This window comes from Schumannella soli, assembly GCF_006517435.1.
Taxonomy (GTDB): Bacteria; Actinomycetota; Actinomycetes; order Actinomycetales; family Microbacteriaceae; genus Schumannella; species Schumannella soli.
The window spans coordinates 838,822-896,492 of the sequence record NZ_VHQG01000001.1 but is presented as its reverse complement, the minus strand read 5'-3'; the positions used below and the strand labels follow the sequence as shown (position 1 = coordinate 896,492).

Genomic DNA, 57,671 nt, shown 5'->3' with positions numbered 1-57,671 from the left:
GCCGCCTCGGCCGCCGCGGAGCCGCCGCCGAGGCGGTCGAGGTGCATCGCGACGCGGCCGAGCACGAAGCGCCGGCCGGCGAGCAGCACGCCGTCGCCGGCGGGCACCGGATGCTCGCTGCCGTCGGCCTCGATGACGCGGACGCCGTTGGTCGAGCCGAGGTCGCGGATGCGCCAGGTGTCGCCTTCGCGGTCGAGGCGCGCGTGCACCTTCGACAGGGTGCGGGTCGCATCGCGCACCGCGAGGTAGTGCACGCTCGGGTCGGTTCCGGCGGGCTTGCGGCCGAGCACGACCGTGCCGCCGATGAGCTGGTAGGTCGGGCCGTCGTCCAGGGAGAGCTCCCAGCGCACGGTCGCGCTCGGGTCGACGACGATCGTCGCGCCGAAGTCGTCGTCGTCCTCATCGGCGACGCCGGGAGCGGCGGCCGAGCCGGGGGCTCCGGGGACGGGGCCGAGGCCGAGCGGATCGACGCCCGATGCCACCGCGGCGCCCGCCGCCGGCGGAGCGACGATGCCCGCGGCCGAGCCGACGCCGCCGACCGCGGCCTGCGGGTCGACCGTGACGACCGGCGGACGCGACCACGGGCTCGGGCCCGGGTCAGCGACGGGCGCCGGCTCAGCAGATGCGGGCTCGGGCTGCTGCGGGTCGGCGACGGGCGCGTGCGGTCCCGCGACGGGAGCCTGGGGAGGGGTCGCCCACGACGGCTCGTCGGCGACCGGCTGCTGCGCTGCGGACGCGGCCGGCGGCACCAGGCCGGGCGGCGGAGTGATGACGTAGTTCCCGGCGCCGTCGGCGGCGGGAGCCGCGATGGAGCCGTCCACCGGCGCGGCGCTCGACGGCGCGGCACCCGACGACGACGTGACCGAGAACCCGGGCGACTCGATCAGCGGAGCCGGCGCTGCCGGCGCGGAAGCCGTCGTCGCCTGGCCCCAGTCCGGTGCCGACACCGCGCCCGGCTGGCCCGGGTGCCCCGCTGCCGCCGCGAGCGCCGCATCCACCGCATCGCCGACGGAGGACTGGCCGTAGCCGGACTGCTGGCCAGGGACGGACGGCTGACCGTACGCGGGCTGCTGCCCGTACGCGCCATAGCCGGAGGGGTCGCCGTAGGCGGCGGGAGCAGGTGCCGACCCGGGAGCCGATTCGGCGCCGGGAGCGCCCGCGGGCTGCGCCCCGTACCCCGCATACGCATCGTGTCCCGCGTATCCGGGCGCGGGGGCGGACCCCGCGCCGGTCATCGGCACGGGGATCGCGACCGAGCCGCCCGACGCGGACGCCGAGCCGGGAGCCGCGGCGCCGCCGACACCGGCGCCCGAACCGTAGCCCGGTCCCGCCCACGCCTGCTGTCCGGCGCCCGCCGCGACGCTGCCCGACTGCCCGCCGAGTCCGCGCAGCAGCAGCATGGCCCACAGCGGCATGAGCACGAGCGCGAGCACCACGTACCAGGTCGGCTTGCCGAGGCGCTGGTCGATCTTGTGCGCCGACAGCGCCGTGAAGATCACGACGACGATGTTGCCGCCCGGCACGAACGAGAGCAGGACGAGCAGTCGGCTGTAGCCGCCGATGTGCAGGATCTCGGCCACGTTGAGCACCGGAACCCACCCGCGCCACGCCTCCGAGCCGAAGTGCGGGAACAGCTTCGAGAGCATGAGGCCGAGCCAGACGTACACGCCGACCGAGATCAGCACGCTGATCAGGCTGACGACGATGCCGATGACGCCGATGCCGGTCGCGTCTGAGGAGCTCATGCGCCCATCCTGCCGTTCAGTGCGCGCAGGAACGACACCGGCGTCACCGCGGCGCGCAGCCGGTGTCGCCAGCGGAGGCTCTCGGTGCGCCGCGCCAGCTCGGCGTCGACCAGACGCCAGGCCTCGGCGACCGACTGCCGGGTCGGGGGATGCTCGGCGAACACCGCGTGATCGGCGAGCACGGCGAGACGGGATGCGTGGGGCGAGCCGAGCCGGCCCGCCTGGTCGCGGCGGGTGCCGGGCCCGGCATCCACTCCCCCGTCGATCCAGGTGTCGACCAGCTCGGCCCAGGCGCCGACGACGGCGACCTCGGGCACCGCGGCGCCCCGGCGGGCACGGCGGCGCAGGCGCTTCGCGACGAGCAGCACGAGGGCGGGCAGGGCGAGCAGCAGCAGGGCCGCGGCGCCGAGCCCGATCGGCTTGAGGAAGGGCAGCAGCGCGCCGAGCAGTCCCCCGCCGTCATCGGCCGGTCGCTGACCGCTGCGGCTCTCGTCGTGCTGGTCGGTCGGCGGGCGCACGGTGTCGACCTTCGGCTGCTCGGGCACGGTCGCGTTCTTCGGCAGCTGGCGGCCGGTGGTGACGATCGTGGGCAGCTTCTCGAACTGCGGCTCGGCGTCGATGACGGTCCAGTCGGCGGCGCCGGGCGAGCGCACCTCGACCCAGGCGGCGAGATCGCTGCCGGTGCAGGTGCCGTCGCAGGTGCCGACGCCGCTGCCCTTCAGGCCGCTCATCCGCACGCCGACGACGACGCGCGACTCGTAGCCGAGCGCCCGACCGAGCAGCGCGGCGGCGGTCGCGAACTGCTCGTCGTCGCCGAGCGCCGCGACGAGCAGCTCGGGGTCGGCGGTCTCGCCGACGCTGTCCTGCTGGTCGACGAGCTGCTTGAACAGGGTCTCGACGCGAGCGGCCGAGTGGCCGGCGTAGGCGGGCTGGAAGCTGTAGCTGGTCTGCTTCGAGAGCGCCGCGATCCACGACTTCGCCGCCGCGTCGTCGTCGAGCGAGTGCGTCAGGTATCCGCGTTCGCGCAGGCGCTCGACGAGCTCACGGTAGCCGTCGGCGGTGCGCGGCTGCTTCTGCGCTTTCAGCCAGGCGTTCAGCTGCGGGTAGGCGGCCGTGTCGAGCAGGCTCGAGCGACCGGGGGCTCCGAGCTCGACGTCGCGGCTCGGCGCGACCTGCACGGTGTAGCTGTCGCCGTCGCGCACTCCGCGGCCCGCGGTCGAGGGCGCGATCTGGATGCCGGCTCCGCTGTCGCGGTCGAGGTAGAAGCCGTCGGCGAGGGCGGTCGACCGCGATCCCGCGAAGGCGGGCGCCGACTGCACGCCGTCGGGCAGCGGCATCCACACCCCGTCCAGGCCCTTCTCGATCGTGATCGTCACGGGGCGCGAGCCGGTTGCGGGGGTCCCGCCGGGCAGGCGGGTGAAGCGCTCGTCGTCGCCGACGCGGAACTCGGCGCCCGTCCACGAGTCGAGCACGGCGAGGCGGATGCGGTCGCCCGCGGTCCCTCCAGCGCCGTCGGCGCCGTTGCCGGCACCACCTGACCCGAGCCCGCGCACCGAGAACAGCGGCTCGGAGTACGCGTCGGCCGTGAACGCCCCGCGGTACTGCGACAGCGGGGTGCTCTGCGCGCGCAGGATCAACTGCGGCTCGGCCCCGGTGCGCAGCGTCGAGCGCGGCGTCACTCCGGCGAGCGCGGGGGTGACGGCGAGTCCGGCGACGAGGGCGACGCCGAGCAGGCCGACGACGAGCATCCGCCGCCGCACGAGCGCGCCGATCGGCGAGCGCCCTCGGGTCGTGATGCCGGCGTCGACACGGGCCCGGGCGAGCGCGGCCCGGCGGATGAGGCGGGCGCGCACGACGAGCCAGGTCAGCGCCAGCGCGAGCGCGACCAGGCCGAGCGCCATCTCGCGCACCGCGCCGATCCGGGTGCCGAGCAGCTCGATGCCCGTGCCGCCCGAGGTGGGGCCGAACGCGATGCCGAAGACCGACATGAGCAGCACGACCGGCGCCGCCGCGATCGCCCGGGAGCCCGGCGCGGTCGCCAGCGCGGTCGCGAGGGCGGTGCCGACGAGCGCGACGAGCAGGAACGGCACGAGCACCGCCTGGTAGTCGCCCAGCGGCAGCTCGAGGGTGAGCAGCTGCTTCCAGCCGAGCACGATGCCGGCGATGCCGTCGCGGAGTCCGTTGAGCAGCGCCGACGGCGAGGCGAGACCCGAGGGCACCGCGAGCGGCACGACGAGCGCGACGAAGGCGAGGGCGACGAGGCAGATTCCGGCGAGCGCGGGCCAGCGGCGCCATCCGGCGACGAGGGGGATGGCCGCGCCGACCACCCCGGCGACGGCGGCGACGAGGATGAGGCGCGGCGTCTGGAAGATCGGCCAGGCGAGCGCCGTCGCGACCGCGAGGCCGAGCAGCACGAAGGCGACGGCGACGGCGCGCTGCAGCAGGCCGGCGCGTGACTCGGCGCGGCGGCGGTTGCGGCGGGGACCGCGGGGCTGCTTGCGCGGCCCCGGCTTCGGACCGGGCGCGGGAACCGGGCCGACCTGACCCGACGGCGCGCCGAATCCGGGCGGCGGCTGGATCGGGCCGGGTCCGCCGGCGCCGGGCCGCCCGACGCCGGGTCCGACACCCTGACCGCCCACGCCGCTCATGCGAGCGCCCCGCGGGCGATCATCTGGCCGAGGTCGCCGAGCGCGCCGACCGTGATGACGCGCATCCGCCCGGCCCGGCGCAGCGCCGGCTGCGCGTTCTCCTCGCAGCGCACGACGACCGGCTGGCTGTCGTCGAAGGGATGCGCGACCGCGCGCAGCTCGTCGAGGGTGAGCTGCGACCCGGTCACGATGAAGACGATCGAGAGCAGGTCGTGCCGCTGCGCGGTCAGTCGGGCGACGTCCTCGAGGGCGCTCGTGGTCTCGCCGCCTTCGACCTCGGCGAAGCCGTCGAGCAGCGTCTGCGGCGAACGGGTGGAGAGCTGACGCAGCGCGACCGACGACCCGCGGGTCGCACCGTAGTCGTCGGCGCTCGTGGTCACGATGAGGTCGCGGCCGTCGCGCAGGGCCTGCAGCCCGAGCGACGCGGCGACGCTGATGGCGAGCTCGAACTCGTCCTCGCCGGCGTACTCGCGGTGCGCATCCACGCCGATCACGACCGCCATGCGGGCGTTACGGGTCTCTTCGTACTGCTTGACCATGAGCCGGCCGGTCTTCGCGGTCGACTTCCAGTGCACGTTGCGGCGCGAGTCGCCGGGCAGGTACTCGCGGATCGCGTGGAAGTTCAGGTCGGCCGAGACGATGTCGGTTGTCGGCATGCCCTCGAGGTCGCGGATGACGCCCGCGCTCGTCGACGGGATCGCCGCGGTCACCGGGTGCACATGCAGCGTCTGCACCTCGGGCCACTGCACGGTGCGGCGCAGGATGCCGATCGGGTCGCCGCGGGTCACCGAGAGCGGTCCGACGTCGACGACCCCGCGACGGCGGGCCGAGATCGTGAGCCGGTCGTCGTGGTGGGCGCCCGGCATGAGCAGCGGCACCTGGGCTTCGACGAGGCCCTGCCCGATCGGCACGTCGACGACGCCGGGCAGCGCGAGACGGCGGCCCACGTTGGCCACGCGCAGATCGGCGTCGACGGCGGTTCCGGCGACGACGCGGTCGCGCGCGAGCACCAGCCGGGCGCGGTACTCGTGGCCGGCGAGCAGGAAGGGCACGCAGAGCAGCAGCAGCACGGCGGCCGCGGCGGCGGCGATCCAGCCGAGCGTCCAGCCGAAGGCGAGTCCGGCGGCCGCGCCGAGCACGACCGTGACGGCGAGCAGCCAGCCCGCCGGTGTGACGGTCTCACCGAGCCAGCGCAGCGTCTGCCGGGTGCGCCCGGCGACCGCGCGGACCAGCCGGCGTGCGGTGCGACGGCCGCGGTCGACCCGGCCGAGGCGGGTGCTCGTGACACGCGTGACGGTCGACGAGCGGGTCGCGGTGCTGGTGACCGAGTAGGTGCGCTCGACGCTGGGGGCGAGCCCTCCGTCGGCGGCATCCGACGCATCCGACCCGCGCACGCCGCGCCGCGCCGCGCCGCCCGCTCGCCCGGCGCCGCTCACGCCGCTCACGCCGCCGCGCCCGCGACCGCGACGCGGTTCGGGTGAGGCTCCTCCGCGCGGGGCGGGGCTGCGGTCGGGGCGGGCCATGGGATCAGGCGGCGCCGTTCTCGGCGGGCGCCGGCACGTCGAGCAGGATCTGGCTGATGACGGCATCCGCCGTGACGCCGTCGAACTCGGCGTCGGGCTCGAGCACGAGACGGTGCGAGAGCACCGGCAGCGCCAGGTCGCGCACGTCGTCGGGGGTGACGTACGAGCGGCCGTGCGCGACGGCCCAGGTCGCGGCCATGCGGGCGAGCGCGAGCGCCCCGCGCACGCTCGACCCGAGGCGCACCTCGCGCGCACGCCGTGTCGCGCCGACCAGGCGCATGACGTAGTCGTGCACGAGCGGGCTCGCGTAGGCGCCGCCGACGAGCTCGATCATGGTCGCGAGCGTGGCCGTGTCGATGATGCCCGTCACGTCGCGGCGCGGCGACTGCGCGTTCTGCAGGATGCGCAGGGTCGACGCGTCGTCGGGGTAGCCGATCGAGGTCTTGATCATGAAGCGGTCGAGCTGCGCCTCGGGGAGCCGGTAGGTGCCCGCCTGCTCGACCGGGTTCTGGGTGGCGAGCACGACGAAGGGGACGCCCACCTGACGGGTCACGCCATCCACCGTCACCTGCCCCTCCTCCATGACCTCGAGCAGCGACGACTGCGTCTTCGGCGAGGCGCGGTTGATCTCGTCGGCGAGCACCACGTTCGCGAACACCGGCCCGGCGTGGAACTCGAACTCGCCGCGCTTCTGGTCGTAGACGGTGATGCCGGTGACGTCGCCCGGCAGCAGGTCGGGGGTGAACTGGATGCGCGTCGAGGTTCCGCGGATCGTCTGGGCGAGCGCGCGAGCCAGGGCCGTCTTGCCGGTTCCCGGAACATCCTCGAGCAGCACGTGCCCCTCGCTGAGGATCGTCGCGAGCACGAGCTCGACGACGTGGCGCTTGCCGAGCACGGCCTGCTCGACGTTCTCGGCGAGCTGGCCGAACGACTCCGCGAACCAGGCGGTCTGCTCGGGAGTGATGGTCATGGTGTTCCTGTCGTTCGGCGTGCGGCGGGTGCGGTGCAGCGGGCGTGGTCGTGGTGCGGTCGAGCGGATCGGGTGCCGGTCTCGGGCGGGCTCAGCCGCCGGTTCCGGGGTCGGTGGGCGGGTTCGTGGGCGTCGTCGGCAGCAGGCATCGGGTGAGCGTCGCCGGCTGCAGCGAGGACCACGCGCCGGTGAAGGTGATCGAGTAGGTGATCACGTTGTTCGGGATGTCGACCGAGGTCGCGACCGTGAAGTTGCTGCCGAGCGCCGCCGTGCTCGAGACGTCGCGGTTCTGCGGCGTCGCGACGCAGTCGGTCGGCACCGAGACGCGGGCGACGGTGGGCGCGGTCGCCGCCGTGATGGGCGTCTCGGCCGAGCATCCTTCGTTCGCGTCGACGCAGTAGCGCACGGCCGGGTTGCGCGGGGCGCTGTCGTAGCTCAGCTCGAAGGTGCTGCGGTCGAAGCTGTTGCCGGCGTAGCGGTAGTAGGTCTGGTACTGCGGCGACTTGTCGGCGACGACCGGCATCGTCCCGGGACCGTAGACGGCCTGGTTCTGGTACGCGCCGGACGAGCTGTAGGCGGGGCTGGTGACGACGGTGTAGCTGACGGCGTCGGGGGTCGGCGACAGCGTCCACACCAACGCGGTGTCCGAACTCGACACCACCCCGAATCCGTTCGACGCGCACGCCTTGGCGGTGTAGCGCTTGCTCTCCTCGAGCCCGGTGAAGGTCGCGCTGTCCTGCCCGCCGTCCATCTGCGGCTTGCCGTTCCCGTCGTTGCTGGTCATCGTGCACGCCGGCTCGGCGCCACCCGCACGCCAGATCGCGTAGATCACGCTGACGCCGTTCGGGCTGTAGTTCGGGTTGAAGTTCGCCCCCTCGAACACCGCCGAGGTGTTGCTGAGCGCCCGGAGCCGCCCGCCGCTGTCACGCCGCGGCGCGCCCGCGATCGTGACCGGCACGTTGCTCGACTGCCCCGAGCTGTCCCCGCCGTTCGGGGGCTGGAACCGGCTGAGCGGCGTGATCGAGATCTGATGGTTGCCGGGGTTCAGCTGCAGCTGCTTGCTGAATCCGCCGCCGACCGCTCGCTCGATGGTCTCGTTGCCGTTGTCGATGCGCACCCGGAACGACTCCGTGTCGCCGCTCGCGGTCACGTCGAGATTCGCGAATCCCGTGTTCGTGTCGGTGCGGCCCTGCACGAAGACGGTCTGCGCCTTCGCGCTCGTCACGGTCGGCGACTGGTAGGCCCAGCTCTCGACCGAGCTGGTGTCGACCGACTCGCCCACCCCGTTGACCGCGCGGGCGGTGTAGCGGTGACGCTGGCCGTTCTGCAGCCCGCTGATCACGCACACCCAGGTGCCGGCCGATCCGGGGCGGCACGCCGCATCCACCCGCACGCCGCCCTCGTAGATCGCGATGCCGGTGACGCCGGGATGCGCGGTGGCGGCCTCGCCGAGGTCGACGAGCAGGGTCGTCGAGGTGCCGTTGTACTCGGAGGTGATGAGCGACGACGGCGCGGCCGGGTAGCCCTGCACGTCGATCGTGAGGTTCGCGCCGCCCATGCGACCCTGCGCATCCGCCACCGTGTAGGGCACGATGCAGCTGCCGCCGGCCGGCTTCGCCGTGCGCGGCCAGGTCGCCGTGATGCCGCTCGTGCCGTTCGTGCTGATCGTCGCCGGCTCGCACGTCGTCTGGCCGATGCCGACGAGCTTGAGACCCGAACCCGACTTGCCTGCGAAGGGGTCGTACTCGCCCGAGATGCCGACGACGGGGATCGTGCAGCTCGCGCCCTGGCTGACCGAGCAGCTGCGCGTGAACGTGACCGGGCGCGGCGCATCCGCCGGCGCGATGCCGACGACGAGCGTGATCGCCGAGGTGAGACCGCCGAAGCCGGTGACCGAGACCTGCACGCTGTCGCGTGAGCCGGAGTGGGCGCCGGCCTTCGCCGTGACGGTCAGCGTGCGGCCCGAGAGCGCGGTCTCGAAGCCCGATCCGCTGTACGACACCCGGTAGTCGAGCTTGCTCTGGTCGCCGACGCGGCCGCCCTCCCAGCGGGTGATCTCCTTGTAGAGGTCGATCGTCTGGGTCGCGCCCGGCGCGACGGTGCGGCTGAGCGGATCGAGGATGGCGCGGGGCGCCTTCGAGGTGATCGCGACCGGCACGGGCACGGCCGTCCAGTTCTGCTGCCCGGCGACGCGCACGAGCACCGTGCAGCTGTCGGTCCAGGGGGCTTCGCGTCCGGCGGCATAGCTGACGTCGCCCGAGCCGGCGGACTTGCAGGTGGCGTTGGCCCGCTGCGCCGCGTAATCGCCGCCCTTCTGCTCGAGGCGGTCACCCGATCCCAGGTCGATCAGGTCGACGAGTCGGGCCGTCGCGGTCGCCTCCTCGCCGAGCTTGATCGGCGTCACATCGGGTTTGAGCTGCAGGCGCATGTCGTCGAAGGCGGGGATGCGCAGCAGGCCGTAGCCGATCACGTCGGCGCCGGTGGCATCCGTGCCCGCCAGCTGGAACGGCACGACCGCGCCCGCGGCGGCGTCGGGCCCCGAGATGCGCCACCCGTCGACCGTGTACTTCTTCGCGGCCTCGCCCCAGACGGTCAGCTTGAGCTTGTCGAGCTCGCCGCTCGACCACTCCGTCTTGCCGGTGACGACGTCGATGCCGGTCGCGAGCGTGCTGCGGTCGGCGATCGTGACGACCGTGTCGGTGATCGTCGGCGGCACCGCGGTCGCGCTCGGCGCGACGGTGACGACGATCAGCCCCTCGGTCGTGCTCGAGGTGAGCTTCGACCGGGCCGTGTAGATGTACGAGTGCACGCCCTCCACGTCGCCGGCCGTGAGCTTCACGATGCCCTTGCTCAGGTCGGTGCCGTCGTCGATGAGCGCCTGCAGGCGGTCGTACTCGCCGCCGGTGCTCGTCTTCGGCGCGTCGGGGGCGAGCGAGATCAGCTCGAGCGCGCCGCCGGCGGGGTCGCTGTCGTTGCCGAGGGGCAGCACGGTCAATGCGGTCGCAGCCCCGCGCACGGCGCGCACGGCGTCGGAGTAGGTGATGGGGGCGACATCGCTGAGCCGGCCTTCGGGCACCGCCACGTTCACGGTCGCCGACCCGCTGCCGCCGTGCCCGTCGCCGAGCGTGTAGCGGAACGCGACCTGGCCGTCGGCGACCCCTCCGCCGGGAGCCGTGTACCGGATCGTCTGGCCGTCGGCCGAGATGGATGCGGCGCCCTGCCCCGCCTTCGGCTGCTCGACCTGGGTGAGCACGGTCGCATCCCCGTCGGGGTCGGCGCCGGTCGTCGGAACGGGGATGTCGACGGTCTGCCCGGCGAGGGTGCGGGCGCTCAGCGCGCGCGGCTCGGGGTCGTGGTTCGTGCCCGCGGCGACGACGGTGATCGCGACGGGCGCGGTGGCGGTGCGCTTCGGGTCGCCCGCGAGCGACACCGAGTAGCGCACGGTGTAGCTGCCGGCCTTCGCCGGCGCGAGGTAGCGCAGGGTCTGACCCGACGCGAAGACGAGCTCGTCCTTCGCGCCAGACCCCTGCACCTGCGTGCTCAGCTCGAGCTGCTCACCGCGCGGGGCGATGTCGTTCTCGGTGACGGGGATGTCGACCACCGACCCGGCGCGCACGGTCACCGCGTCGGGCAGGGCGATCGGGGCCACGCCCGTGGTCGCCCCGGTGAGGAACACGGCGACCTGCCCGGTCGCGGTCGTGCCGACGCCGTCGGTCACGGTCACCGTGGCGGTGCCGACCCGCCCCGGCTGGCCGTCGTCGGTGGAGCCGCTGACGCGCAGCTGCGCACCGCCGATCACGCTGACGGCGAGGTTCGGATCGGTGGTCGTCGCCGACGAGATCGACAGCACCCGCCCGGTGGTGTTCTGCACCGCGGCGAGCAGGTCGAGGGTCGTGTCCTGCTGCGGTCGCACGAACGCGGTCAGCGGCGGCACGCCGATCGAGCCGGCGCCCTCGACGGCCGAGAAGCGCAGCTGCGCCGTCTGCTCGGCGTCGGTGCTCGCATCCTGCACCGTGTAGGTCAGGGCGAACTGCCCCGCGCGGGATGCGGTGACCGCGACCGTGCCGGCGGCCGCGTTGGGAACGACCGTGATGCCGTCCTGCTGGGCGTCGGCGACGACCGCATCCACGAGACGGTAGGAGCCGGATCCGCCGCGCACGTGCTGGGCGACGTCGATCGTGAGCGGGTCGCCGACCCGGCCCACGGCCGCGAACGACCCGGCGGCGAGCGCGCTGCCGCCGGCCACGACGACCGTCAGCTGTCGGGTCGACGTGGCGCCCTGCGCATCGGTCACGCTGATCGTGACGGTCTCGGTTCCGGGCGCGGCGTTGGGGTCGCGGTGGCGGATGGCGACGCGGCCGTCGCCGGTCGGCACGACCGTGAGCGCGCTGTCGGGGTCGTCGGGGCTCGCCGCGCTGAGCATCATCGCGTCGCCGTCGGGGTCGACCCAGCCGTCGAGCACCGGGACCGTGGTGGTGGCGCCCGGCTCGATCGACACGCTCGGCCACGGCTGCAGGCAGCCGTCGACGCCGCACCACTGGGGCGGCGCGTTCTGGTCGTCGGGCACGATCCGCAGCGTCACCGTCGTCGGCGGCGAGCTCTGCTGGCCGTCGCTGGCCGCGTAGGTGAAGGTGGTGCTGCCCGAGCCGGCCTTGACATCCACGACCAGCTGCTGGTTCTGGGCCGCGAGCGACAGGGTGCCGAAGCCGGGGTCGGCGAGACCGCTGACGGAAGCCGGATCGACGGTCAGCACGTCGCGCTTGTTCGGGTCGTGGTCGTTGAGCAGCACCGGCAGCAGAACCTGGGTGCCGGCGCGCACGCCGAAGCTGTCGGGCTCGGCGACCGGCGGCTCCTCCTCGGCGACGTCGGGCACCTCGACCGTGCCGGCCTGCTGGGTGGTGCGATCGCGGTCGACCGTCCACTGCGAGAGCGGGATGACCGTGCCGTCGGGGATCGTCCACAGCAGTCCGGTGCTGGTCTCGGCGAGCACCGCGCGGCGGCCGTTGCTGGCGATGAGCGGCACGATCGTGCGGGTCTGGGCGAGGGCGCCGGCGGGCACCGAGAGCCGGCGATCCACGCCGTCGGACGACCAGATGTGCCCGCCGCTCTGGCTGATCCAGGCGCCGTAGACCACGCCGTCGACGACCGCCGGCGCCGCCGGGGTGCCTCCGCCGTCGCCGACCCGACGCGCGGTGCCGTCGGCGGTCGCGACCTCGACGATCCCGTCGCCGTCGGCGAAGTAGGCCCGGTCGCCGGCCGAGCTCGCCTGGCCGGCCACCGCATCCGACCCGAACGTCACCGACACCGGGGCGCGGGCGCCGTCGATCCAGACCCGGTCGCTCGCCGGGGCGGCGAGAGCCCAGTGCCCGCCGGCGGCCGTGAGCAGCAGCTCGGCGTCGGCGCCGGGCGCCGAGGCGAGCTTCTGCGGATCCGACCAGGATGCGCTGCTCGCGTCGTAGCGCCGCACCGCGCCCTCGGCGGCCGAGTAGACGACGACGCTGCCGTCGTCGGCGATCGTGAGCGCGCTCGCGACGTAGGCCGCGGTGCCGGTCTTGGCCGTCGCGACGAGGGGGTCGATCTGCGTCGGCTCCCCACCGGAGCCGGCGGCGTCGACGCGGGCGATGAAGACCTTGCCCGATTCGGTGAGGTAGGCGCTCCACGGCCCCGACGACACGACCTGGCGGGTTCCCGGAGGAGTGCTCTCGCCCTGGGCGGCGGCGTCGCCGCCCGAGCTCGAGCCGGTGGCCGATCCGGATCCGGAGTCCGATCCGCTGTCGGCGCCGGCCGCCGCATCCGTCCCGCTGCCGCCGTCGCCGCTGTTCGCGGCGGCCGCGCCGGCCCCGCCGCTCGCCGCCGACACCAGCGCCGGCGGATCGCTCGGGTCGATCGTCCAGCGCTTGCGCAGCGCATCCGTCAGCACGACCGTCGACGCGCCGCTCTGCACGACGCCGCGCGGATCCTCGGCGTCGCGCACCGTGTCGATCTGCTTCAGGTCGGTGTCGACGCGGGCGTACTGGCCGGCATCCCGGTAGACCCACACCCCGGTCTCGAGCGGATCGACGTGCTGGGCGTCGTAGCCCTGCGCGACCACGATCGACGTCGCGACGACGGCCGCCGCCGCGACGCTCGACACGGCGGCGATGACGATGCCGCGAGTGCGACGACGTCGAGGGGATGCGGTGCCGAGGCTCACAGGAATCCCACCGTCCGCAGGATCACGGCCGCCCCGACGAGCACCACGACCGCGATGCCGGCGCCGAGGAGAGCGGGGAGGATGGTGCGGCTGCGCCGCCGATCGCGGATCACGAGCCCGTCGCGGTCGACCTCGGCGGCCGCCATCCGCGCGCGCTCCCGGGCGGCGCTGCGCGAGTCGGGGTTGACGACGGTCACGACCTCGCCGCGGTGGCGGTCGTCGGCCAGGTCGATCGTGCCGCCGGCGCGCGCCCACTCGGTCGCGGCGACCTCGAGCGTGGTCGGCGGAACGCCGAGCTCGTACTGCACCCAGCGCAGCTCCTCGGCGAGAGCGTGCGCGGTCGGGTAGCGCCGCTCGGGGTTCTTCGACATCGCCGTCGCGAGGGCCTGTTCGAGTCGCGCCGGCACATCCGCCCGACCGGTCGGCACGTACTTCGCGGCGATCACCCGCTGGGTGATCTGGTCGCGCGAGTTGAGCTCGCGTCGCTCGCTCTCGAAGGGGCTGCGGCCGGCGAGCAGCGTGTAGACCGTCGCGGCGAGGCTCCACACCTCGCTCGGCACGGTTCCGGTGGTCTGCTCCTGCAGCACCTCGGGCGCCGACCACGGCACCGACATCGCGTGTGCCGTGTCACCGGAGACCGACAGCGCGGCGGCGATGCCGAAGTCGGCCAGCACGGGCGAGCCGAGGCTCGACACCAGCAGGTTCGAGGGCTTGATGTCGCGGTGCAGCAGGCCGGCGCGGTGCGCGCTCTCGAGGGCGCCGCCGATGCGCACCCCCGCATCCAGCACGTCGTTCACCGGCAGCGTCGATCGCTTCGCGCGGGCGCCGAGGGTGTCGGGGCAGTACTCCATGACGAAGTAGGGGCGGCCGTCCGCGGCGATGCTCGCGAGGTGGATCGTGACGATCGAGGGATGCGTGCTCAGTCGGGCGAGGATGTCGGCCTCGGCGTTGAAGGCCCGCAGCAGCGCCGGCGTGACCGCGTCGGCGCTGAGCACCTTGACCGCGACGACGCGCCGCGGCAGATCCTGCTCGTAGAGGAAGACGTCGGCGAACCCGCCCGAGCCGAGGGGGCGCACCACGCTGAAGCCGGGCAGCATCGGGGGCGCCGCGATCGCGCGTCGTGCCACGGGTCCTCCTGCTCCGGTCGGCTCGCATCGGGTGCGGACGCACGCCCCTCCTCGGCAACCGGCACCACGGCAGATGTTAGAGGATCAATCGGGATCTTGCGCCCGGGCCCTCGTGGAGACGGGCCTCACATGAACGCTAGGCGACCTCTCTTTACAGCGCGAGAACAGCGCGGATAGCGTCGGGGCGTGATCGAGGAGCCGGACGACGTCATCGCCCGGATCGACGACGACATCCGCCGGGTGCAGCAGCGCGCCGAGGCCCTGCCGAAGCTGCAGGCGGCAGTGGATGCGGTACGCGAGACCGCGCGCGGCGAGCGCCGCGATCTGCTGGTCGAGGTGGATGCCTCCGGCCGGCTCACCCGGCTCGAGATCGATGACGACGCCGTCGCCGATCGGGGCGGCCGCGCGGTGTCGGCCGAGATCCTCGCCCTGATCTCCACGGCGACGCGCGGCGCTCGCGCGAAGACCGTCGCCGCGACCGAGGAGCTGCTCGGCGCCGGAGACCCGATCGCCGCGAAGCTGCAGGCCGACGCCGAGGCGCAGGATGCGGCGAGCGCCGCCCGCGCCCGCGGCTGGACCGAGGGGGGACCGCGATGACCGGCGAGCACATCGCGATCGACGCCGACGTGCTGCGCACCCAGGCGGCGAAGGTCGAGGCCCTCGCCGACGACGTGGCCGAGGCGGCCGCAGCGGCCGGCAGCGTGAACATCGGCGGCGGGGCCTTCGGGCTCATGTGCGCCTTTCTGGTTCCGGTCATCTCGCCGGTGACGACGGCGACGACCGGCGCGATCCGCTCCAGCGGCGAGCTGCTGAAGCGCACCGGAACCGAGCTGCGCGGCGCGGTCGACGACTGGGATGCCACCGAGGCCGACATCGAGGCGGCGCTGAAGAAGCTGCACCGCTCGCTGGACTGAGCCGCAGCGAGCCGAGCCGTACCGAGAGGACGAGGAGACGCATCCGAACATGTCGAACACGCTCGTCGCCCCCGTCGTCGACACCACCTCGCCCTTCTCCGGCGCCTTCCTGCTGCAGGACGGCGAAGACCTCTCCTCGGCGATCAGCTCGGGATCCTGGGTCTCGGGCGGACTCGCCGCGTTCTCGACGGCCCTCGACATCGGCGCCTCGCTCGCCGACCCGATCGGCACCCTCGTCGCCAACGGACTCGGCTGGCTGCTCGACCACTTCGAGCCGCTGAAGACGTGGATGACGCAGCTGACCGGCAACGCCGACGAGGTCGCGGCCTTCGGGCAGACCTGGTCGAACGTCGCGAATCGGATGCGCGAGACGGGTCAGAATCTGCAGACCCGCGTCGGCGATCTGAGCTCGCTCTCGGGCGCGACGGTCGACGCCTACCGCCGGTTCGCCGACGATCTCGCGCAGCACGTGCACAGCATGGGCAACTGGGCCGGCGCCGTCGCGACCGGACTCGACATCGCCTCCCAGCTGGTGCGCGTCGTTCACGACCTGGTGCGGGACGCGATCGCGCAGGTCGTGGGCATGGCCGTCTCGGCCGCCACCGAGCTGATCGTCACGGTCGGCACGGCGGCGCCCGCCGTCATCGGCCAGATCACGGCGCGCGTGTCGGCTCTCGCGACCCGCGTGGGCCGCACGGTCACCCGGCTGCTCGAGTCGATGAAGTCGCTGCGCCCGCTGCTGCAGTCGATGCAGAAGCTCGGCGCCCGCGCAGGCGAGCTGCTGAGCGGGATGCTGTCGGGCACCGCGCACGCCGCCCCGGTCAAGCGCCTCGTCGGCGAGGGCGGCTCGGAGGCCGCGAAGCGCGCCCCGCACTTCGACGTGCAGTTCAAGCTGGGCTCGGGTCACGACAAGGTCGAGTTCGAACGGCAGCTCGCCGGCCAGCAGGCCGGCATGAACGAGCTGTCGGTGCACGACTTCCTCGCCAACCGCGACGCCTACCTGTCGCGCGGCGGCCGTGATCCCGCCGGTGACATCGCGCAGACCGCCGCCCGCAAGGAGGCGCTCATCGCGAAGACCGAGGAGCTGCGCGGCACCGGACTCAGCCGCGCCGAGGCGAAAGCCCAGGCCGAGGAGTGGCTGTCGACGCAGGCCGCCCTGCACAACCCCGACCAGATCGCCGGCGGCTTCGCCGACCGCATCACCGACATGGGCGACAAGAACATCAACTCGTCGATCGGCTCACAGTGGCGCACGCGCATCGGCGCGCTCGACGAGCACATCCGCACTTTCGCCGAGGGACTCACCGAGGCCGAGCGCAAGTCGCTCCTGCTGAATGTGAGCTTGAAGCCGTAGGCGACGCCGATGCGCGGGCCGCCGCATCGTCCCTCCCACCTGTCACCCGGACCCGATAGAACTGGATGCGATGCCTCAGATCCCCGACTTCGTCCCCGCCGCCCCGGTGCCCGCCGCCACGATCGAGCGCTACCGCGGCCGCATCCCCGACCCGGTGCTCGCCGTCTGGCAGTCGCAGGGCTTCGGCGACGGCGTCGGCGGGTGGCTGAAGGTCATCGACCCCGACCTGACGATCGAGCGGCTCGGCGACGCGCTGCCGGCGGCGGGGCTGATCCCCCTGTTCGCGACGGCCCTCGCCGACATCGTCGTCTGGGATGAGGCGCGGCAGAAGAGCCGCGTCCTGCTCTACCGCTACGGCCGCGTCGACCCCTTCGGCACGAACTTCGACCTCGTCATCGGCGACCTCTCCGACCCGGAGGCCCTCGCCGAGGACTGGCTCTGGGAGCCCTTCCCGGCGGCTGCCGCCCGCCTCGGCCGCCCCGGCTACTCGGACGCGTTCATGTACGTGCCCCTGCTCGCCCTCGGTGGACCGGAGTCGCCCGACCACCTCGACACCGGCGACCTCCTCACCCACGTGCAGCTCATCACCCAGCTCGCGGGCCCGCTGCGGTACGTCTGAGCCGGCCGCCGCGGTTCACCGTGTCGCCCGCGCGTCCATGCGAGTGCTGTCGGGACCGTGTGTAAGCGGAAGGGGCGCCTCACGATCGAGATCGTCGAGGCGCCCCTTCATGGTGAGGATCTTCTACTGCAGCTTGTAGGTGACCGAGCCCACCTCGCCGCCGAGCAGGCCATCCTTGGCCGAGAGCTTGACCGGAGTGGTCAGGTCGTCGAGCTCGTAGGCGATGGCGTTCTCGACGGTCCCGCCCTCCTTGATGTCCTGAAGCTGAGTATCGGTGTACTGGTCTCCCGGGGTCATGCCGAGATCGAGGGAGTTCACGGAGTTCGGGTCGTTGTCCTGGAACGCCTCGAAGTTCGACAGCCAGGCGATCGACGGGCTCGTCGACGCGCTGGTCAGGTTGGTCGTCTTGTAGACGATCGCGATGACCGGCTTGCTGCCGTACTCGTTACCGGCCTGACCGGGCTGGATGATCGAGTGGCTGACGATCTCGATCTTGACGGTCGACGTGGTGAGCACGCCGTCCTTGAAGCTGGCGCCCGTGATCGAGCTGCCATCGGCGGCGTCGGAGTCGTCTCCCGCCGCGGCGGCGGTCGTGCCCGCCTTCGGCACCGAGTCCTCCTTGACCGCCGAGACCGCAGCCGCGAAAGCAGCGGTGTAGACCACGATCATGATGATCGAGAGCACGAGGCCGACACCGGAGAGGATGACGCCCACGAGGGCGGCCTTGCGGGGGCGGAACTTGATGACGAGTCCGATGACACCCAGCACGACGCCGACGATGCCGGTCGCGACCGAGGCGTAGTTGAGGAACGGGATCGCGAAGCCGACGACCGTCACGATCCCGAGGATCAGTGCGGCGATGCCGAAGCCGTTTCCGGCCTTGGGCGCCTGCGGCGCGTACGACGGCTGCGCGGGTGCCGGCGCGGGGATGGTGTCAGACAAAATCAGCTCCTGGTCAAGATGTCGGGAAGCGAACTGCACATCACATGTCGTCGTCCGCCTTGAGAAAGCTATGTGAGTAGCGAATCTTCGTCATGGCCCACTACGAGGGTCATCGGCGCTCGTGAGCCAGCGGGAGCGGCGCGGCAATGCGTACCGTCGAGGAGTCCGACTCTCTCGCGGAAGGCGCATCCATGACCACCTCGCCCTTGCTCGAGTCACGGCTGCCGATCGTCACGGCGCCGATGGCGGGCGGAGCGACGACGGTCGCCCTGGCGATCGCGGCGGCCGAGGCGGGCGCATTCCCCTTCCTCGCGGCCGGCTACAAGAGCGTCGAGGCGATCTCCGCCGAGATCGAGCAGCTGCGGGCTGCAGGGCATCCCTTCGGCGTCAACCTGTTCGTCCCGTCGACCGACGAGGTGGATGCGGCGGCGTTCGCCGCCTACGCCGCCGAGCTCCAGACCGAGGCCGACGCCTACGGGCTGACTCTCGACCCGGTCCCCGTGGCAGATGACGACCGCTGGGCCGAGAAGGTCGCGCTGCTCGTCGCGCATCCGGTGCCGATCGTCTCGCTGACCTTCGGACTCCCCGCGCAGTCCGACATCGCAGCGCTGCAGGCCGCCGGGTCGCGCGTGCTCGCGACGGTGACGAACGTCGACGAGGCCCGCGCCGCTCACGACGCCGGCGTCGACGGGCTGATCGTGCAGGGCTCTGCCGCCGGCGGGCACAGCGCGATCTTCGACGCGACGCAGAACCCCGCTGACGGCGACACCGTCGCGCTGCTCCGCGCGATCCGGGCCGCCGTCGAGCTGCCGGTCATCGGCGCGGGCGGGGTCGACTCCCCCGAGGCCGTGCGCCGCATCCTCGCCGCCGGCGCCGAGGCGGTCGCCGTCGGCACGCTCCTGCTGCTGACGGATGAGGCGGGCACCTCCCCGACGCATCGCGCCGCCCTCGCCGACCCGGCCTTCACCGAGACGGTGATCACGCGCGCCTTCACCGGGCGCCCGGCGCGCGCCCTCCGCAGCGCGTTCATCGACCGCCACGACCCCACGGCGATCACCGCCTACCCGGCCGTGCACCACCTCACCCGGATGCTGCGTTCCACTGCCGGTGCAGCCGGCGACGCCGAACGGCTGCACCTCTGGGCGGGCACCGGCTGGCGCGCCGCGCGCCCCGGCCCGGTCGCGGACGTCATCCGCCGCCTCGCCGGCGAGGCCGGCGCGAACGAGCCGAGTCAGGCGGACGGCGGCGGTTCGTAAGCCAGTGCGGGAAGGCGGTCGAACCGCGCGCCCTCGGGCTTCGGCGACGACACCGTCCAGACGAGCATCGTGATCGCTCCGATGATCGGCACGAGCACGATGAAGAACCATCCCCCGGCCTTGTCGACGTCGTGCAGGCGCCGCCAGGTCACTGCGAGCCCGGGGATGAACGTCGCCAGCGCGAAGCCGCTGGCAAGCAGGTCGATGCCGTAGGCGACGAACGCGCCGGCGCTCTCGTGCGCCGCATCGGGCGGGGTCGGCAGACTCACGATGCCGAAGGTCGAGAGGACGCCGGCGTCGCGGTAGTCGCGGCGATCCCAGTCGCCGCTGATCACTCCGGCGAGAATGGTCAGCGCGAGGTGCACGACGATCGAGACGAGGGTCCACCACCAGTACTCGGCGCGCCCCGCCCGTCCGCTGAAGTCGGCGTATTTGCGGAAGAAGCGCCGGATCGCGGCGACCAGCGGCGCCCGATAGTACGGAAGCCAGAGCGGCGGCTCAGCGGCCACGTGCGAAGCGGGCCTGGAATCAGCTGCGGAGCTCACCGCGCCAGCTTAGATTCCGACGGATGCTCGCCGATCGATGCCGAGCCGACACGGAGGATGTGGAAGGAGTGGAGCCTAGGGGAATCGAACCCCTGACCTCCTGCTTGCAAAGCAGGCGCTCTACCAATTGAGCTAAGGCCCCGTGCGGTAGAGACACTACCGCCGGAAACACGAAAAGCCCCCCGAGAGGGACTTCGTGCGAGTGGGGCTACGAGGACTTGAACCTCGGACCTCTTCGTTATCAGCGAAGCGCTCTAACCGCCTGAGCTATAGCCCCGAGTGGCACCGGATCGCGGGATCCCCGCTCGGGCCGAATAGAACAGTACCCCACCCTCCCCCGTTCCGACGAATCGGCGGGAGCGGATGGGGCACTCGCGTGCGAGACGCGACGTCAGTTGTTGGTGAAGCCGACCAGCAGGCCGCCGGTGAAGCGCACGCTGAGGTTGTAGAGCAGCGCGCCGATGGCGCCGAGCGCGGTGCCGACGACCGTGTTGAGGATCGCGACGACGAGCGCGAAGAGCACGACCTGGCCGGCGCCGAAGGTGTCGGTGACGCTGAAGCTGTTGTCGCTGAGCACGTCGCGCATGAGGTCGTCGATCTTGTCGAAGACGTGCGTCGAGTTCAGCACGACCCAGATCAGGAACGCGGCGACGACGAGCACGATGCCGAGGCACAGCATCACGAGGAACGTCAGCTTCACGACCGACCAGAAGTCGACGTAGACCAGCTTCAGGCGAACCTGCTTGCTCGAACTCGAGCGAGGGGACTTTCGCTGAAGCTTCTCGGCGACACTCGTCATTCGGCGGGTCCGTCCTTCTCATCGTCGGCCGGGCTGGGGGTCGTCTCCGGCTCGTCGGTGTCCTGGGAGTCCAGGTTCCGTTCGCTGTTCTTGGCCACGGCGATGATCTTGTCGCTGGCCGCGAACTTGGCGAAAGTGACGCCCATCGAGTCGCGACCGGTCGCCCTGACCTCGGCCACGGCAGACCTTATCACCTTGCCGCTGGAGAGAATCGCGAGCACTTCGTCGTCCTCGCCGACGATCAGCGAGCCCGCGAGAGAGCCGCGATCGTCGTTGAGTTTGGCGACCTTGATGCCCAGTCCGCCGCGTCCCTGAACCCGGTACTGGTCGACCGCGGTGCGCTTCGCGAAGCCGCCCTCGGTGACCACGAAAACAAATCCGTCGTGCGGCGCGACCGCCGCCGAGAGCAGCTCGTCGCCCTCGCGGAAGTCCATGCCCTTCACGCCCGAGGTCGAGCGGCCCATGGGGCGCAGCGCCGAGTCGGTGGCGGTGAAGCGCAGCGACTGACCGTGGCGCGAGACGAGCAGGATGTCGTCGTCTTCATCCACCAGCATCGCCGACACGAGCTCGTCCTCGTCGCGCAGGTTGATCGCGATGATGCCGCCGGTGCGGTTCGTGTCGTACTCCGACAGCGCCGTCTTCTTGACGAGCCCGCGACGCGTGGCGAGGGTCAGGTACTGCGCGGCCTCGTAGTCGGGGATGTCGAGGATCTGCGCGATCTGCTCGTCCGGCTGCAGCGCGAGCAGGTTGGCGATGTGCTGGCCCTTGGCGTCGCGGCCGGCCTCCATCAGCTCGTAGCCCTTCGCCCGGTAGACCCGCCCGGTGTTCGTGAAGAACAGCAGCCAGTGGTGCGTCGTGGTGACGAAGAAGTGCTCGACGATGTCGTCGGCGCGCAGCTGGGCGCCCTTGACGCCGCGGCCGCCACGGTGCTGCGAGCGGTAGTTGTCGCTGCGGGTGCGCTTGACGTAGCCGCCGCGGGTGACGGTGACCACCATCTCCTCTTCGGGGATGAGGTCTTCGACGCTCATGTCGCCGTCGAAGCCGAGCAGGATCTCGGTGCGGCGGTCGTCGCCGTACTTGCGCACGATCTCGGTGAGCTCTTCGGAGATCACCTCGCGCTGACGCTCGGGCGAGGCGATGATCGCCTTGAACTCGAGGATCAGCGCCTCGAGCTTGTCGTGCTCGTCGTTGATCTTCTGGCGCTCGAGCGCGGCGAGGCGGCGCAGCTGCAGTTCGAGGATCGCGTTGGCCTGCAGCTCGTCGACCTCGAGCAGCGCCATGAGCCCCTGGCGGGCCTCGTCGACGGTGGGCGAGCGGCGGATGAGCGCGATGACCTCGTCGAGCGCGTCGAGCGCCTTGAGGTAGCCGCGAAGGATGTGAGCGCGCGCTTCGGCCTCGTTGAGGCGGAACTGCGTGCGGCGCACGATCACGTCGATCTGGTGGCCGATCCAGTGCGTGATGAACTGGTCGATCGACAGGGTGCGCGGCACGCCGTCGACGATCGCGAGCATGTTCGCGCCGAAGTTCTCCTGCAGCTGGGTGTGCTTGTACAGGTTGTTGAGCACGACACGGGCGACCGCATCCCGCTTGAGCACCAGCACGAGGCGCTGACCGGTGCGGCCCGAGGTCTCGTCGCGGATATCGGCGATGCCGGAGAGCTTGCCCTCCTTGACGAGGTCGGCGATCTTGACCGCGAGGTTGTCGGGGTTGACCTGGTACGGCAGCTCGGTGACGACGAGCGCGGTGCGACCCTGCAGCTCCTCGACGGTGACGACAGCGCGCATCGTGATCGAGCCGCGGCCGGTGCGGTAGGCGTCGTGAATGCCCTTGACGCCGAGGATCTGCGCGCCGGTCGGGAAGTCCGGTCCCTTGATGCGCTGGATCAGCGCCTCCTGCAGCTCCTCGCGCGTCGCATCCGGGTGCTCGAGCGCCCAGAGCGCGCCCTCGGAGACCTCGCGCAGATTGTGCGGGGGGATGTTCGTGGCCATGCCGACCGCGATGCCGACCGAGCCGTTGACGAGCAGGTTGGGGAACCGCGCCGGCAGCACGACGGGCTCCTGGGTGCGGCCGTCGTAGTTGGGCTCGAAGTCGACCGTGTCTTCCTCGATGTCGCGCACCATCTCCATGGCGAGCGGCGACATCTTGGTCTCGGTGTAACGGTGGGCGGCGGCGCCGTCGTTGCCGGGCGAGCCGAAGTTGCCCTGGCCGAGCGCGAGCGGGTAGCGCAGCGACCACGGCTGAACCAGGCGCACGAGCGCGTCGTACACCGACGAGTCGCCGTGCGGGTGGAACTGCCCCATGACGTCGCCGATGACGCGGGTGCACTTCGAGAAGGCGCGGTCGGGGCGGTATCCGCCGTCGAACATCGTGTAGATCACGCGGCGGTGCACGGGCTTGAGCCCGTCTTCGACGCGCGGCAGCGCGCGGCCGATGATCACGCTCATCGCGTAGTCGAGGTACGAGCGCTGCATCTCGACCTGCAGGTCGACCTGCTCGATCCGGTCGCCGCCGCCCTCGGTGGTGGTGGTCTCGTCAGTCATATGCGGTTATCCCTGGCGCTCTCGATCAGATGTCGAGGAAGCGCACGTCCTTGGCGTTCTGCTGGATGAAGGTGCGGCGGGCATCCACATCGTCGCCCATGAGGGTGGCGAAGATGCCGTCGGCGATCGCCGCGTCGTCGAGGGTGACCTGCTTGAGCGTGCGGGTCTCGGGGTTCATGGTCGTGTCCCACAGCTCCTGGTGGTTCATCTCGCCGAGACCCTTGTAGCGCTGCACGCCGTTCTCCTTGGGCAGGCGCTGGCCGGCGGCCGTGCCCTCCTTGATCACGGCGTCGCGCTCGCGATCGGAGTAGACGTAGTCGTCCTCGTGGTTCGACCACTTGATGCGGTAGAGCGGCGGCATCGCGAGGTAGACGTAGCCCATCTCGATCAGCGGGCGCATGTAGCGGAACAGCAGCGTCAGCAGCAGCGTCGTGATGTGCTGGCCGTCGACGTCGGCATCCGCCATGAGCACGATCTTGTGATAGCGGGCCTTCTCGCCGTTGAAGTCCTCGCCGATGCCGGTGCCGAAGGCCGTGATCATCGCCTGGATCTCGGCGTTCGACAGCGCGCGGTCGAGGCGGGCCTTCTCGACGTTGAGGATCTTGCCGCGCAACGGCAGGATCGCCTGCGTCTCGGGGTTGCGGCCGGTCTTGGCCGAACCGCCGGCCGAGTCGCCCTCGACGAGGAAGATCTCGCTGCGGGAGGGGTCCTTGCTCGAGCAGTCGCTGAGCTTGCCGGGCATGCCGCCGCCCTCGAGCAGTCCCTTGCGGCGGGTCTGCTCGCGCGCCTTGCGCGCGGCGAGGCGGGCGGTCGCGGCCTGGATGGACTTGCGGATCACGTCGCGCGCCTGGTTCGGGTTGCGCTCGAACCAGTCGGCGAGCTGGTCGCCGACCACGCGCTGCACGAACGACTTCGCCTCGGTGTTGCCGAGCTTCGTCTTCGTCTGGCCCTCGAACTGCGGCTCACTGAGCTTGATCGAGATGACGGCGGTGAGGCCCTCGCGCACGTCGTCGCCGGAGAGGTTCTCGTCCTTCTCGCGCAGCAGGTTCTTCTCGCGGGCGTAGCGGTTGACCAGCGTGGTCAGCGCCGCGCGGAAGCCCTCCTCGTGCGTGCCGCCCTCGTGCGTGTTGATGACGTTGGCGTAGGTGTGCACGCTCTCGCTGTACGCGGTCGTCCACTGCATCGCGATCTCGAGCGCCATGTTGCGCTCGGTGTCCTCCTGCTGGAAGGCGATGATCTCCGGGTGGATGACCTCCGACTTCTTCGCGGAGTTGAGGTACTCGACGTAGTCGACCAGGCCCTGCTCGTAGTGGAAGTCGTCGTGGCGGGCGATCAGCGCCGCATCCGCCTCGTCCTCTTCCTTGGCGCTCGGGTCGGGGATGCGCGACTCCTCGCGCTCGTCGGTGAGCGTGATGCGCAGGCCCTTGTTGAGGAAGGCCATCTGCTGGAAGCGGGTGCGCAGCGTCTCGTAGTCGAAGACGACGGTCTCGAAGATCTCGGCGTTCGGCCAGAAGGTGATCGTGGTGCCGGTGTCGCTCTCGGGGATGTCGGCGCCCTGGGCGAGCGGCGCATCCGGCACGCCGTTCTGGTAGCTCTGCGTCCAGGCGCTGCCCTGGCGGTGCACCTCGACGTTCAGTCGGGTCGAGAGCGCGTTGACGACCGAGCTGCCGACGCCGTGCAGACCGCCGGAGACGGCGTAGCCGCCGCCGCCGAACTTGCCGCCGGCGTGCAGGATCGTGAGCACGACTTCGACGGTCGACTTCTTCTCGACGGGGTGCTCGTCGACGGGGATGCCGCGGCCGTTGTCGACGACGCGCACGCCGCCGTCGGCGAGGATCGTGACGTTGATCGTGTCGCAGAACCCGGCGAGAGCCTCGTCGACGCTGTTGTCGACGATCTCCTGCACGAGGTGGTGCAGACCGCGCGGGCCGGTCGAGCCGATGTACATGCCGGGACGCTTGCGCACGGCCTCGAGACCCTCGAGGACCTGGATCGCGCTTGCGCCGTAGTTGTCGTCAGCCGACGCGGGGGCGCCCGCGTTCTGGTCAGAGGAGGTCATAAAGGAGTTTTCTCCTGGTGGCTGGAGGAGGATGCGCTCGTCGCGACGAGCGGATCCGAAGACCTCTCCAGTCTATCGCAGCGACCCCGTTTCGACCGGCGGAAACGGCCTTCTGAGCGCCTTTTCCGCGCCCAGATACCGGATTTGCCGTCTCAGCCGTAGGTATCGCGCGGACCGCGCCCTGGAACGGCTCTGGGGCCGTGTTTCCACGAGGGGGTGTCCGGTCCCAGAATCCGCACCTTGCCCACACCCGCGAGCGGATGCCGGTCCTCGATCGCCGCGACGATCGACGAGCGCATGAGTCCGAGCTGCTTCGCCCAGGCCGTCGAATCGCAGCGCACGGTGAGCGTGCCCTCCTCCACGCCGACCGGCTCGGAGTGCTGCGCGGTGTCGGCCCCGACGATGCCGGGCCAGTCGATCATGAGCTCGCTGCGGGCGAGCGGCGACTCCCAGCCGAGCTGCGTCGTGAGCCGATCGAGCACGGCGTCGATGCCGTGCGGCTCGCGGCCGGGGCCGAAGGGGACGGTCGTCTGATCCTCGGCGCGGCGTGCGCGGCGGCGCGCATCCCGGCCGGGGCGGCGCTCGCCCATCGCGGTCCTCACCCGCAGATAGACCTGCACGTGCTCGGGCTGCGCGGGATCGATCTCGACCTCGTCGCCGCCGTCGACCTCGGGATCAGAACCGACGTCGGCGCTGGCCTCGGCATCCGGGCCGCGCTCGCCATCGCCCGGGTCGCGCCCGTCACTCATCGACGACCTCGCCGGCGCGGATGCGCAGCACATTCTGCGCCAGGTCGACCGGCACATCCCCCTCGACCGCCGCGGTGATGATGACCTGCTCGAAGTCGCCGATCGCCGAGGCGAGGCGCGAACGCCGGGTCTCGTCGAGCTCGGCGAAGACGTCGTCGAGGATCACGACCGGATCACCCGTCGGCGACTCGACGCGCAGGATGCCGGCCGCGGCCAGCTTGAGCGAGAGCGCGAACGACCAGCTCTCGCCGTGACTCGCATATCCCCGCGCCGGCAGACCGTTGAGCTCGAGCACCAGATCGTCGCGATGCGGCCCGGCGAGCGTGACGCCGCGGTCGATCTCCTGACGGCGCAGGCGGGTCAGGCTCTCGCGGAACGCCTCGGCCGCGACCTCGATCGTGACCCGGCGGTGCTCGCTGTCGGCCGCGGAGGTCGGATCGTCCTCGTCGGGCGAGGCGCCGAAGACGCTCATCCGCATGCCGAGATCCGCCTGGTGCTCGTCGCCGGCGATGGCCCGGTACGCGTCGGCGACGAAGGGACGCAGCCGCTCGACCAGCTCGAGCCGGGCCACGATGAGCTCGGAGCCGAAGGCGACGAGGCGCTCATCCCAGACATCGAGGGTCGAGAGGTCGCCGCCGCGGGCCGCCGCCCGGGCCGTCTTGAGCAGCGTGTTGCGCTGCCGCAGCACCCGCTCGTAATCGCCGACGACGCCCGCGAGCCGCGGAGTGAGCTGGATGAGCAGCTGATCGAGCATCCGCCGCCGGCCCGAGGGCTCGCCGCGCACGAGCGCGAGATCCTCCGGGGCGAAGAGCACGGTGGCCACGTGCCGCGGCAGGTCGCGCGTCTTCGCCGGAGCCCGATTCACCTGCGCGCGGTTCGCGCCGGCCTTGTTGATCTGCAGCTCGACCAGCAGGCTGCGGTCGCCGTGCTGCAGCCGGGTGCGCACGATCGCCGACTCGCGTCCGCTGCGCACGAGCGCCGCATCCGTCGAGACGCGATGCGAGCCGAGGGTGGCGAGGTAGCCGATCGCCTCGACGAGGTTCGTCTTGCCCTGGCCATTGCGGCCGACGAGCAGATTCGGTCCCGGGTGCAGCTGCACCTCGGCCTCCGCGTAGTTGCGGAAGTCGGTGAGCTGCAGATGGGAGACGATCACGACGACCCCGCCGGGGCCGGGATCACGCCGAGCGCACCGCGTGCCCGCCGAACTGCTTGCGCAGCGCGGCGACGGCCTTCATCGAGGGCGAGTCCTCCTGGCGCGAGACGAAGCGCGCGAAGATCGACGCCGAGATCGCGGGCATCGGCACCGCGTGGTCGAGCGCCTCCTGCACGGTCCAGCGGCCCTCGCCCGAGTCTTCGACGAAGCCCTCGATGTCATCCAGACCCGGGTCCTCCTTGAGGGCCTTGACCAGGAGGTCGAGCAGCCAGCTGCGCACGACGGTGCCACGCTGCCAGGCCTCGAAGACGCCGGTGACGTCGTGAATGAGGTCGCTGCGGGCGGCGAGCAGCTCGTAGCCCTCGGCGAGGGCCTGCATCTGCGCGTACTCGATGCCGTTGTGCACCATCTTCGCGTAGTGGCCGGCGCCGATCGGGCCGGCGTGCACGAAGCCCTCCGCGCGCGGACCCTCCGGGCGCAGCGCGTCGAAGACCGGCGCGGCGAACTCGATGTCGGCCTTCTCGCCGCCGGCCATGAGTCCGTAGCCGTTGTCGAGACCCCAGATGCCGCCCGAGACGCCGCAGTCGGCGTAGCGCACGCCCTTCGCGGCGGCCTGCTCGGCGTGACGGGCGTCGTCGACGAAGCGCGAGTTGCCGCCGTCGATGAGCAGATCGCCCTCGTCCATGACCTCGAGCAGATCGGTGACGACCTTGTCGGTCACCGCACCCGAGGGAACCATGATCCAGATCAGACGCGGGGCGGGAACGGCGGCCATGAGTGCCGTCAGATCGGGCACATCCGTCACGGCCGGGTTCGGGTCGTAGCCGGTGACCTCCACGCCGCCGCGGCGCAGCCGCTCGCGCATATTGCCGCCCATCTTGCCGAGGCCGACCAGTCCGATGTGCATCATGCTCCTAGCTGGCGACGCCGGTCGCCGTCTCTCGAGTGGCTCGATGCTGATCGGGTCAGCAGGGGGTCGCTCCGGGTGGTGGTGGATGCCGGGCGAGCCCCGGCTCAGCGCAGCAGCAGGTTCGGCTGCAGCAGGTACTTGTAGTCGTCGCTGCCCGGCTGGTCCTTCGACGACTGGCTCGTGATGAGCACCGGGCCCGGCTTGTTCGGGTTCTCGGTCTTCGTGAACGAGACGCGCACGAACTCGGAGTGCACCGCGCTCAGCGCGTCGAGCAGGAACGACGGCTTGAGCGAGACGACCGTGTCCTCGCCGTGCAGGTGGGCGTCGATCGTCTCGGAGGCCTGGGCCTGCTCGGCGCCGGCGGCCTCGAGGGTGAGTCCGTCGATCGAGAAGCTGAAGCGCAGCGCGGCCTCGCGCTCGAGCACGAGCGCGACGCGACGCACCGCATCCACCAGCTCGGCGGTGTTGAGCACCGCGTAGTTGTCGACCGTGTCGGGGAAGAGCCGGCGCACGGGCGGGAAGTTGCCCTTGATGAGCAGCGAGGTCACGGTGCGCTTCTCGCTGCTGAAGGCGATGAGCTCGCGGTCGTCGCCGCGCACGATCGACACCGACACGGTGCCGGCATGACCGAAGGTCTTGCCGATCTCGCTCAGCGTGCGCGCGGGCACCAGGGCGGTTGTGCCCTCCGCCGAGTTCTGCCCGGAATCCCAGTCGATCGCGCGGATGGCGACGCGGTAGCGGTCGGTCGCGACGAGCGAGAGCGAGTTCTCGCCGACCTCGAGCTGCACGCCGGTGATGACCGGGGTGACGTCGTCGCGCGACGCGGCGACCGCGACCTGCGCGACGGCGGCGGCGAAGTCGTCGGCCGGCAGCACGCCGGTCTGCTCGCTGACCTGGGGCAGGGTCGGGTACTCCTCGACCGGCATGCTCAGCAGCGTGAAGCGGGCCGAGCCGCAGCTCACCGCGATCTTGTTGTCGATCTTCTCGAAGACCACGGGGGCGTTCGGCAGACGGCTCGCGATGTCGGCGAGCAGGCGACCGGAGACGAGCGCGGTGCCGGCCTCATCCACCTCGGAGGGGATCTCGGTCTGCGACGACACCTCGTAGTCGAACGACGAGAGGGTGAGCGACCCGTCTTCGGCGCTGAGCAGCACTCCGCTGAGGATCGGCTGCGTCGTGCGCTGCGGGAGCAGCTTCACCGCGAACGAGACCGCCTCGGCGAAGACGTCGCGGTTGACCTGGAACTTCACGAGAGGCACTCCCTGTCCCCGGATGACGGTGATCGAACGATGTTTGCAGAGCGATCCTGTCACACGGGGAGGCCTGCTCGGCTTGTGAACAGCGAGCTGAGGCGCTCAGCGCCGGCCCGAGTCGATCCGATCGGGTCGAGGTTGTGGATTCGCGAATCGGATATCTGTCTCTGTCATCTTCTTAACAGCTGTGGAGAATGTGGATAACTCGGTGGATAGCCGCGTTAAGCAGGGAACTACAACCGTGGAAGTTGTGAGCGGACTGTCGAGAGCCGAGCCCTCGGATGTGGACGGGGATTCGTGTCGTTCCGCACTCTCCACAGGATCCCGCTTAACGCTCACATCCTGAGCGGCGGTTCTCCACAGTTATCCACAGGTCTTCCACACTGTGAGCGTTAACCCCGTCTTCGGGGGGTGGAAACCTGTCGCCCGGGCGCGTCGGGGGGATCAGATCTTGTAGCGCTGCTCCTGCTTGATGCGGTTCGTCAGCTCGGTGACCTGGTTGTAGATCGAGCGACGCTCCTTCATGAGCTCGCTGATCTTCTTGTTCGCGTACATCACCGTCGTGTGATCGCGGTTGCCGAACAGCTGCCCGATCTTCGGCAGCGACAGGCTCGTCAGCTCGCGGCACAGGTACATCGCGATCTGCCGCGCCGTCGCGATCGCCTGCGAACGGCTCGAGCCGTAGAGGTCATCCACCGTCAGCTTGAAGTAGTCGGCGGTGTTGTTGATGATGTCGACCGGCGAGATGACGTTGTCCTCGTCGAGCGTGATCAGATCCTTCAGAACCGTCTGCACGAGCTGCAGATCGATCGGCGTCTTGTTGAGCGAGGCGAAGGCGGTGACGCGGATGAGGGTGCCCTCGAGCTCGCGGATGTTCGACGACACCTTCGTCGCCATGTACTCGAGGATCTCGTCGGGCACCTGCAGCCGCTCGCTCTGCGCCTTCTTGCGCAGGATCGCGATGCGGGTCTCGCGGTCGGGCACCTGCACGTCGGTGATGAGGCCCCACTCGAAGCGCGAGCGCATCCGATCCTCGAAGCCCGTCAGATGCTTCGGCGCGAGATCGCTCGTGATCACGACCTGCTTGGAGTGATCGTGCAGCGTGTTGAACGTGTGGAAGAACGCCTCCTGCGTCTCCACCGCGCGCTGCAGGAACTGGATGTCGTCGATCAGCAGGATGTCGATGTCGCGGTAGCGCGACTGGAACTGCGACGAGCGGTTGTTCGCGATCGAGTTGATGAAGTCGTTCGTGAACTCCTCCGAGCTCACATAGCGCACCCGGATGCCGGGGTAGAGGTTCTCGGCGTAGTGGCCGATCGCGTGCAGCAGATGCGTCTTTCCCAGACCCGAGTCGCCGTAGATGAACAGCGGGTTGTAGGCCTTCGCCGGCGCCTCGGCCACGGCGACCGCGGCGGCGTGCGCGAAGCGGTTCGACCCGCCGATGACGAAGTTGTCGAAGTTGTACTTGGCGTTGAGCCGGCTGTCGGAGCGACGACTGGTCTCGACGACGGGAGCCTCGGCCGCCGAGTGGCGGGGTTCGCGATCACGATCGGCGACAGCGGGCGTCACCGGTTTGAGCACCTCGGTGTGGATCTCGGGATTGACCACGATCGCGAAGTTCGTGACCTCGTCGGCGTCATCGACCTCCACGCTCGAGAGGGCCTCCAGCAGCGGAACGCGGATGCGCTGCTCGAGCATCGAGCGCGTCAGGTCGTTCGGCACCTCGAGGTAGATGGTGCCGGCGAGCACGCCCTTCGGCTCCACCAGATTGAGGAAGCCGTGCAGCTGCGGGGTGATCCGGTGATCCTCCTCCAGGTGCTCTCGCACTGCGCGCCAGAGCTGGAGGGTGGGATCGATGTCGGACATGGTGCCTTTCGCGCTGTGGACCTGAGAACTCCGCCCGCGACGCGTCGGGCGCGCAGGGTTATCCACAGGATTATCCACGGTTGTGGGTTGCTGTGGAAACGCGAGACGGTCGCGACCGGGGGTCGCGCGACTTCGGATCACCCTAGGTCGATGCGGCGCGTCGCTGCCAGTGCTGGGCGCAGATCGGGTAGAGGATGCAGGGTTGACCCGGAGCCCTTTTGACCGAAGCGGCTCGGCGGGCTAGATTAACCCGGTTGACTTCGGACTCGCGTGTACGCGGGCCCGTTCCCATTTCTTCCCGGTCGTTCCGCGTCGCCGGGCAACGGAGATACGACTATGAGCAAGCGAACCTTCCAGCCGAACAACCGCCGCCGCGCCAAGGTGCACGGCTTCCGTCTGCGCATGCGCACCCGCGCCGGCCGCGCGATCCTGGCGAACCGCCGTCGCAAGGGCCGTACCGAGCTCAGCGCGTAAGACCTCACCGGTCGACTCCGTGCTCGCCCGGGCCAACCGCGTCATCACCGCCGACGAATTCCGTCGAGCCGTGCGTCGCGGTCGCCGGATGTCTACGCCGATCGCGGTGTACCACCGCATCGAGCTCGGAGACGACCATCCAGCTCGCTTCGGGTTCATCATCACCCGAGCCGTCGGAACCGCCGTGCACCGCAACAAGCTGCGCCGGCGGTTTCGTGCGATCGGGCGAGAACTGGTGGATGAGGGCGCCCGAGGCGGCGACGTCGTAGTGCGTGCGCTCCCCGGCAGCGCCGAGCAGGACTGGACCACGATCCGCGACGACATGCGCGGCGCCCTGGTCGGGAAGCTGATCCGCTCATGACTGGCGAGGTCTCACCTGCCCGCAGCGTGCTGACGACGGCGATGCTGGTGCCGCGGAATGTCTGCGTCGTGATCCTCCGCATCTACCGCGCGGTCATCTCCCCGCTCTACGGTCAGGTCTGCCGGTACTACCCCAGCTGCTCGGCCTACGCTCTCGAAGCGATCCAGCGTCACGGCGTCATCCGCGGCGTCTGGCTCGGCTCGAAGCGCATCGCCCGCTGCCACCCGTGGGCCGCCGGCGGCGTCGATGACGTTCCCGGCCACTTCGCACCACCCCGCTACCGCATCACCCGCTTCGGATTCGTCGTCGCGGGAACAGGAAAGGCCTGACCCTCCCCTATGGATATCGGCTCCTTCTTCCAGACGCTGCTGACACCCATCAAATGGGTGATCGAGGCGCTCCTGGTCGGATTCCACTGGCTTCTCACGACCCTCGGCATGAACCCCGCCGCGGGTCTCACCTGGGTTCTCTCGATCGTCGGCCTCGTGCTCGTCGTGCGCGCCCTGCTCATCCCGATCTTCGTGCGCCAGATCAAGAGCCAGCGCAAGATGCTCGAGGTCGCGCCGCAGCTCAAGAAGATCCAGGACAAGTACAAGGGCAAGAAGGACCAGTTCTCGCGCGAGGCCATGCAGCGCGAGACCATGGAGCTGTACCGCAAGGCGGGCACGTCGCCGTTCTCGTCCTGCCTGCCGCTGCTGATCCAGATGCCGATCTTCTTCAGCCTGTTCTCGGTGCTCAACGAGGCCCGCAACGACAAGGCGGGTGTCGGCCTCCTCACCCGCGAGCTCTCCGACCAGTTCTACAACGCCGAGCTCTTCCCCGGAGCGGGGCTGAAGTTCAGCATCCAGTCGGCTCTCGAGCACAACCCCGTGCTGTGGCCCGTCGTCATCCTCGCCGGCCTCATGGTCATCGCGATGACCGCCTCGCAGTTCGTCACTCAGCTTCAGATCATGGCGAAGAACCAGTCGCCGGAGATGAAGGAGAGCCCGATGTTCCGGCAGCAGCGCATCCTGCTGTACATCCTGCCGCTGGTCTTCGCGTTCTCGGGCTTCGCCTTCCCCATCGGCGTCATGTTCTACTGGCTGACCTCGAACGTCTGGACGATGATCCAGCAGTTCCTGGTGATCCGGAATATGCCGACCCCGGGCAGCGAGGCGGCGCTTGCTCGCGAGGCGCGCCTCGCGAAGCGCGCCCGTCGCAAGATGGGTGAGGATGCGGCGGCGCTCGAGGCGGCGGAGGCGGCCGAGCTGGAGACCAAGAAGGCGACGACTCAGCGGCAGCAGCCGGTGGGCAAGTCGCGCGCCAAGAAGAGCGGTGGGAACAAGCGATGACCGACGAGAACACGACCGTGCAGGACGAGACGACGACGGCCGAGGCGCCGGAATCGGCGACCGACACCGAGCAGCAGCTGGTCGAGGAGGGCGACATCGCCGCCGACTACATCGAGGAGCTGCTCGACATCGCCGATCTCGACGGTGACCTCGACATCGACGTGCGCGCCGGTCGTGCCTATCTCTCGGTCAGCTCGGACGAGGCCGACGCGCTCCAGACGCTGTCCAAGCCCGACACCGTCTCGGCGCTGCAGGAGCTCACGCGCCTCGCGGTGCAGAGCAAGACCGGTCGCTTCTCACGTCTGATCCTCGATGTGGGCGGTTCGCGCGACGCCCGCGCCGACGAGCTGAGCGCGCTGGTGGATGCCGCGGTCGCGCGCATCGAGGCCGGCGCCGCGTCGGCGTCGCTGCCGCCGATGTCGAGCTACGAGCGGAAGCTCGTTCATGACCTGGTCGGTGAGCGGGGATACACCTCGGAGTCCGAGGGCGAAGGCCGCGATCGTCACACGGTGGTGCGCAAGGCCTGAACACTCCCCCGTTGCGGCGGGATCGACTCGAGCGGGGCGATGTTTCACGTGAAACGTCGCCCCGCTTTCGTCGGTCGGCTGGTTCTGGGAACGCGCGCCGATTGACGACGTCGGTCACTCGTGATCGGTCGCCGATCTCTGTGTCGATCGCGAGGTGATGCTCGCGTCGGCAGGGATCTCTTCGCCCGGTGCAGTGGGAACCCGGAGCTCGGCATCTTCGAGAAGCTCGCGACGTGCTGCCTCTGCGCCGGAGACGGTCAGTGTCCAGTGCGGACGGATGAATTCGGCGCGGGATACCCGGAGATCGATCTGCGTCTCTGGCACCCCGGGCCGCGACTCGGTCGGCTGACGTCCGACTTCCCGGTATCCGAGGCGCGCTGAGACTGCGAGTGACGCGGCGTTCCAGTCGAGAGCGTTGGTCTCGGCGTACTGAGCGCCGAGCTCATCGAACGCGAAGAGCAGCACGGCGGCGCGCATCTCGCGCCCGAAGCCCCTCCCCTGATGTGCTGCGCTCAACCAGGATCCGCTCGTGATCGCGCGGCGGTCGAGGAACTGGTCGGCCGTGACCTCCTGGATGCCGATGGGCCGCCCATCCAACAGTACGGTGAATCCGATTGCCCACAGCTGCGGCGTCGACTTCGCCCGCCGGCTCCAATGGTAGGTCGCGAGGTCATGGGCGAGTCGGGCTGGCGGCGCATCGGTCCACGGCACTCCGAATGGCATCCGTTCGGGAGGGTGGATGCCGGCGAGCGCGGCGTCGACGAGCGCGGGCATGTGCTCGTCACGGATGGGGGTGAGTTCGAGTCGGGGCGTCCGAAGTCGGAGTGTGAACAGCGGCCAGACGGACTCGAGCGTCGACGGCGTCGTCATGCGTCCACGCTAGATGGCGCGTCGTTGAAGATCACGCTCGTGACGTCGCGTTCGGTCGGGCAAGTCATGTGCGGCTTGTCGCCGCGGTGTGATGGCGGCGTCCGAGTTGCCGTGTTGGTGGCTCCCCACCGGATTGCGGCGGCAGGATCCGGTGGCGGTGTCCGTACCGAGATCAGCTCGACGCGTGATCGCCGCGGTGTGTGGGTCCTCGTCTTCGATAGTTCGCCGGGTCGAAGGGGCTGCGTGCGGGCGTGACTGCGATTGCGGGACGTTCGCTTGCGCGCTCTCTCGTACGGTGTAATGAGCTCCGACTTTCCGTTGGTGCTCGGATCAACGCGGAGGCGCGCCGAGGTCGGGGGTTCGGCCTCTGTAGACCCGGTTGCCGGGATGGGAGTCCTGATCGTGCGACCGGACTCTGAGTCAGACCGGCGATGACGCAGATTCGCGGCCTCAGCGGCGGTGTCAGATCTCCTCGTGAAGCGCTCGGTTGCAGCTGGCCTGACCTGTCGTATTGGTGGGGAGTCGCAGCGGGAGGAGCTACACAGACGAAGCGGGCGTCGCGCGTGGTTGTCGATCCGTCCCGTCTCGGGTCGGCGGCGCGAGGGGCTCCTGCGACTGCTGACACCTGCTTCGGTGAGTGCGGCGACGGCGATGCGGGGTTGTCGGTCACGTCGCCGCGAGGTGCGGTGCAGCTCTGTGACGGCGGTCACTGTTCAGCGACGCCGTCGAGCGCTGAGCGGATCGACCCCGTGCGGTGTCGTGCGCTTATCAACCTCGGTAGCGCGCGGCGCAATGGTTCTGTGCCACGGAGAGCGAAAGCTCGGCGGTAGATGTTTCACGTGAAACATCCGAACCGCCAGGCCGGGTCGGTGCAGCATCGGGTACTGAGTATCGACGGATGTCGTGGCCCGGTCGAAACAGAGAGCTCGGTGCTCTGGTCGCGTCGTCGGCCGATCTCCTTCGATCAACGGGTGGCTTCGAGTGCGGCCGCGTCGGCTCCCCCAGTGCCGTGCACCGTCACCCGCGGCACGCTGGATTCGGGAGCGAGGCGGCGCGCCGCAGTTGTTGAGCGCGTTCGGACTGCCGCCGCGAGCTGGAGGCGGATGGTACCCACGGCATCTGCGAGAAGGCCCATCCCCCGTCATTTCGGTCCAGCGCTCTGACGGCGCGCGGAACCCACGCGGATCTCGGTACCGCTGATGTTTCACGTGAAACATCCAGTGCGCGGAGCCATCGTCGGAGGACAGTGACCCGCGCTCGGTCGGCCGATGATCCCGGTACCCTCGATATGCGACCGGAATTGTAGGGATCTCCCCCGACGTGACCTGCCGCCTGACCCCGTCGGAGCACCCCGTGCTCCCGTCGCAGAACCTCGAGAGATCATGACCCAGCCCTCCCCCGCCGGCGGCGAGACCGCACCCGTTCCCGAGGCCGAGCCGGAGTCGGCGGCGCGTCTGTTCGGCGACCGGATCGATGTCGCACGATCCTTCACTGCCGAGCTCGTCGCCCGTGGTGAGGAGCTCGGATTGATCGGGCCCATCGAGCTCCCGCGCATCTGGACGCGGCACATCCTGAACTCGGTCGTGGTCGCTCCCCTGCTGCGCGAGGGCGCGAGAGTCGGAGACATCGGGAGCGGCGCCGGACTTCCCGGCCTCGTGCTCGCGATCGCGCGTCCCGACGTCACGATGGTCTTGATCGAGCCGATGGAACGCCGCGTGGACTGGCTCCGATCCGAGAGCGAGCGCCTCGGACTCGAGAACGTCGAGGTCGTCCGCGCCCGCGCCGAGGAGGTCGGTCGCGATCTCGATCTCGCGCAGGTGACCGCGCGCGCCGTCAGTGCGCTGTCGAAGCTCATCCCGATCACCCGCCCGCTGCTCGATGTCGGCGGGCAGCTGGTCTTCCTCAAGGGCGCGCGCGTTCACGACGAGATCGAGGCGGCCCAGAAGCAGATCCGCAAGGCGCGTCTCGACGAGATCGAGGTGCTCGAACTCGGGGATGGGGATGTAGCCGAGGTCACGCGCGTCTTTCGAGCTACAGTGGTCTAAGCCGGCGTCAGGGCGCATCCGCACCCTCGCCGGTCTCGTGTTTCACGTGAAACATCGCATCCCACCACTGCTTTCAGGAGGACGAGCGCGCCGGTGAACTCTCCCAACGCCAGCTCCCCCGCCCCCGGCGGATACGACGCATCCACTCCCCTCGCCCGCGAGATCGCCGACCTCACTCGGCGTCGAATCGCCCTCGCCGAGCAGGTGCTGCCGAAGCCGTCGCGTCCGCGCATCCTGACGGTCGCGAACCAGAAGGGCGGCGTCGGCAAGACCACGACGACCGTGAATCTCGCCGCCGCGCTCGCGCGCGCCGGGATGCGGGTGCTCGTGATCGATCTCGATCCGCAGGGCAACGCCTCCACGGCGCTCGGGGTCGAGCATCGCGCCGACACCCCGAGCGTGTACGACGTGCTCATCAACGAGGCGCCGATCGACGATGTCGTGCAGCCCAGCCCCGAGTCGCCGAATCTGCTCTGCGTTCCCGCGACCATCCACCTCGCCGGCGCCGAGATCGAGCTGGTCTCACTCGTCGCTCGCGAGCAGCGCCTTCGCGGCGCCATCCACGACTACTTCGAAGAAGTCGACCAGCCGATCGACTTCGTCTTCATCGACTGCCCGCCGTCGCTCGGACTGCTGACGATCAACGCCTTCGTCGCTGCCCGCGAGGTGCTCATCCCGATCCAGTGCGAGTACTACGCGCTCGAGGGACTGAGCCAGCTGCTCGACAACATCAAGCTCGTCGGCCGCCACCTGAATCCCGAGCTCGTCGTCTCGACGATCCTGCTGACCATGTACGACTCGCGCACGAATCTGGCGAACCAGGTCGTCGAGGATGTGCGCACGCACTTCCCCGAGCAGGTGCTCGACTCGCTCATCCCCCGCTCGGTGCGCATCTCCGAGGCCCCGAGCTACGGACAGACCGTCGTGGGCTACGACCTGAACTCCGCCGGCTCGCTCTCCTATCGCGAAGCTGCCGGCGAGATCGCTCTGCGAGGCGAACCGCGACGAGGGGACAGCTGATGGCGACCAAGAGAACCGGTCTGGGACGCGGAATCGGTGCGCTCATCCCCACCAGCGGCTCTGAGAGCCGCCCCGTCGACGTCTTCTTTCCCGCTCCGGCCGTTCCGAAGCAGGAGGATGGCGCTCTGGTGGCCGTTCCGGGTGCTCGACTGGCGTCTCTCTCGCCCGATGACATCGTTCCCAACGCGGTTCAACCCCGCACCGAGTTCCGCGAAGAGGAGCTCAACGAGCTCATCACCTCCGTTCGCGAGTTCGGCGTGCTGCAGCCGATCGTCGTGCGGCCGCGCGCGAACGCCGCCGAGGGCGAGCCGCAGTACGAGCTCATCATGGGCGAGCGCCGCCTGCGGGCGACGAAGGCCTCCGGCCGCGACCGCATCCCGGCGATCATCCGCGACACCGCGGACGAGGACATGCTGCGGGATGCGCTGCTCGAGAACCTGCACCGCGCGCAACTGAATCCGCTCGAAGAGGCCTCGGCCTACCAGCAGCTGCTCGAGGACTTCGGGATCACCCAAGAGCAGCTCGCCGAGCGGATCGGGCGCTCGCGTCCCCAGATCAGCAACACGCTCCGCCTGCTGCGACTCCCGGAGAGCGTGCAGACGCGGGTCGCGGCCGGAGTGCTCAGTGCCGGCCACGCGCGTGCCATCCTCAGTGCCGGCGAGCCGGACGCGATGCAGAAGCTGGCCGACAAGATCGTCGACCAGGAGCTGTCGGTGCGTGCCGCCGAAGCGCTGGCCGGCGAGACCTCGCCGAAGAAGACCCGCGCCGCTCGCCCGAACGCCGGGCGTCACCAGGGCGGTCTGGATGAGATCGCGGAGGCGTTCGGCGACCGCCTCGACACGCGCGTGAAGATCAGCCTGGGTCGCAGCAAGGGTCAGATCGTGATCGACTTCGCGACCGTCGGCGACCTCAACCGCATCCTCGCCGAGCTCGGCCAGGACGGATTCCGCTAGCGGAATAAGCCCAGTTCAGACCCGCCTTTCTCAGCCTTGGACCAGGTCGTCGTCGACGCGGTGATCAGGCCTGAGTGTCGCGCACCGCCGCCTCGGCGAGTGCTGTGTAGACCCAGCCGAGGTCGTGTCCGGCGGCCTCGAGCGCCTGCGGCAGCAGAGAGGTCTCGGTGAGCCCCGGCAGCACGTTCGCCTCGAGGAACCAGGGGGTTCCGGCACCGTCGACGATGAGGTCGACTCGGGAGAGGTGACGCAGGCCCAGCGCCTCGTGCACGGCCACGGCTGCCTCGGCCGCGCGCTGGGCGACATCATCGGCGATGCGCGCGGGCGTGAAGAAGCGGGTCTCCCCTGCGTTGTAGCGCGCCTCGAAGCTGTAGACCCCGCTGCGCGGCTGGATCTCGACCGCGGGCAGCGCGACGGCGCCATCCCCCGTGTCGATCACGCCGACCGCGATCTCGGTTCCCGTGATCCGCTGCTCCACGAGCGCGACATCACCGTAGGTGTAGGCGTCGACCATCGCCCGCGGCAGTCCCGCCGCATCCTCGACGATGGTCACGCCCTGCGCCGACCCGCCCTGCGCGGGCTTGACGACGACCGGAGGTGCCAGCTCGTCGGTGATCGCCGAGAAGACGGCGTCGGCACCGAGTTCACGGAAGGCATCCCGCGGCAGGGTGATCGAGCGCGGAGTCGCGACCCCCGCACGCTCGGCGAGCGTCTTGGCGGTCGGCTTGTGCCAGGCGAGACGCGCCGCGTCGGCCCGGGCCCCGACGAAGGGGACGCCGAGGAACTCGAGCAGCCCGCGCAGCGCGCCGTCCTCACCGCTCGCCCCGTGCAGGGCCGGCCAGATCACGTCGGGGCGATCGGTGCGCAGTCGGTCGATCAGCGTCGAATCCGGGTCGACCAGCTCGACGTCGACGCCGTGGCCCTTGAGCGCGTCCGCGACCTGTCGGCCGGACCGCAGCGAGACGTCGCGTTCGTGCGAGATGCCGCCGGCGAGCACGACGACGCGGGGCAGTGCGGAAGCCATAGAACGATCCTCAGCCGATGTTGGGGGGCAGAACGCGGTCGGAATCCTGCGCGGGACGGATCTGCAGCGGCGCCGTCTTCGAGAACTCGCTCACGAGCGACAGCTCGCCGTTGATGACATTGGCGAGACGGCGGATGCCCTCGCGGATGAAGTCGGGCGTCGGATAGCAGAACGAGAGACGCATCGCATTGCGCCCTCCCCCGTCGGCGTAGAAGGCGGTGCCGGGCGTGTAGGCCACGAGCTCCTTGACAGCCCGCGGCAGCATCGCCTTCGAGTCCAGCTCGGGCGGCAGGGTGAGCCACACGTAGAAGCCGCCGTTCGGCGTCGTCCAGCTCAGGGAGGGCAGGTGCTCCTGCAGAGCCGAGAGCATCGCATCCCGTCGCTCGCGGTAGACCCCGCGGAAGGTGTCGATCTGACCCTTCCAGTCGGCGGTCGACAGGTACTCCGACACGACCGTCTGTCCGAAGGTGCCCGGGGAGAGCACGGCGGCCTCGTTGGCGAGCACGAGCTTCTCGCGGATAGCGTGCGGCGCCACGGCCCATCCCACGCGCATGCCCGGGGCGAGCGTCTTCGAGAAGGTGCCGAGGTAGATTACCCCGTCCTCCTCGACCGAGCGCATGGCGTGCGGGGCCGGCTGGTCGAAGTAGAGCAGGCCGTAGGGGTTGTCTTCGACGACGAGGATGCCCTCGGTGCGGCAGATCTCGAGCACCTCCATGCGGCGCTCCCAGCTGAGGGTGACGCCCATGGGGTTGTGGAACGAGGGGACCGTGTAGAGGAACTTGATCGTGCGGCCCTCGGCGCGCACCCGCGCGATCGTCTCGCGCAGCGCCTGCGGGTTGACGCCGCCGTCGTCCATCGGCGCGTGCACGACCTCGCCCTCGAACGACTTGAAGACGGTGATCGCGGTGACGTAACTCGGACCCTCGGCGATGACGACGTCACCCGGGTCGAGGAAGAGCTTCGCCAGCAGCTCGAGTGCGTGCTGGGATCCGGTCGTGACGACGACATCGTCGACGCCCGCGCGGATGCCCTCGAGCGCCATCACGTCGAGGATCTGCTCGCGCAGCTGCGGCATCCCCTGCCCCGAGCCGTACTGCAGGGCGACGCCGGCGCGCTCGCGCACGGTGCGCTCGACGGCCTCGGTCAGCAGCTCGGTCGGCAACGCGGAGACGAAGGGCATGCCGCCCGCCAGCGAGACGACCTCGGGGCGGCTGGCGACGGCGAACAGAGCTCGGACCTCGCTGGCGGCGAGGCCAGCCGTGCGGGCGGCGTAGGAGCCGTACCACGGGTCGAGATTGGTGCCCTGATTCGCGTTGCCGGTCATGGAAGTCCGTTCTGGAGGATTCAGACCAGGGTAGTCGGGCGAACGTGAAAGCCCCGCCCTCCCGAAGGAGGGCGGGGCCACGAGCCCGGAATCGGACTCCGTCGAGCTCAGTCGAGCTCGGATGTGCTCTCAGGCGAGGAACTCGGCCAGGTCGGCCTCGAGCGCCGGCTTCGGCTTCGCGCCGATGACGGTCTTGACGACCTCGCCGTTCTTGAAGACCTTCATCGCCGGGATCGAGGTGATGCCGTACTTCATGGCGGTCTCGGGGTTGTTGTCGACGTCGATCTTCACGATCGAGAGCTTGTCGGCGTGCTCCTCGGCGATCTTGTCGAGGATCGGCGAGACGGCGCGACACGGACCGCACCACTCGGCCCAGAAGTCGACCATGATCGGCTTGTCGCTGGCGAGGACCTCGTCGGCGAACGTGGCGTCGGTCACATCCTTGGCGGACATCTCTTCTCCTTCTTCAGGTGTTCTTCTGTTCAGTGGGGCTGGAGCCCCGCCGAATCGTGGATGCGCGGCGCGCGCCGCACACGATCGGGGCGCCCGACGAGAGCCGGGCGGGGTCTCAGGCGGAGGCGCCGATCTGATCGACGAGCTCGCCGGAGCCCTCGGCCTCGGCGATCACTCCTGTGGGCAGCGACGCCAGGAAGTGCTCGGCGTCGAGGGCCGCGGCCGTGCCGGAGCCCGCGGCCGTGATGGCCTGCTTGTAGGTCGGATCGATGACGTCGCCGGCTGCGAAGACGCCCTTCTGGCTGGTGCGCGAGCTGCGCCCATCCACCCAGATGGTGCCCTCGGCGGTGAGGTCGAGCTGTCCGTGCACCAGGTGGGTGCGCGGATCGGAGCCGATCGCGACGAAGAGGCCCTGCAGGTCGAGCGCCGACTCGCTGCCGTCGACCGTGTCGGTGAGACCGATGCCGGCGACCTTCTCGTCGCCGAGAACGGAGGTGACCTCCTTGTTCCAGAGGAACTCGATCTTCGGGTCGTTCTTCGCGCGCTCCTGCATGGCGGCCGAGGCGCGCAGCTCACCGCGACGGTGCACGAGCGAGACCTTGTCGGCGAAGCGGGTGAGGAAGGTGGCCTCCTCGAGCGCGGAGTCGCCGCCGCCGACGACCGCGACGTGCTTCTGCTTGAAGAAGGCGCCGTCGCAGGTGGCGCACCAGGAGACGCCGTAGCCGGAGAGACGGGTCTCGTCGTCGAGGCCGAGCTTGCGGTACGCCGATCCCGTCGCGTAGATCAGGGCGAGCGACTCGTGAACCGTGCCGTCGCCGAGGGTGACGCGCTTGACGTCGCCGTCGAGCTCGAGCTTCGTGACGTCGTCGTAGACGATCTCGGCGCCGAACTTCTCGGCCTGCGCCTGCATCTTCATCATCAGGTCGGGGCCCATGATGCCGTCAGGGAAGCCCGGGAAGTTCTCGACCTCGGTGGTCTTCATCAGCTCGCCGCCGAACTCGACCGAGCTGGCGATGACGAGCGGCTTGAGGTTGGCGCGGGCCGCGTAGATGGCGGCGGTGTAACCGGCCGGACCCGAGCCGACGATGATGAGCTGGCGCATCGCGCTGTCTCCTTCTTCCTGGCGCCGCTCCTGCGGCGTCGAATCGTGCAACACATCTTAAGTGCGGGATGTTCCCGGGCCGGAGCGGTCAGTGAGGGCTTCGGAGCGGTCGGTCAGGAGCTGCGCATCCACCCGCCGTCGCGGCCTCGGGCGACGGGTCGGCGCGTCCGCTCAGCCGCGGCGCAGCAGGCGATTCAGCGGCCCGGCCAGCTCGCGCACCTCGGGCACTCGCGCGATCAGCACCGCGGCGAAGTAGACGATGCCGGCGGCGGCGGCGATCGCGGCGGCGGAGAGGATCGACGGACCGCGATCGGCGACCGCGAATCCGCCCCCGGACCCGTCGACGACCCCCCAGCCGCCGAGCAGCCAGAGCACGGCGAGTCCCGCGGCGGCCGCCGGGATCGTGCAGATGAGGAAGGCGCCGTAGCGGCGGGCGAGGCGACGCCCGTCGAAGCCGCCGAGGCGTCGGCGCAGCACGATGATCGAGACGATCAGCTGCACGATGATCGACGCCGACGTCCACAGCGCGATGCCGATCGCGAGCCGGTCGCTGGGCGTGCCGATCAGCGTCAGGGCGCCGACCGTGAACACGAGCGCCTGCAGCAGCTGGATGAAGAACGGCGTGCGGGTGTCGCTCAGCGCGAAGAACGCGCGCTGCACGAGGAACAGCGCGCTGAACGGCACGAGTCCGGCGAGATAGGCGAGCAGCACGAGCGAGGTCTGCGGCAGCGCGTGCGGCGCCGTGTGGCCGAAGACGTTGATGAGGGGGATCGCCGCGGTCGCGAACACCACGGCAGATCCGGCGATGAGCAGACCGACCGAGCGCAGAGCGCCGCTGAGGTCGCTGCGCAGCGAGGCGAGGTCGCCGTCGCGGGCGTGCGCACTCATGCGAGTGAAGTAGGGCGTCGCGATCGACAGCGCGATGAGCGAGTGCGGCAGCACGAAGATCGTCCAGGCGACGCGGATGGCGGCGACCGAGGCGTCGTCGGGATCGGCGAGCGTCGCGATCTGGTTCTGCACGATGCCCGATCCCTGGCTGATCAGCAGCATGCCGAAGGTCCAGCCGACGATCTTGCCGGTGGCGCCCAGACCCATCCCCTTCCAGCGGAAGTCGGGACGGAACTTCAGGCCGGTACGGCGCCAGAAGAGGCAGAGTGTCACGGCCTGCGCGGCGACGCCCAGGGTGGTGGTTCCGCCGAGCACGAGGATCTTCTGCGCGTCCCACGAGGCCGGGTCGCGGTGAGCGGGATCGACGCCGTACAGCACCGCGAAGACGATCAGACCGGTGATCGCCACGACGTTGTTGACGATCGGCGCCCAGGCGAAGGGGCCGAACACGCCGCGGGCGTTGAGCACCTCGCCGAGCAGGCTGTACATCGCGTAGAAGAAGATCTGCGGCAGGCACAGGTAGGCGAAGACCGTGGCGAGCTCGATGCCCGCGCCCTTCAGCTGGCCGTTGCCGTTCGCGAAGGCCAGCACGAGCAGCGGGGCGCAGAGCGTCGCGAGCACCGTGACGCCGGCGAACACCGTGAGCCCGAGCGTGACGAGCCGGTTGACGAAGCCCTGACCGCCGTCGTCATGCAGCGCCGACTTGACGATCTGCGGCACGAGCACGGCGCTGAGCAGGCCGCCCGCGATCAGCAGGTAGATCTGATTCGGCAGGCCGTTGGCGACGGTGAAGGCGTTCGCGCCGACGCCGACATAGCCGATGACGGCGCTGAGCAGCCCCAGGTTGACGAAGCCGAGCCCGCGCGAGACGAGAGTGCCGCCGGCGAGCATGACGCTCGCGCGGCCGATGCCCGGGGAGGCGGGACGGGGGGCGGCCGTCGCCGCGTCGGGCGCCGCGGCCGAGGGAGCCGGCGCCGTCGGGGTCTCACCGGGGATCGGGTCAGCCATCCTCGCCCTTCGTCGGTCGGGGCTCGTCCGGGGTGCTCGGCGCGTCGGCGACCGCGTCCGCGTCGCCCGGATCGTCGAGCAGCGGCGCCGACGGCTCGCCCGGCTCCGCGTCGCGCACGACCTCGGCCGGGCCGTCCTCCTGACCGGGCAGGGGCGCGTTCGCCTCATCCTCTTCGTCGACCTCGCCAGCGAGGCGGCGGCGGCGCTTGAGGATGTTGCGCACGATGCCGAAGCCGAAGACGCCGACCGCGCCGATCGCGATCACGGCGGTGCCGACGGTCTCCCAGCCGGCCTGCACCTCGACGTGGATGCGTCGCGCCTGCCCGACCTGTGTGCCGTCGGAGGCGCTCAGGCTCAGCACGACCTGCACGCTGCCGTTCGTGATCGCCTGCGCGGGGATGCGCACGGTCACCGTCGACTTCGGCGCGACCTCGACCCGCACCGGCTGCGCGCTCGACTCGATCGAGAGCACCGGGCTCAGCGGGCGGGCGCGGGCGAACACGACGATCGGCACATCGAGAGAGTTCTGCACCTGCATCGGCAGCGGAGCACTCGCGCCGAGAGCGATGAGGTCGCTGCCCTGGTTCAGGCTGACCCCGTCGAGGATGGCGGCGGATGCGGTCTGGAAGTCGCTCACGGCGCTGGTCCACGAACGCGCCGTCTGCCATCCGACCGACAGCGTCGCGAGCAGGTCGAGGCGTCGCGGCGCGGTGATCGCGAGTGCGCCGTCGCGGGCGACGACGGCGAATGCCGCCTCCTGCGTGGCCGCGTTCAGCAGTGCTGAGATCGACGAGATGCGCGACGCGTCCTCGGCGTGATCGACGATCGTGCCCGGCGTCGGCTGCTCGGCGATCGCCGTCGACAGCGTCGTCGCCGAGACGAGCGGCGAGGTCAGCAGGTGCGTCAGGGCGGCGTCGAGCGCGTCGGCCCAGACGTCGGCGTCACCGGCGGCGGCGGCCGAGGGGCGGCCGAGCGCGACGATCCGCACGGCCGATCCGCTCTCGCCGGCCGCCGTCTGCAGCTCCTGGTCGACGACCGAGTAGTCGCTCTGCGAGGTCGTCGCGGCGGCGCGCACCGCGGCGCTGAGCCCCGAATCGATCACCAGCCCGCTGACATCGGAGCCATCGAAGGAGACGTGCGTCGCGCCGTCCGCGTCGACGTTGCCGTCGGCGAGCAGCACCGCGGAGTCGCCGGCGGCCTGCAGCCGCGGCAGGTCGGCCGCCGTCACCGTGTTCTCGCCGGGCCAGGCGATGGTCGGCAGCGAGTAGGTCCACTGCACGACCTGGTCGACCGTGGTCGGCAGGGGAGGCAGCTGCCCGGCCGGCGTCGACGCCGCGCCGCCGGGCTTGTCAGCGGATCCGGATCCGGAGTCGGCGCCCGTCCCGTCGCCGTTCGACGAGGTGTCGCCCGAGCCGTTCGATCCGCCGCTCGATCCCCCGGTCGATCCGCTGGGCGAGGGGGATGCCGTCGGCAGCGGGTCATCGAATCGGGTGTCGTCGATCGCGAAGTCGAAGCCGAGCGGGGCGAGCGCCGAGGCGGATCCCGCTTGTCCCGGCCCCACCGGATCGGCGTCGGCGTAGCGCAGCGCGAAGGTCTCGTTGCTCAGCGCGGCGAGGCGCAGCAGCCAGCTCTTCGCCGAGGCCGGCGCGGCGCCGCCGAGCACGCGGATGGATGCGATGAGCCGCGGGTCGATCGCGAGGGCGACCGGACGGCCCGCCACGACATCCAGCTCACGGCTCAGGAGGCCGTCGTCGGCGGTGAGGTCGGCCAGATCGTCGGCCGTGAGGAGGCCGTCCGAGCCGACCGGCACGGTCAACGGCAGCACGGCGGTGATGCCGACGCGGCCGTCGACGCCGACCGCGGTCGGGGAGGTGGTCGCCATCGGATCGGAGGAGGCGGACCCGCTCGCGTCCGAACCGGACGACGAGGTCAGGCCGCTGGATCCGCCCGAGCTGCTGGATCCGCCCGAGGCGCCGGAACCGGCCGAGGAACCCGATCCGGAGGCCGCCGACGACGATGTCGCGGAGCCGAGACCGACACCGGGGGCGATCGCGAGGGCAGCGGCGATCAGGCCCGCGACGACGACACCGCCCGTCCCGCGGACCGACATCCGGCCCGTCGTCGGGGAACCGGCGCGCCGCGGCCGGCTCAGGGGCACGCGGGCGCGCTCCACTGCCGGGCCGCCACCATGCGCGCCAGTCTAGGCCGTGGCCGCCGCCTACCCTGGGAGTCATGCACAACGTCGCGGCCGCCGTCGCCCGACTCGACGCCCTCGCCGAGTCCCCCGCCGTCGCCCGCCTGGCGCAGGCCTTCGCCGACGCCGGGCACGAGCTCGCTCTCGTCGGAGGTCCGGTGCGCGACGCCTTCCTCGACCGGCCGCTGACCGACCTCGACTTCACGACCGATGCGCGGCCCGACCGCATCCTCGAGATCGTCAAGCCCATCAGCGACGCGCAGTGGGACATCGGTCGTGCCTTCGGCACGATCGGCGCCCGCATCGGCGACCAGACCGTCGAGGTGACGACCTACCGCAGCGACGTCTACGACCACGAGACCCGCAAGCCCGAGGTCGCGTTCGGCGACAGCCTCGAAGCCGACCTCGAGCGCCGCGACTTCGCCGTCAACGCGATGGCCCTGCGCCTGCCCCAGCGTCAGCTCGTCGACCCCTGGGGCGGCGTCGACGACCTGCTCGCCCGACGACTGCGCACGCCCGGGTCCCCCGAGGTCTCCTTCGGCGACGACCCCCTGCGCATGCTGCGCGGAGCCCGCTTCTCGGCCCAGATCGGCTTCGACGTGGATGCGGAGGCCGTCGCCGCGATGGAGCGGATGGCCGACCGCCTGTCGATCGTGTCGGCCGAGCGCATCGGCGACGAGATCACCAAGCTGCTGATGGCGCCGACGCCGGTGCGCGGCATCCGCCTGCTCGTCGACACCGGACTCGCCGAGATCGTGCTGCCCGAGATCCCCGCGCTGCGACTCGAGCAGGACGAGCACGCCCACCACAAGGACGTCTACGAGCACAGCCTCACCGTGCTCGAGCAGGCCATCGACCTCGAGCGCTCGCGCGGACACCGGCCCACGCTGATCGTGCGCCTCGCGGCGCTCCTGCACGACATCGGCAAGCCCGCGACGCGGCGCATCGAGCCGGGCGGCGCCGTCAGCTTTTACCACCACGACGTCGTCGGGGCGAAGCTGGCGACGAAGCGGATGCGCGAGCTGCGGCTCCCCTCCGACGTGATCAAGCCGGTCGCCGAGCTCATCCGCCTGCACCTGCGCTTCTTCGGGTACACGGATGCGGCCTGGACCGACTCGGCCGTGCGCCGCTACGTGCGCGACGCCGGGCCGGTGCTCGAGTGGCTGCACATCCTCGTTCGCGCCGACGTCACCACGCGCAACGTGCGCAAGGCCGACCGGCTCTCCTTCGCCTACGACGACTTGGAGGAGCGCATCGCCGCCCTGCAGGAGCAGGAGCAGCTGGATGCGGTGCGCCCCGACCTCGACGGCGAGCAGATCATGCGCATCCTCGGCATCGCTCCCGGCCGCGAGGTCGGCGAGGCCTACCGCTTCCTGCTCGAGACGCGTCTCGACGAGGGTCCGCTCGAGCCCGAGGATGCCGAGCGCCGCCTGCGGGAGTGGTGGGCCGCGCGCGCCTGATCCCGCGCTCGATCCCGCCCTCGCGATCCGGGGTTTCGGCGACGGGCGGCCAGCGGCTATCCTTGCGAGGTTGCCCGGGTCGACCCATGTCGTCTGCGGGCGCGATGCACACCCTCCTGCTGCAGATCGTCTGCAGCCGTTCAAGACCAGAGGAGGTGGGTGAATGACGCATCAGTACGAGTTGATGGTGATCCTCGATCCTGCTATCGATGAGCGCACCGTGGCCCCGAGCCTCGACAAGTTCCTCAACGTGATCCGCAACGACGGCGGCACCATCGAGAACGTCGACATCTGGGGCCGTCGCCGCCTGGCGTACGAGATCCAGAAGAAGAGCGAAGGCATCTACGCCGTCGTCAACTTCACCGCCACGAGCGCCTCGACGCTCGAGCTCGACCGTCAGCTGAAGCTCAGCGAGGCCGTCCTGCGCACCAAGGTGCTGCGTGCCGAGGAGGCCGTGGCCCGTGCCGCCGCCGTCAAGGCCGAGGACGACAAGCGCGCTGCGCGCAAGGCCGCGTCGGGCAAGTCGGATGGCAAGGCCGACGACAAGGCGGACAAGGCCGAGGCGAAGCCCGCCTCGAAGCCTGCTGCCAAGCCCGCGGCGAAGGCCGCCAAGAAGGACGCCGAGTAAGCCGTGGCCGGCGACACGATCATCACGGTGGTCGGCAACCTGACGGCCGACCCCGAGCTGCGCTACACGCAGAGCGGGCTCGCCGTGGCGAACTTCACCATCGCCAGCACCCCCCGCACGTTCGACCGCGCGTCGAACGAGTGGAAGGACGGCGAGGCGCTCTTCCTGCGCGCCTCGTGCTGGCGTGAGTTCGCCGAGCACGTCGCCGGATCGCTGACCAAGGGCAGCCGCGTCATCGCGCAGGGCCGCCTGAAGCAGCGCTCCTACGACGACCGCGACGGCAACAAGCGCACCGCGATCGAGCTCGAGGTCGATGAGATCGGCCCGAGCCTCCGCTACGCGACCGCTCAGGTCACCCGCGCTGCGGGTGGCGGCGGCGGACGCGGCGGCTCGCAGGGCGCCGTGGCCGACGAGCCGTGGGGCCAGCAGAGCTCCGGCGGCAACGGCGGCGGCCATGCCGGCGGCCAGGACGTGTGGAACGCGCCCGGCTCCTACAACGACGAGACCCCGTTCTGAGCCCTCGGGCCCTGAACCGGTAAAGACCGAAAGAAGACAGCAATGGCTGGAAAGAGCAGCGGCGACCGCCGCAAGCCCCGCAAGGGCGGAAAGAACGCCGCGCCGGCGAAGTCCGTGCGCGTCGGCGTCATCGACTACAAGGACGTCGCGACGCTTCGCAAGTTCATCTCGGAGCGTGGAAAGATCCGCGCCCGTCGTATCACCGGTGTCTCCGTGCAGGAGCAGACCCTCATCGCCCGCGCCGTGAAGAACGCGCGTGAGATGGCCCTGCTTCCGTACGCCGGCTCGGGCCGCTAAGGGGGATTCGGAACATGTCGAAGCTCATCCTCACCTCCGAGGTCTCCGGCCTCGGTTCCGCCGGTGACGTCGTCGACGTCAAGAACGGCTACGCCCGCAACTACCTCATCCCCCAGGGCTTCGCTGTCGCGTGGTCGCGCGGTGGAGAGAAGCAGGTCGACTCGATCAAGGCCGCCCGCGCCGCGCGCGAGCTCGCCACGCTCGAGGAGGCGCAGGACCTCAAGGCCAAGCTCGAGGCGGCTCCCGTCGTCCTCACCGCGAAGGCCGCCGGTCGCGAGGGCCGTCTGTTCGGCTCGGTGACCACGCAGGACATCGCCGACGCCGTGTCGAACGCGGGCATCGGCTCGATCGACAAGCGCACCGTCGAGATCCCGTCGGCGATCAAGTCGACCGGTCAGCACGAGGCCACGGTGCGCGTGCGCGCCGAGGTCGTCGCGACGATCACGCTCAACGTGGTGGCTGCCAAGTAAGCACCGCCCGACCAGTAGCGACGCACCCGATGAGGGTTCGTCGCTACTGGTGTTTAAGGCGCTCTGTCAAGAGGTCTATCCACACCGGGGCGGTGGATTTCCCCAACCCTCAACCCTCGGTCTAGGGATGTTCTTCCACACAGGGTGTGAAGAAGGAAATCCCTGATCAAGAACGATTGGCGCGGCGAAGTCCACCGACTTTCCCCACAAGTATCCACAGGCTTTCAACAAGCTTTCCGGCGTGTCCGCCGTTTTCCCCACAACGTTATCCACAGGGCGCATTGAAGCCGTCGGATGCCGCTCATATCGTGATCCGGCGCCCCCGTCCTGAACCCCCGCGCGCGGTTCCTCCTCGGTGCGTCGCGCCGCCCATCCGATGTCGGAGGCGACGCCTAGCCTGTCCACCAGGAGGTTCCCCCGTGTCGATCGCCCATCTCGGACTCGCCGCTCCCGACCAGGAGCCGCGGGAGTCGTGGAAGGGCGAGCGCACGCCCCCGCACGACCTCCTCGCCGAGCAGTCGACGATCGGCGGCATGCTGTTGAGCAAGGATGCGGTGGCCGACGTCGTCGAGACCGTGCGCGCGGTGGACTTCTACATCCCGAAGCACGAGATCATCTTCGACGCGGTGCTCACGCTCTACTCGCACGGCGAGCCCACCGACGTGATCGCCGTCACCGACGTGCTGACCAAGAGCGGCGACCTGAGCCGTGCCGGCGGCGTCGACTACCTGCACACCCTCACCGGCATCGTGCCGACCGCGGCCAACGCCGGCTACTACGCCGAGATCGTCGCCGAGAAGGCCGTGCTGCGCCGCCTCGTCGAGGCGGGCACCCGCATCGTGCAGATGGGCTACCAGAGCGAGGGCGAGGTCATCGATCTCGTCAATAGCGCGCAGGCCGAGATCTACAACGTCTCCGGCGGCGTCGAGGCCGAGGACTACGTCTCGCTCGATGTCGCGATCGACGCGGCCACCGAGGAGATCGAGCAGGCCAGCGGCCGCGGCGACGAGATGCTCGGCGTGCCCACCGGGTTCCGCGACCTCGACGAGATGACGAACGGCTTGCACCCGGGTCAGCTCATCCTCATCGCCGCCCGCCCCGCGCTCGGAAAGTCGACGCTCGCGCTCGACTTCGCCCGCGCCGCCGCGATCAAGCACCGCCAGACGACCGTCTTCTTCTCGCTCGAGATGGGGCGCAGCGAGATCGCCATGCGTCTCATGTCGGCGGAGTCCGACATCTTCCTGCAGAAGCTGCGCAAGGGCACCGTCGGCCAGGACGACTGGACGAAGCTCGCGCACGTGCGCGGTAAGATCGCCGACGCCCCGCTCTTCATCGACGACAGCCCCAACATGACGCTCGTCGAGATCCGCTCCAAGTGCCGCCGCCTCAAGCAGCGCAACGACCTCAAGCTCGTCGTCATCGACTACCTGCAGCTGATGACCTCCGGCAAGAAGGTCGAGTCGCGCCAGCAGGAGGTCAGCGAGTTCTCGCGCGCGCTCAAGCTGCTCGCGAAGGAGCTGCGCGTGCCGGTCATCGCGCTGTCGCAGCTGAACCGTGGCCCCGAGCAGCGCACCGACAAGAAGCCCGCGATCTCCGACCTGCGCGAGTCGGGCTCGCTCGAACAGGATGCCGACATGGTGATCCTCCTGCACCGCGAGAGCGCCTACGACAAGGAGAGCTCGCGCCCCGGCGAGGCCGACCTCATCGTCGCGAAGCACCGCAACGGCCCCACCGCCACGGTCACCGTCGCCTTCCAGGGTGCGATGTCCCGCTTCGCGGACATGCAGCCGGAGTAGTTGGACTTGTAGGTTCCGCGACAGCGTGTCGGTGTCCGCCCGCTGTTGTCGGCTGCTTGTCGGATCCTCGATGCGGATGTCGGTAGGCCGCTGACGTCATCTGACCGTCCACGCTGGGTTATCCCTGCCGTGGCGCCTTCGCTTCCGGCTCAAGGGCATGCCGCACTCTGACCGGAAGCCGAGGTCAACCTGATCGAACACCTCGGTTGACACGGGTAGACGGCGCAGCAGGGCAAGTCGTCGCGACGAAGGATCTCCGAAGGGACGGCACAAATTCCGCCGAGATCGAGTTGGCGCTAGAGCCGCGTCCGGCTCTGAGCCTGATGCAGCTGTCGGATATGGAGGCGGCTCACGAAGCACAAGTCGCCGCCGTGGCCGTGCTGTGGGCAGCCGCCACGTCCGAAGAACTCACCGGCTCCGCTCCGACTATCGTTCTGACCGAACCGCACGAGGCGAGCCGCATCCTTGAGCTAATTCAGCGGTAAACATTGCCCTCCACTCTGGAGGGAAGTCGTGCCGTGTGCGGCGTGCGATCCCGAACCGGGTATCGATCGACTCGATGCGGTCAGTTCAATCGGACTTAAAGCACCTGCTCGCGGTTCGCCCACGCGCGAACACGTAGACCGCTGACAGCGGCTCACGATACGTGCGTGAGAGTGGGCGCCGAAGACCAGTCGAGCGTTGCTATGTCTGGCGAGAGCAATCTGCCGGTGACGAACGATGACGCCGAGCGTGGCCCAGCTCCGAGTCCGCGCGCGAGTCGTCGGGCCGGCGAATTTGGTTCTTCATGTCACAACGGCCCGGTTCGCGACACTGTGTAAGTGGAGGGGTCATGGAGAACGAACAACGCGGAGCCACGCAGACCGACGATGAGTTGATCATCGGCGTGCGTCGCGGCGACAAGGACGCCTTCGCGGACCTCATGGAGAAGTATGACCGAGCGGTCTTCCGATACGCCTGGGGCATGGTCGATAGATCGAGCGATGTCGACGACGTCGTCCAAGAGACCTTTCTCACGGCGTGGCGCCGCCGACGTCATCTGAGCGGCCACGCTGGGTCAGCGTTGCCCTGGCTTCTCGTGACTTGCCGCTTCGTCGCCTTCAATCACAACCGCCGCGTGCGTCGACGTGGCGAGGTCGAGCTCAATAGCGACGTGGATGCCCCGAGCGCCCTCGATCGTACTAGAGCGCTCGAAGAGCTGCGGTGGGTCATGGAGGAGATCGACTCCCTGAGCTCGGTAGATCGGGAACTGTGCCTTCGGTGCCTGATCGATGGCCAGAAGTACGGCAGCGCAGCCGCTGATCTGGGCATCAGCCCAGCGGCAGCACGCAAGCGTGTCGAGCGATCGCGGAAGCGACTGGTACTCGCGCGTGACCAAGCCGAACAACAGCAGTAGAGACGAGAGGAGCGAAGAAATGGGAATTGGATACCCGCCTCCGGAAGGACCCGACCTTGACGCCCGACTCCGCGCCGTGCGCCGTTCAGTTCTGCGACGTATCGTCCGCCGGCCGCGGTGGTGGCAGGTCGCCGCAGCGGTCGTAGTCGTCGCCGGGGCTGCCCTCGGCGGGGCCAGCGCGTCGGTCGCGTTCTATCCGACCAAGGTGACCTCGGGGGCATTCGTGAAGCCGGCGTACGCCGATCAGGTTGCGGCGTGTCTCGCCGACCGGGGCTGGCAGCCCCATGTCCTGTCGGATGCGGATTCCCGGCGACAGTATGAGCCCGGCGACGCGGTTGTGATCGAGTTCGTCGTGGACGGCCGGAAGTCGTCAGAGCTTGGGCGCGATGTGGACAAGTGCCGGTCGGTGGTCGAGAAGCGGGCGGGAGAGTCGACGCTCCCCGACTCGATCGCGAACGGCTGAGACCAATGGGCTGGGTGCGTGGTGGTGGTCGCCATCGACCTTCTCGACGCGGAGCAAACAGCCCCCACCGATCAATGCAGCTCGTCCGGTGGGGGCTGAATGTGGCTAGTGGAGCGGCGATGACCGAGGGCTATCAGTCGCCGCGCTCACGAGCCGGTGAGGCTCCTTGCTCAGCCGACGCGGTCGAAGTGGTCGACGACGTCGTTGGCGGGCGAGAAGTTGCCGAGCTGGTAGCCGGCGGGGATGTAGACGACCTCGCTGCTCGAGAACGGGCCGGTGACGTTGCGGGCGCTGTACCCGAGCGAGGTGCCGTTCTTCGCCGAGCGAGTGCGGTTGTCCGGCACGTCGACAGTCGTGCCGACGCCGGAGCCGATCAGGGTGCCGCTGAAGTTGATCCGGTCGTAGACGTTCAGCGGCGCCGCGCTTGCGGGACCGGCGGTCAGGGCGACGACGGCAGCCGCCGCGACGACGGTGCCGACAGCCGCGGTGATCTTCTTGACGTTCATGTTTTCTCCTTAAGAAAACTCAGGGAACTGGACGCCTGCACGGTAGACCGATCTGACCGCCTTAATCAAGAAAATTCTTTCGGACTCGTCATGGCTTAACGAACAACGTCACAACCGTCGAATCCGAAAAGTCGTTCTGGTATAGCTGTAGGAGACTCATGTCCGCCGAGCCCGACTGTGACCGAGGAGAAAACACCATGTTCCGGATCAGGAAGAAGCAGCATGCGATCGCGGGCCTGGTGATCGTCGGCGTGGCGGTTGTCGGGCTGGCCGGCTGCTCTGCCCCTGCGGTGAAGGTTCCAGCGAATGTCCGCGCGGCGGTGGAGGACCTCTCCAATCTGCCCCCGGATTTGAGCATTGCCCACTCGATCCAGACGTCAGAGTGTCTGCAAGCTCTGGGCTGGGATGTGGGATTCGACACCACGGCCTTGAGTACGACCCGCAACACGCTGATCGGTGTGGTCGGCGTGTTCCCGTCTGAGGACTCCGCGCGCAACGTGGGCTACGGCACGACCTTCAAAGACACGGCCGACGGTGTCTTCGATCAGTTCGAGATCACGCTCGACGCAGCAGACAAGGATCGCTTCGACGTCGACCTCCGGGGTACCGGTGACAAGGTCGAGAAGTACGCCGTTGCTAGCGGTCAGGAGTTCAGCAAGAACTCCGATGGCTGCCTGGCCCAGGCTGACGTCGAGGTCTATGGCTCGGTACGCGACGCGATGTCGATCGAGCTCTTCGTCAATGACGTCACTTCGCAGGCCAGCGGCTACCGCGACGGCGTGAACGGCGAACTCGGGAAGCTCATGCCCGCGTACCAGCAGTGCATGAAGACGGCCGGCTACAAGGTCGAGGGTCTTCGTGCTGCCGAACTCGCTGCTTCAAAGTTTGGCAAGTATCGAGACATCGGGCAGGCCCCGTCCACTCAAGAGCAAGACCTGGCCGTGACCGACTACCGATGCCAGACCAAGGCGAAGATCGCATCGACCCTCGAGGCGCTTTTCATCGAAAAGTCCTCCGGCTGGCTGACGAAGAACAAAGATCGCATCCTGGGCTTGCGCGAGACACTGGACAAGTCGCTGGAACGGTCGCAGAAGTTGATCGATGAGCACTGAACCGGGCAGGCGAGGTCGCGCCGGTTTGGTCGCTGCGAGTGCGGTTACCGCGCTCGCGATCACCGCGGCAGCAGCGGTGGTGCTGGCCGCGCAGGGAGTGCTCAACTTTGAGGATCAGCAGCCGAAGAAGAGTCGTACGCCGCAGTCATTCACCGAGGTGAAGAGCGGCACGGTCGTCGACACCGTCGAAGGTGACTTCACCGTTGAACCCTCGTTTTCGGTCGACATCGAGGCGGACGGAGTCGTCACTCGCGCAGGTGTACTCGGCGGGGTCGCAATCCCCGAGGGGCAAAGCGTGGTCGCAGTGAACGAGCGGCCGATCTTCATCCTCGATGGGCAAACGCCGTCGTATCGATCGCTCGGCATCGACTCTGTCGGCACCGACGTCAAACAGGTCCAGGCAGCGTTGCGACGGCTCGGATATCGAGTGGGCGACAAGGATGGCGCTTACGGGGCATCTACCGCGCGAGCGGTGTTCGCCTTCTACAAGGACCGAGGCTTCCTCCCCGTCGACCAGGGCGGGGCAACGATCGATAAGGCGGCCGCGTCGACGACGGGCATCCCGGCTAGCGAACTGGTATTCGTCCCCGGTGGGCCGTACACCGCTGTGACGACGTGCGGGAGGTTGTCGCAGCGTGCAGCGGGGAAGGTCTGCACGATCTCGGGTGGGCAAAGTCAGCTGCTTGTGAAGCCTGCCAAAGCCGATGCTGCGCTGGTTAAGGCGGGTCAGACAGTCAATCTGAGCTTCACCAACGGAAATCGAGTGGCGGCGACGATTCAAGGCGCCTCCGAACCTGCGAGCGCTGACGCAGGCGACCAGAGTGCTGACGGAGGCGACACGAGCGCTGCTTCGGGTTCCGCCGCAGGCTCTGGGGGGAGTGATGCGGGCACGTCGCGTTTCATTGCGGTCCTCGCCGAGGGTACCGCTGCTCCGGGCTCGACCGGGAAGGCCGAGATAGTGCTGGCTTCCTCTGCGGTAGATGCGCTCACGATCGAGGCGACGGCGATACGCCAAGACTCTGGCGGTTCATTCTGGATCGAGACCGCTTCGAAAAAGCGAGTACCGATCTCGCTCGGCGTCTGTGCCGGCGGAGTGTGCGAGATCACGGGAGACCAGGTGAAGGTCTCGTTGCGCGTACGGGTGCCATCGTTGGACTCTGCGGCCGTGACCAGCTGATGGCGAACTCGATTGCCGAGTTGACCGACGTCGGTCGCAGCTACGGCGCTGCCCGCGTGCTCGACGCGGTCAATCTGACGCTGCGGACCGGCGAGTCGGTGGCCATCATCGGCCCCAGCGGATCGGGCAAATCCACTCTTTTGTCGATCCTTGGTCTCCTCGACACCCCATCGACGGGTAGCTATCGGCTCAACGGCGTGGAGGTCGCGGGGGCGAAAGCCCGTCAGCGTACGCAGCTACGTCGCTCAATGATCGGCTTCGTGTTCCAAGCGTTTCATCTCGTGCCGCACCTCACCGTGCGAGAGAACGTCCTATTCGGCATGTACGCCAAGGGACTGACGGCGGTCGAAGATGCGACGACCGCGGAGGCGCAACTGGCGGCGGTTGGTCTCGGGCACCGCATGCACGCGCTGCCGTCGTCTCTCTCCGGTGGTGAGCAGCAGCGCACAGCGCTCGCGCGGGCGCTCGCTGTGCGTCCCACCCTTCTGCTGTGCGACGAGCCGACTGGCAACCTTGACTCGAAGAACTCCGCGTCCGTCCTCAATCTGCTGATGGACAGCGTCGCGGTCGATCGTGGGCTGGTGATCGTGACGCACGACACGGCCGTCGCTGATCGGTGCGAGCGCGTGATTCAGGTCGCTGACGGGCGCGTGTCGGAATGAGCGCGAGTTGGCCGCAAGGCGCACCGAGGACAGTACTGCGGAGGTGGAAGCGCAATCTACTCACGGTCGTCGCGGTATCTCTCGGCGCCGGCAGCGTAGTGGCCCTCCTAGCTATCACGCAGTCCTCTGCCGCGCGACTGGTGGAGAGATTGTCGTCGGCAGAGGGTTCCGTGGTGATCGCCGGACTGCCCGGCGACGCGTGGGACGTCCCCGAGACCGTTCTGCTGAGCAATCTTGGTTCTCGCGACGTCCAGAGCGCCGGGACACTGGTGCTTCCCGACACCTCTGGCGCTGGCGCAGACATCACACTCGTTACGGGGGGAGATGCCGTCAGAGGCGGCCTCGTTGTCGCAACGAATGAAGGACTCGAAACCCGCCAGGCGACTCTCGAGGCGGGGAGACCGTTTCCGGTGGTCGGGGTGCAGAATCGCGACGCGCGTTACGCCATG

Annotated in this window: 48 protein-coding genes, 2 tRNA genes and 1 pseudogene (2 of these 51 only partly in view); 25 read left to right on the top strand and 26 right to left on the bottom strand. The window is 69.8% G+C overall.

The genetic code is table 11. The features are described from left to right. The 6 genes from FJ657_RS04060 to FJ657_RS04035 form a co-directional block, all read right to left on the bottom strand. Positions 1-1,745: the 5' portion of an FHA domain-containing protein gene (locus tag FJ657_RS04060; protein ID WP_141162355.1), read on the bottom strand. 52 nt of this gene lie to the left of the window's left edge; the window shows 1,745 of its 1,797 coding nt (coding positions 1-1,745); its start codon is at positions 1,743-1,745; its stop codon lies off the left edge, out of view. Beyond that, positions 1,742-4,393, bottom strand: coding sequence for a transglutaminase-like domain-containing protein (locus FJ657_RS17475; RefSeq protein WP_141162354.1), 2,652 nt, complete (start codon positions 4,391-4,393; stop codon positions 1,742-1,744). Before FJ657_RS17475 ends, FJ657_RS04060 begins: the two co-directional genes overlap by 4 nt. Continuing rightward, positions 4,390-5,916 carry a DUF58 domain-containing protein gene (locus FJ657_RS04050; RefSeq protein ID WP_141162353.1) on the bottom strand — a complete coding sequence of 509 codons (1,527 nt, stop codon included), beginning with the start codon at positions 5,914-5,916 and terminating at the stop codon, positions 4,390-4,392. Before FJ657_RS04050 ends, FJ657_RS17475 begins: the two co-directional genes overlap by 4 nt. 4 nt (positions 5,917-5,920) lie before the next feature. Further along, positions 5,921-6,886: an AAA family ATPase gene (locus FJ657_RS04045; protein ID WP_141162352.1), complete on the bottom strand. Its 966-nt coding sequence runs from the start codon at positions 6,884-6,886 to the stop codon at positions 5,921-5,923. Between the two features lie 91 nt (positions 6,887-6,977). Then, positions 6,978-13,079: an Ig-like domain-containing protein gene (locus FJ657_RS04040; protein WP_141162351.1), complete on the bottom strand. Its 6,102-nt coding sequence runs from the start codon at positions 13,077-13,079 to the stop codon at positions 6,978-6,980. Continuing rightward, on the bottom strand, positions 13,076-14,206 hold the full coding sequence (locus FJ657_RS04035; RefSeq protein WP_141162350.1) for a serine/threonine-protein kinase: 1,131 nt from the start codon (positions 14,204-14,206) through the stop codon (positions 13,076-13,078). Before FJ657_RS04035 ends, FJ657_RS04040 begins: the two co-directional genes overlap by 4 nt. A gap of 186 nt (positions 14,207-14,392) precedes the next feature. Between FJ657_RS04035 and FJ657_RS04030 the strand changes: the two genes are divergently transcribed. The 4 genes from FJ657_RS04030 to FJ657_RS04015 all read left to right on the top strand — a co-directional run bounded on the left by FJ657_RS04030 (position 14,393) and on the right by FJ657_RS04015 (position 17,093). Beyond that, positions 14,393-14,803, top strand: a complete 411-nt coding sequence (locus FJ657_RS04030; RefSeq protein ID WP_141162349.1) for a YbaB/EbfC family nucleoid-associated protein — start codon at positions 14,393-14,395, stop codon at positions 14,801-14,803. Next, positions 14,800-15,120: a type VII secretion target gene (locus FJ657_RS04025; RefSeq protein WP_141162348.1), complete on the top strand. Its 321-nt coding sequence runs from the start codon at positions 14,800-14,802 to the stop codon at positions 15,118-15,120. Before FJ657_RS04030 ends, FJ657_RS04025 begins: the two co-directional genes overlap by 4 nt. Before the next feature lie 49 nt (positions 15,121-15,169). Beyond that, positions 15,170-16,474, top strand: coding sequence for a polymorphic toxin type 15 domain-containing protein (locus FJ657_RS17175; RefSeq protein ID WP_219995857.1), 1,305 nt, complete (start codon positions 15,170-15,172; stop codon positions 16,472-16,474). A 70-nt stretch (positions 16,475-16,544) separates the two neighbouring features. Beyond that, positions 16,545-17,093: a T6SS immunity protein Tdi1 domain-containing protein gene (locus FJ657_RS04015; RefSeq protein ID WP_141162347.1), complete on the top strand. Its 549-nt coding sequence runs from the start codon at positions 16,545-16,547 to the stop codon at positions 17,091-17,093. Positions 17,094-17,216: 123 nt separating this feature from the next. On the opposite strand, the gene FJ657_RS04010 is transcribed toward FJ657_RS04015, so the two are convergent. Continuing rightward, positions 17,217-18,035, bottom strand: a complete 819-nt coding sequence (locus tag FJ657_RS04010) for a DUF5067 domain-containing protein (protein WP_219995856.1) — start codon at positions 18,033-18,035, stop codon at positions 17,217-17,219. A 191-nt stretch (positions 18,036-18,226) separates the two neighbouring features. On the opposite strand from FJ657_RS04010, the gene FJ657_RS04005 reads away from it, so the two are divergent. After that, positions 18,227-19,291 (top strand): NAD(P)H-dependent flavin oxidoreductase, encoded by a 1,065-nt coding sequence (locus tag FJ657_RS04005; protein WP_141162346.1) that lies wholly within the window; start codon positions 18,227-18,229, stop codon positions 19,289-19,291. Here FJ657_RS04005 and FJ657_RS04000 read toward each other — a convergent pair. From FJ657_RS04000 to dnaA, 11 genes are all read right to left on the bottom strand, one after another. Continuing rightward, complete coding sequence (locus FJ657_RS04000) at positions 19,267-19,800, bottom strand: DUF805 domain-containing protein (protein ID WP_255447126.1); 534 nt, start codon at positions 19,798-19,800, stop codon at positions 19,267-19,269. The two genes, FJ657_RS04005 and FJ657_RS04000, sit on opposite strands and share 25 nt — an antisense overlap. Positions 19,801-19,905: 105 nt before the next feature. Next, positions 19,906-19,978 (bottom strand) — tRNA-Ala (locus FJ657_RS03995). Positions 19,979-20,039: 61 nt separating this feature from the next. After that, a tRNA-Ile gene (locus FJ657_RS03990) sits at positions 20,040-20,113 on the bottom strand. A gap of 114 nt (positions 20,114-20,227) precedes the next feature. Then, positions 20,228-20,635: a DUF3566 domain-containing protein gene (locus tag FJ657_RS03985; RefSeq protein ID WP_141162344.1), complete on the bottom strand. Its 408-nt coding sequence runs from the start codon at positions 20,633-20,635 to the stop codon at positions 20,228-20,230. Beyond that, a complete protein-coding gene (gene gyrA, locus FJ657_RS03980) occupies positions 20,632-23,175 on the bottom strand; it encodes a DNA gyrase subunit A (RefSeq protein WP_141162343.1) in 2,544 nt (847 codons plus the stop codon). The genes FJ657_RS03985 and gyrA overlap by 4 nt, the downstream gene beginning before the upstream one ends. A gap of 25 nt (positions 23,176-23,200) precedes the next feature. After that, positions 23,201-25,234, bottom strand: coding sequence for a DNA topoisomerase (ATP-hydrolyzing) subunit B (gene gyrB, locus FJ657_RS03975; protein WP_141162342.1), 2,034 nt, complete (start codon positions 25,232-25,234; stop codon positions 23,201-23,203). Between the two features lie 152 nt (positions 25,235-25,386). Next, the gene (locus tag FJ657_RS03970) at positions 25,387-25,824 is read right to left on the bottom strand and encodes a DciA family protein (protein ID WP_439653931.1); all 438 of its coding nucleotides are present in this window, start codon (positions 25,822-25,824) and stop codon (positions 25,387-25,389) included. Positions 25,825-25,975: 151 nt separating this feature from the next. Further along, positions 25,976-27,136, bottom strand: a complete 1,161-nt coding sequence (gene recF / locus FJ657_RS03965) for a DNA replication/repair protein RecF (RefSeq protein WP_141162340.1) — start codon at positions 27,134-27,136, stop codon at positions 25,976-25,978. A 22-nt stretch (positions 27,137-27,158) separates the two neighbouring features. Further along, positions 27,159-28,043: a phosphogluconate dehydrogenase (NAD(+)-dependent, decarboxylating) gene (gene gnd, locus FJ657_RS03960; protein WP_141162339.1), complete on the bottom strand. Its 885-nt coding sequence runs from the start codon at positions 28,041-28,043 to the stop codon at positions 27,159-27,161. A gap of 107 nt (positions 28,044-28,150) precedes the next feature. Further along, entirely contained in the window at positions 28,151-29,296 is a 1,146-nt protein-coding gene (dnaN, locus tag FJ657_RS03955; protein WP_141162338.1) for a DNA polymerase III subunit beta, read from the bottom strand. A gap of 447 nt (positions 29,297-29,743) precedes the next feature. Further along, positions 29,744-31,165 carry a chromosomal replication initiator protein DnaA gene (gene dnaA / locus FJ657_RS03950; RefSeq protein WP_141162337.1) on the bottom strand — a complete coding sequence of 474 codons (1,422 nt, stop codon included), beginning with the start codon at positions 31,163-31,165 and terminating at the stop codon, positions 29,744-29,746. A gap of 336 nt (positions 31,166-31,501) precedes the next feature. On the opposite strand from dnaA, the gene rpmH reads away from it, so the two are divergent. From rpmH to FJ657_RS03925, 5 genes are read left to right on the top strand one after another with little or no spacing between them, the layout of a single operon-like run. Further along, the gene (rpmH, locus tag FJ657_RS03945) at positions 31,502-31,639 is read left to right on the top strand and encodes a 50S ribosomal protein L34 (RefSeq protein ID WP_026940492.1); all 138 of its coding nucleotides are present in this window, start codon (positions 31,502-31,504) and stop codon (positions 31,637-31,639) included. Between the two features lie 19 nt (positions 31,640-31,658). After that, positions 31,659-32,000, top strand: coding sequence for a ribonuclease P protein component (locus FJ657_RS03940; RefSeq protein WP_141162336.1), 342 nt, complete (start codon positions 31,659-31,661; stop codon positions 31,998-32,000). Next, positions 31,997-32,329: a membrane protein insertion efficiency factor YidD gene (gene yidD, locus FJ657_RS03935; protein WP_141162335.1), complete on the top strand. Its 333-nt coding sequence runs from the start codon at positions 31,997-31,999 to the stop codon at positions 32,327-32,329. Before FJ657_RS03940 ends, yidD begins: the two co-directional genes overlap by 4 nt. Positions 32,330-32,338: 9 nt before the next feature. Further along, positions 32,339-33,331, top strand: coding sequence for a membrane protein insertase YidC (gene yidC / locus FJ657_RS03930; protein ID WP_141162334.1), 993 nt, complete (start codon positions 32,339-32,341; stop codon positions 33,329-33,331). Beyond that, positions 33,328-33,858 (top strand): Jag family protein, encoded by a 531-nt coding sequence (locus FJ657_RS03925; protein ID WP_141162333.1) that lies wholly within the window; start codon positions 33,328-33,330, stop codon positions 33,856-33,858. The genes yidC and FJ657_RS03925 overlap by 4 nt, the downstream gene beginning before the upstream one ends. A gap of 114 nt (positions 33,859-33,972) precedes the next feature. On the opposite strand, the gene FJ657_RS03920 is transcribed toward FJ657_RS03925, so the two are convergent. Further along, the gene (locus FJ657_RS03920) at positions 33,973-34,728 is read right to left on the bottom strand and encodes a GNAT family N-acetyltransferase (RefSeq protein WP_141162332.1); all 756 of its coding nucleotides are present in this window, start codon (positions 34,726-34,728) and stop codon (positions 33,973-33,975) included. 1,382 nt (positions 34,729-36,110) lie between these two features. On the opposite strand from FJ657_RS03920, the gene rsmG reads away from it, so the two are divergent. From rsmG to FJ657_RS03905, 3 genes are all read left to right on the top strand, one after another. Next, positions 36,111-36,773, top strand: a complete 663-nt coding sequence (rsmG, locus tag FJ657_RS03915; protein WP_141162331.1) for a 16S rRNA (guanine(527)-N(7))-methyltransferase RsmG — start codon at positions 36,111-36,113, stop codon at positions 36,771-36,773. A gap of 93 nt (positions 36,774-36,866) precedes the next feature. Beyond that, positions 36,867-37,793, top strand: coding sequence for a ParA family protein (locus FJ657_RS03910; protein ID WP_141162330.1), 927 nt, complete (start codon positions 36,867-36,869; stop codon positions 37,791-37,793). Next, on the top strand, positions 37,793-38,746 hold the full coding sequence (locus FJ657_RS03905; RefSeq protein WP_141162329.1) for a ParB/RepB/Spo0J family partition protein: 954 nt from the start codon (positions 37,793-37,795) through the stop codon (positions 38,744-38,746). The genes FJ657_RS03910 and FJ657_RS03905 overlap by 1 nt, the downstream gene beginning before the upstream one ends. 64 nt (positions 38,747-38,810) lie before the next feature. On the opposite strand, the gene FJ657_RS03900 is transcribed toward FJ657_RS03905, so the two are convergent. The 6 genes from FJ657_RS03900 to FJ657_RS03875 form a co-directional block, all read right to left on the bottom strand. Then, positions 38,811-39,770, bottom strand: coding sequence for a D-alanine--D-alanine ligase family protein (locus tag FJ657_RS03900; RefSeq protein WP_141162328.1), 960 nt, complete (start codon positions 39,768-39,770; stop codon positions 38,811-38,813). A gap of 10 nt (positions 39,771-39,780) precedes the next feature. Then, positions 39,781-41,094, bottom strand: a complete 1,314-nt coding sequence (locus tag FJ657_RS03895; RefSeq protein ID WP_141162327.1) for an aminotransferase-like domain-containing protein — start codon at positions 41,092-41,094, stop codon at positions 39,781-39,783. A gap of 129 nt (positions 41,095-41,223) precedes the next feature. Then, positions 41,224-41,547 carry a thioredoxin gene (gene trxA, locus FJ657_RS03890; protein WP_141162326.1) on the bottom strand — a complete coding sequence of 108 codons (324 nt, stop codon included), beginning with the start codon at positions 41,545-41,547 and terminating at the stop codon, positions 41,224-41,226. A gap of 115 nt (positions 41,548-41,662) precedes the next feature. Continuing rightward, entirely contained in the window at positions 41,663-42,649 is a 987-nt protein-coding gene (trxB, locus tag FJ657_RS03885) for a thioredoxin-disulfide reductase (RefSeq protein WP_141162325.1), read from the bottom strand. A gap of 171 nt (positions 42,650-42,820) precedes the next feature. Then, the gene (gene murJ / locus FJ657_RS03880; RefSeq protein ID WP_141162324.1) at positions 42,821-44,545 is read right to left on the bottom strand and encodes a murein biosynthesis integral membrane protein MurJ; all 1,725 of its coding nucleotides are present in this window, start codon (positions 44,543-44,545) and stop codon (positions 42,821-42,823) included. After that, positions 44,538-46,655: a DUF6049 family protein gene (locus FJ657_RS03875; RefSeq protein WP_141162323.1), complete on the bottom strand. Its 2,118-nt coding sequence runs from the start codon at positions 46,653-46,655 to the stop codon at positions 44,538-44,540. Before FJ657_RS03875 ends, murJ begins: the two co-directional genes overlap by 8 nt. 122 nt (positions 46,656-46,777) lie before the next feature. Here FJ657_RS03875 and FJ657_RS03870 point away from each other — a divergent pair, with 122 nt between their 5' ends. The 8 genes and pseudogenes from FJ657_RS03870 to FJ657_RS03835 all read left to right on the top strand — a co-directional run bounded on the left by FJ657_RS03870 (position 46,778) and on the right by FJ657_RS03835 (position 53,765). Next, positions 46,778-48,199, top strand: a complete 1,422-nt coding sequence (locus FJ657_RS03870) for a CCA tRNA nucleotidyltransferase (RefSeq protein ID WP_141162322.1) — start codon at positions 46,778-46,780, stop codon at positions 48,197-48,199. Between the two features lie 163 nt (positions 48,200-48,362). Continuing rightward, a pseudogene (rpsF, locus tag FJ657_RS03865) lies at positions 48,363-48,713 on the top strand (30S ribosomal protein S6); the annotation flags it as partial. Between the two features lie 117 nt (positions 48,714-48,830). Next, positions 48,831-49,343 carry a single-stranded DNA-binding protein gene (locus FJ657_RS03860; protein WP_141162320.1) on the top strand — a complete coding sequence of 171 codons (513 nt, stop codon included), beginning with the start codon at positions 48,831-48,833 and terminating at the stop codon, positions 49,341-49,343. Between the two features lie 42 nt (positions 49,344-49,385). After that, positions 49,386-49,640 (top strand): 30S ribosomal protein S18, encoded by a 255-nt coding sequence (gene rpsR / locus FJ657_RS03855; RefSeq protein ID WP_141143768.1) that lies wholly within the window; start codon positions 49,386-49,388, stop codon positions 49,638-49,640. Positions 49,641-49,654: 14 nt separating this feature from the next. After that, entirely contained in the window at positions 49,655-50,110 is a 456-nt protein-coding gene (gene rplI, locus FJ657_RS03850; protein WP_141162319.1) for a 50S ribosomal protein L9, read from the top strand. 419 nt (positions 50,111-50,529) lie between these two features. Beyond that, positions 50,530-51,906 carry a replicative DNA helicase gene (dnaB, locus tag FJ657_RS03845; RefSeq protein WP_141162318.1) on the top strand — a complete coding sequence of 459 codons (1,377 nt, stop codon included), beginning with the start codon at positions 50,530-50,532 and terminating at the stop codon, positions 51,904-51,906. A gap of 832 nt (positions 51,907-52,738) precedes the next feature. Further along, positions 52,739-53,302 carry an RNA polymerase sigma factor gene (locus tag FJ657_RS03840; protein WP_181408858.1) on the top strand — a complete coding sequence of 188 codons (564 nt, stop codon included), beginning with the start codon at positions 52,739-52,741 and terminating at the stop codon, positions 53,300-53,302. After that, the gene (locus FJ657_RS03835; RefSeq protein WP_141162316.1) at positions 53,277-53,765 is read left to right on the top strand and encodes a hypothetical protein; all 489 of its coding nucleotides are present in this window, start codon (positions 53,277-53,279) and stop codon (positions 53,763-53,765) included. The genes FJ657_RS03840 and FJ657_RS03835 overlap by 26 nt, the downstream gene beginning before the upstream one ends. A gap of 170 nt (positions 53,766-53,935) precedes the next feature. Here FJ657_RS03835 and FJ657_RS03830 read toward each other — a convergent pair whose 3' ends face one another. Further along, the gene (locus FJ657_RS03830; protein ID WP_141162315.1) at positions 53,936-54,271 is read right to left on the bottom strand and encodes a hypothetical protein; all 336 of its coding nucleotides are present in this window, start codon (positions 54,269-54,271) and stop codon (positions 53,936-53,938) included. A 158-nt stretch (positions 54,272-54,429) separates the two neighbouring features. Between FJ657_RS03830 and FJ657_RS03825 the strand changes: the two genes are divergently transcribed. The 4 genes in view from FJ657_RS03825 to FJ657_RS03810 are tightly spaced (each overlapping or abutting the next) and all read left to right on the top strand, a layout consistent with a single transcriptional unit that may run on beyond the window. Next, positions 54,430-55,383 (top strand): hypothetical protein, encoded by a 954-nt coding sequence (locus FJ657_RS03825; RefSeq protein ID WP_141162314.1) that lies wholly within the window; start codon positions 54,430-54,432, stop codon positions 55,381-55,383. Next, entirely contained in the window at positions 55,373-56,560 is a 1,188-nt protein-coding gene (locus tag FJ657_RS03820) for a peptidoglycan-binding domain-containing protein (protein WP_141162313.1), read from the top strand. The genes FJ657_RS03825 and FJ657_RS03820 overlap by 11 nt, the downstream gene beginning before the upstream one ends. Then, positions 56,560-57,222 carry an ABC transporter ATP-binding protein gene (locus FJ657_RS03815; RefSeq protein ID WP_141162312.1) on the top strand — a complete coding sequence of 221 codons (663 nt, stop codon included), beginning with the start codon at positions 56,560-56,562 and terminating at the stop codon, positions 57,220-57,222. The genes FJ657_RS03820 and FJ657_RS03815 overlap by 1 nt, the downstream gene beginning before the upstream one ends. Further along, positions 57,219-57,671, top strand: the start of a protein-coding gene (locus FJ657_RS03810; RefSeq protein WP_141162311.1) for an ABC transporter permease. Its footprint extends 711 nt past the window's final position; the window shows 453 of its 1,164 coding nt (coding positions 1-453); its start codon is at positions 57,219-57,221; its stop codon lies off the right edge, out of view. The genes FJ657_RS03815 and FJ657_RS03810 overlap by 4 nt, the downstream gene beginning before the upstream one ends.

Coding starts and splice junctions, on each gene's coding strand:
- FJ657_RS17475 (WP_141162354.1), bottom strand. CDS start 4,393: ATGAGCGGCGTGGGCGGTCAGGGTGTCGGACCCGGCGTCGGGCGGCCC.
- FJ657_RS04050 (WP_141162353.1), bottom strand. CDS start 5,916: ATGGCCCGCCCCGACCGCAGCCCCGCCCCGCGCGGAGGAGCCTCACCC.
- FJ657_RS04045 (WP_141162352.1), bottom strand. CDS start 6,886: ATGACCATCACTCCCGAGCAGACCGCCTGGTTCGCGGAGTCGTTCGGC.
- FJ657_RS04025 (WP_141162348.1), top strand. CDS start 14,800: ATGACCGGCGAGCACATCGCGATCGACGCCGACGTGCTGCGCACCCAG.
- FJ657_RS17175 (WP_219995857.1), top strand. CDS start 15,170: ATGTCGAACACGCTCGTCGCCCCCGTCGTCGACACCACCTCGCCCTTC.
- FJ657_RS04015 (WP_141162347.1), top strand. CDS start 16,545: ATGCCTCAGATCCCCGACTTCGTCCCCGCCGCCCCGGTGCCCGCCGCC.
- FJ657_RS04005 (WP_141162346.1), top strand. CDS start 18,227: ATGACCACCTCGCCCTTGCTCGAGTCACGGCTGCCGATCGTCACGGCG.
- FJ657_RS03985 (WP_141162344.1), bottom strand. CDS start 20,635: ATGACGAGTGTCGCCGAGAAGCTTCAGCGAAAGTCCCCTCGCTCGAGT.
- gyrA (WP_141162343.1), bottom strand. CDS start 23,175: ATGACTGACGAGACCACCACCACCGAGGGCGGCGGCGACCGGATCGAG.
- gyrB (WP_141162342.1), bottom strand. CDS start 25,234: ATGACCTCCTCTGACCAGAACGCGGGCGCCCCCGCGTCGGCTGACGAC.
- FJ657_RS03970 (WP_439653931.1), bottom strand. CDS start 25,824: ATGGGCGAGCGCCGCCCCGGCCGGGATGCGCGCCGCCGCGCACGCCGC.
- gnd (WP_141162339.1), bottom strand. CDS start 28,043: ATGCACATCGGACTGGTCGGCCTCGGCAAGATGGGCGGCAATATGCGC.
- dnaA (WP_141162337.1), bottom strand. CDS start 31,165: ATGTCCGACATCGATCCCACCCTCCAGCTCTGGCGCGCAGTGCGAGAG.
- rpmH (WP_026940492.1), top strand. CDS start 31,502: ATGAGCAAGCGAACCTTCCAGCCGAACAACCGCCGCCGCGCCAAGGTG.
- yidD (WP_141162335.1), top strand. CDS start 31,997: ATGACTGGCGAGGTCTCACCTGCCCGCAGCGTGCTGACGACGGCGATG.
- yidC (WP_141162334.1), top strand. CDS start 32,339: ATGGATATCGGCTCCTTCTTCCAGACGCTGCTGACACCCATCAAATGG.
- FJ657_RS03925 (WP_141162333.1), top strand. CDS start 33,328: ATGACCGACGAGAACACGACCGTGCAGGACGAGACGACGACGGCCGAG.
- FJ657_RS03920 (WP_141162332.1), bottom strand. CDS start 34,728: ATGACGACGCCGTCGACGCTCGAGTCCGTCTGGCCGCTGTTCACACTC.
- rsmG (WP_141162331.1), top strand. CDS start 36,111: ATGACCCAGCCCTCCCCCGCCGGCGGCGAGACCGCACCCGTTCCCGAG.
- FJ657_RS03905 (WP_141162329.1), top strand. CDS start 37,793: ATGGCGACCAAGAGAACCGGTCTGGGACGCGGAATCGGTGCGCTCATC.
- FJ657_RS03900 (WP_141162328.1), bottom strand. CDS start 39,770: ATGGCTTCCGCACTGCCCCGCGTCGTCGTGCTCGCCGGCGGCATCTCG.
- FJ657_RS03895 (WP_141162327.1), bottom strand. CDS start 41,094: ATGACCGGCAACGCGAATCAGGGCACCAATCTCGACCCGTGGTACGGC.
- trxA (WP_141162326.1), bottom strand. CDS start 41,547: ATGTCCGCCAAGGATGTGACCGACGCCACGTTCGCCGACGAGGTCCTC.
- trxB (WP_141162325.1), bottom strand. CDS start 42,649: ATGCGCCAGCTCATCATCGTCGGCTCGGGTCCGGCCGGTTACACCGCC.
- murJ (WP_141162324.1), bottom strand. CDS start 44,545: ATGGCTGACCCGATCCCCGGTGAGACCCCGACGGCGCCGGCTCCCTCG.
- FJ657_RS03875 (WP_141162323.1), bottom strand. CDS start 46,655: ATGTCGGTCCGCGGGACGGGCGGTGTCGTCGTCGCGGGCCTGATCGCC.
- FJ657_RS03870 (WP_141162322.1), top strand. CDS start 46,778: ATGCACAACGTCGCGGCCGCCGTCGCCCGACTCGACGCCCTCGCCGAG.
- rpsR (WP_141143768.1), top strand. CDS start 49,386: ATGGCTGGAAAGAGCAGCGGCGACCGCCGCAAGCCCCGCAAGGGCGGA.
- rplI (WP_141162319.1), top strand. CDS start 49,655: ATGTCGAAGCTCATCCTCACCTCCGAGGTCTCCGGCCTCGGTTCCGCC.
- FJ657_RS03840 (WP_181408858.1), top strand. CDS start 52,739: ATGGAGAACGAACAACGCGGAGCCACGCAGACCGACGATGAGTTGATC.
- FJ657_RS03830 (WP_141162315.1), bottom strand. CDS start 54,271: ATGAACGTCAAGAAGATCACCGCGGCTGTCGGCACCGTCGTCGCGGCG.
- FJ657_RS03825 (WP_141162314.1), top strand. CDS start 54,430: ATGTCCGCCGAGCCCGACTGTGACCGAGGAGAAAACACCATGTTCCGG.
- FJ657_RS03820 (WP_141162313.1), top strand. CDS start 55,373: ATGAGCACTGAACCGGGCAGGCGAGGTCGCGCCGGTTTGGTCGCTGCG.
- FJ657_RS03815 (WP_141162312.1), top strand. CDS start 56,560: ATGGCGAACTCGATTGCCGAGTTGACCGACGTCGGTCGCAGCTACGGC.